The 57,671-nt window shown below is 69.3% G+C and carries 46 protein-coding genes (2 of these 46 running past the window's edge); 21 read left to right on the top strand and 25 right to left on the bottom strand.

Annotated features, from left to right (window positions below; all coding sequences use genetic code 11):
- The 7 genes in view from BM004_RS13525 to fabG are tightly spaced (each overlapping or abutting the next) and all read left to right on the top strand, a layout consistent with a single transcriptional unit that may run on beyond the window.
- On the top strand, positions 1–438 hold the end of the coding sequence (locus tag BM004_RS13525) for an acyl-CoA synthetase (RefSeq protein ID WP_093213962.1). 585 nt of this gene lie to the left of the window's left edge; the window shows 438 of its 1,023 coding nt (coding positions 586–1,023); its start codon lies beyond the left edge, outside the window; it ends in the stop codon at positions 436–438.
- On the top strand, positions 428–1,078 hold the full coding sequence (locus BM004_RS13520; RefSeq protein WP_177206498.1) for a LolA-related protein: 651 nt from the start codon (positions 428–430) through the stop codon (positions 1,076–1,078). The genes BM004_RS13525 and BM004_RS13520 overlap by 11 nt, the downstream gene beginning before the upstream one ends.
- Positions 1,075–3,477, top strand: a complete 2,403-nt coding sequence (locus tag BM004_RS13515; protein WP_093213957.1) for an MMPL family transporter — start codon at positions 1,075–1,077, stop codon at positions 3,475–3,477. Before BM004_RS13520 ends, BM004_RS13515 begins: the two co-directional genes overlap by 4 nt.
- The gene (locus BM004_RS13510) at positions 3,477–4,322 is read left to right on the top strand and encodes a polysaccharide deacetylase family protein (protein WP_093213955.1); all 846 of its coding nucleotides are present in this window, start codon (positions 3,477–3,479) and stop codon (positions 4,320–4,322) included. Before BM004_RS13515 ends, BM004_RS13510 begins: the two co-directional genes overlap by 1 nt.
- Positions 4,319–5,089 (top strand): class I SAM-dependent methyltransferase, encoded by a 771-nt coding sequence (locus BM004_RS13505; protein ID WP_093213952.1) that lies wholly within the window; start codon positions 4,319–4,321, stop codon positions 5,087–5,089. The genes BM004_RS13510 and BM004_RS13505 overlap by 4 nt, the downstream gene beginning before the upstream one ends.
- Positions 5,086–5,559 (top strand): hotdog family protein, encoded by a 474-nt coding sequence (locus BM004_RS13500; protein ID WP_093121513.1) that lies wholly within the window; start codon positions 5,086–5,088, stop codon positions 5,557–5,559. The genes BM004_RS13505 and BM004_RS13500 overlap by 4 nt, the downstream gene beginning before the upstream one ends.
- The gene (gene fabG, locus BM004_RS13495) at positions 5,556–6,287 is read left to right on the top strand and encodes a 3-oxoacyl-ACP reductase FabG (protein ID WP_093121516.1); all 732 of its coding nucleotides are present in this window, start codon (positions 5,556–5,558) and stop codon (positions 6,285–6,287) included. The genes BM004_RS13500 and fabG overlap by 4 nt, the downstream gene beginning before the upstream one ends.
- A 94-nt stretch (positions 6,288–6,381) precedes the next feature.
- Here the strand turns inward: fabG and BM004_RS13490 are convergent, their stop codons facing one another.
- The 4 genes from BM004_RS13490 to BM004_RS13475 all read right to left on the bottom strand — a co-directional run bounded on the left by BM004_RS13490 (position 6,382) and on the right by BM004_RS13475 (position 9,652).
- Entirely contained in the window at positions 6,382–7,074 is a 693-nt protein-coding gene (locus tag BM004_RS13490) for a P-loop NTPase family protein (protein WP_093121520.1), read from the bottom strand.
- 105 nt (positions 7,075–7,179) lie between these two features.
- Positions 7,180–8,472, bottom strand: a complete 1,293-nt coding sequence (locus BM004_RS13485; protein WP_093213950.1) for a type II toxin-antitoxin system HipA family toxin — start codon at positions 8,470–8,472, stop codon at positions 7,180–7,182.
- A complete protein-coding gene (locus tag BM004_RS13480) occupies positions 8,469–8,792 on the bottom strand; it encodes a helix-turn-helix domain-containing protein (protein ID WP_093121526.1) in 324 nt (107 codons plus the stop codon). Before BM004_RS13480 ends, BM004_RS13485 begins: the two co-directional genes overlap by 4 nt.
- A gap of 101 nt (positions 8,793–8,893) precedes the next feature.
- Positions 8,894–9,652 carry a hypothetical protein gene (locus tag BM004_RS13475; RefSeq protein WP_093121528.1) on the bottom strand — a complete coding sequence of 253 codons (759 nt, stop codon included), beginning with the start codon at positions 9,650–9,652 and terminating at the stop codon, positions 8,894–8,896.
- A gap of 114 nt (positions 9,653–9,766) precedes the next feature.
- Between BM004_RS13475 and smc the strand changes: the two genes are divergently transcribed.
- From smc to def, 5 genes are all read left to right on the top strand, one after another.
- On the top strand, positions 9,767–13,282 hold the full coding sequence (gene smc, locus BM004_RS13470) for a chromosome segregation protein SMC (protein WP_093213947.1): 3,516 nt from the start codon (positions 9,767–9,769) through the stop codon (positions 13,280–13,282).
- A 13-nt stretch (positions 13,283–13,295) separates the two neighbouring features.
- On the top strand, positions 13,296–14,399 hold the full coding sequence (locus BM004_RS13465) for a cell division protein ZipA C-terminal FtsZ-binding domain-containing protein (protein ID WP_093121533.1): 1,104 nt from the start codon (positions 13,296–13,298) through the stop codon (positions 14,397–14,399).
- 23 nt (positions 14,400–14,422) lie between these two features.
- Complete coding sequence (gene ligA, locus BM004_RS13460; RefSeq protein ID WP_093213945.1) at positions 14,423–16,519, top strand: NAD-dependent DNA ligase LigA; 2,097 nt, start codon at positions 14,423–14,425, stop codon at positions 16,517–16,519.
- Between the two features lie 114 nt (positions 16,520–16,633).
- Positions 16,634–17,074 carry a hypothetical protein gene (locus BM004_RS13455; protein WP_093121539.1) on the top strand — a complete coding sequence of 147 codons (441 nt, stop codon included), beginning with the start codon at positions 16,634–16,636 and terminating at the stop codon, positions 17,072–17,074.
- A 53-nt stretch (positions 17,075–17,127) separates the two neighbouring features.
- Positions 17,128–17,667, top strand: coding sequence for a peptide deformylase (gene def / locus BM004_RS13450; RefSeq protein WP_093213933.1), 540 nt, complete (start codon positions 17,128–17,130; stop codon positions 17,665–17,667).
- Positions 17,668–17,673: 6 nt separating this feature from the next.
- Here the strand turns inward: def and BM004_RS13445 are convergent, their stop codons facing one another.
- Positions 17,674–18,069 carry a DoxX family protein gene (locus BM004_RS13445; RefSeq protein WP_093121544.1) on the bottom strand — a complete coding sequence of 132 codons (396 nt, stop codon included), beginning with the start codon at positions 18,067–18,069 and terminating at the stop codon, positions 17,674–17,676.
- A 162-nt stretch (positions 18,070–18,231) separates the two neighbouring features.
- On the opposite strand from BM004_RS13445, the gene BM004_RS13440 reads away from it, so the two are divergent.
- From BM004_RS13440 to BM004_RS13425, 4 genes are all read left to right on the top strand, one after another.
- Positions 18,232–19,266, top strand: a complete 1,035-nt coding sequence (locus BM004_RS13440; protein ID WP_093213930.1) for an amino acid ABC transporter substrate-binding protein — start codon at positions 18,232–18,234, stop codon at positions 19,264–19,266.
- Complete coding sequence (locus BM004_RS13435; protein WP_093121550.1) at positions 19,263–20,261, top strand: amino acid ABC transporter permease; 999 nt, start codon at positions 19,263–19,265, stop codon at positions 20,259–20,261. Before BM004_RS13440 ends, BM004_RS13435 begins: the two co-directional genes overlap by 4 nt.
- Positions 20,258–21,313, top strand: a complete 1,056-nt coding sequence (locus BM004_RS13430; protein ID WP_093213928.1) for an amino acid ABC transporter permease — start codon at positions 20,258–20,260, stop codon at positions 21,311–21,313. The genes BM004_RS13435 and BM004_RS13430 overlap by 4 nt, the downstream gene beginning before the upstream one ends.
- 267 nt (positions 21,314–21,580) lie before the next feature.
- Complete coding sequence (locus BM004_RS13425) at positions 21,581–22,942, top strand: homoserine dehydrogenase (protein WP_093213925.1); 1,362 nt, start codon at positions 21,581–21,583, stop codon at positions 22,940–22,942.
- A gap of 37 nt (positions 22,943–22,979) precedes the next feature.
- Here the strand turns inward: BM004_RS13425 and BM004_RS13420 are convergent, their stop codons facing one another.
- The 3 genes from BM004_RS13420 to BM004_RS13410 are packed head-to-tail and all read right to left on the bottom strand — an operon-like array spanning position 22,980 to position 25,739.
- Positions 22,980–23,378, bottom strand: a complete 399-nt coding sequence (locus tag BM004_RS13420) for a PPC domain-containing DNA-binding protein (RefSeq protein ID WP_093213922.1) — start codon at positions 23,376–23,378, stop codon at positions 22,980–22,982.
- A 7-nt stretch (positions 23,379–23,385) separates the two neighbouring features.
- A complete protein-coding gene (pgm, locus tag BM004_RS13415) occupies positions 23,386–25,059 on the bottom strand; it encodes a phosphoglucomutase (alpha-D-glucose-1,6-bisphosphate-dependent) (protein WP_093213920.1) in 1,674 nt (557 codons plus the stop codon).
- A complete protein-coding gene (locus tag BM004_RS13410) occupies positions 25,056–25,739 on the bottom strand; it encodes an HAD family hydrolase (protein ID WP_093214129.1) in 684 nt (227 codons plus the stop codon). The genes pgm and BM004_RS13410 overlap by 4 nt, the downstream gene beginning before the upstream one ends.
- A gap of 180 nt (positions 25,740–25,919) precedes the next feature.
- On the opposite strand from BM004_RS13410, the gene BM004_RS13405 reads away from it, so the two are divergent.
- Complete coding sequence (locus tag BM004_RS13405) at positions 25,920–26,270, top strand: hypothetical protein (protein ID WP_093121564.1); 351 nt, start codon at positions 25,920–25,922, stop codon at positions 26,268–26,270.
- A 168-nt stretch (positions 26,271–26,438) separates the two neighbouring features.
- Positions 26,439–27,806, top strand: a complete 1,368-nt coding sequence (locus BM004_RS13400; protein ID WP_093121566.1) for a putative bifunctional diguanylate cyclase/phosphodiesterase — start codon at positions 26,439–26,441, stop codon at positions 27,804–27,806.
- Positions 27,807–27,873: 67 nt separating this feature from the next.
- On the opposite strand, the gene BM004_RS13395 is transcribed toward BM004_RS13400, so the two are convergent.
- The 11 genes from BM004_RS13395 to map form a co-directional block, all read right to left on the bottom strand.
- Positions 27,874–32,301 carry a cellulose biosynthesis protein BcsC gene (locus BM004_RS13395; protein ID WP_093213917.1) on the bottom strand — a complete coding sequence of 1,476 codons (4,428 nt, stop codon included), beginning with the start codon at positions 32,299–32,301 and terminating at the stop codon, positions 27,874–27,876.
- A complete protein-coding gene (gene bcsZ, locus BM004_RS13390) occupies positions 32,277–33,623 on the bottom strand; it encodes a cellulose synthase complex periplasmic endoglucanase BcsZ (protein ID WP_256219885.1) in 1,347 nt (448 codons plus the stop codon). The genes BM004_RS13395 and bcsZ overlap by 25 nt, the downstream gene beginning before the upstream one ends.
- 18 nt (positions 33,624–33,641) lie before the next feature.
- The gene (gene bcsB, locus BM004_RS13385) at positions 33,642–36,092 is read right to left on the bottom strand and encodes a cellulose biosynthesis cyclic di-GMP-binding regulatory protein BcsB (RefSeq protein ID WP_256219884.1); all 2,451 of its coding nucleotides are present in this window, start codon (positions 36,090–36,092) and stop codon (positions 33,642–33,644) included.
- Complete coding sequence (bcsA, locus tag BM004_RS13380) at positions 36,089–38,257, bottom strand: UDP-forming cellulose synthase catalytic subunit (RefSeq protein ID WP_093121574.1); 2,169 nt, start codon at positions 38,255–38,257, stop codon at positions 36,089–36,091. The genes bcsB and bcsA overlap by 4 nt, the downstream gene beginning before the upstream one ends.
- Positions 38,254–39,066, bottom strand: coding sequence for a cellulose biosynthesis protein BcsQ (bcsQ, locus tag BM004_RS13375; protein ID WP_177206497.1), 813 nt, complete (start codon positions 39,064–39,066; stop codon positions 38,254–38,256). The genes bcsA and bcsQ overlap by 4 nt, the downstream gene beginning before the upstream one ends.
- Before the next feature lie 2 nt (positions 39,067–39,068).
- A complete protein-coding gene (bcsR, locus tag BM004_RS41415) occupies positions 39,069–39,617 on the bottom strand; it encodes a BcsR/BcsP family cellulose biosynthesis protein (RefSeq protein ID WP_093213912.1) in 549 nt (182 codons plus the stop codon).
- Positions 39,614–40,087: a cellulose biosynthesis protein BcsD gene (bcsD, locus tag BM004_RS13365; protein WP_093213910.1), complete on the bottom strand. Its 474-nt coding sequence runs from the start codon at positions 40,085–40,087 to the stop codon at positions 39,614–39,616. The genes bcsR and bcsD overlap by 4 nt, the downstream gene beginning before the upstream one ends.
- A gap of 220 nt (positions 40,088–40,307) precedes the next feature.
- Complete coding sequence (locus BM004_RS13360) at positions 40,308–42,404, bottom strand: sensor domain-containing diguanylate cyclase (RefSeq protein WP_093213907.1); 2,097 nt, start codon at positions 42,402–42,404, stop codon at positions 40,308–40,310.
- Positions 42,405–43,439 (bottom strand): sensor domain-containing diguanylate cyclase, encoded by a 1,035-nt coding sequence (locus BM004_RS13355; protein WP_093213905.1) that lies wholly within the window; start codon positions 43,437–43,439, stop codon positions 42,405–42,407.
- A gap of 103 nt (positions 43,440–43,542) precedes the next feature.
- Entirely contained in the window at positions 43,543–46,167 is a 2,625-nt protein-coding gene (locus BM004_RS13350) for a [protein-PII] uridylyltransferase (protein WP_093121585.1), read from the bottom strand.
- Between the two features lie 19 nt (positions 46,168–46,186).
- Positions 46,187–47,011 (bottom strand): type I methionyl aminopeptidase, encoded by an 825-nt coding sequence (gene map / locus BM004_RS13345; RefSeq protein WP_093121588.1) that lies wholly within the window; start codon positions 47,009–47,011, stop codon positions 46,187–46,189.
- A 238-nt stretch (positions 47,012–47,249) separates the two neighbouring features.
- Here map and purL point away from each other — a divergent pair, with 238 nt between their 5' ends.
- Both purL and BM004_RS13335 read left to right on the top strand, forming a co-directional pair.
- Positions 47,250–51,239, top strand: coding sequence for a phosphoribosylformylglycinamidine synthase (purL, locus tag BM004_RS13340; RefSeq protein ID WP_093213902.1), 3,990 nt, complete (start codon positions 47,250–47,252; stop codon positions 51,237–51,239).
- Positions 51,240–51,246: 7 nt separating this feature from the next.
- Complete coding sequence (locus BM004_RS13335; RefSeq protein WP_093213900.1) at positions 51,247–51,570, top strand: hypothetical protein; 324 nt, start codon at positions 51,247–51,249, stop codon at positions 51,568–51,570.
- Between the two features lie 65 nt (positions 51,571–51,635).
- On the opposite strand, the gene BM004_RS13330 is transcribed toward BM004_RS13335, so the two are convergent.
- The 6 genes from BM004_RS13330 to BM004_RS13305 form a co-directional block, all read right to left on the bottom strand.
- The gene (locus BM004_RS13330) at positions 51,636–52,421 is read right to left on the bottom strand and encodes a peptidylprolyl isomerase (RefSeq protein ID WP_093121593.1); all 786 of its coding nucleotides are present in this window, start codon (positions 52,419–52,421) and stop codon (positions 51,636–51,638) included.
- 127 nt (positions 52,422–52,548) lie between these two features.
- Entirely contained in the window at positions 52,549–52,836 is a 288-nt protein-coding gene (locus BM004_RS13325; protein ID WP_093123264.1) for a BolA family protein, read from the bottom strand.
- An 11-nt stretch (positions 52,837–52,847) separates the two neighbouring features.
- Positions 52,848–53,390: a septation protein A gene (locus tag BM004_RS13320; RefSeq protein WP_093121595.1), complete on the bottom strand. Its 543-nt coding sequence runs from the start codon at positions 53,388–53,390 to the stop codon at positions 52,848–52,850.
- Positions 53,387–53,791, bottom strand: coding sequence for a peptide-methionine (R)-S-oxide reductase MsrB (gene msrB / locus BM004_RS13315; RefSeq protein WP_093213897.1), 405 nt, complete (start codon positions 53,789–53,791; stop codon positions 53,387–53,389). The genes BM004_RS13320 and msrB overlap by 4 nt, the downstream gene beginning before the upstream one ends.
- A complete protein-coding gene (locus BM004_RS13310; RefSeq protein ID WP_093213895.1) occupies positions 53,788–55,293 on the bottom strand; it encodes a protein adenylyltransferase SelO in 1,506 nt (501 codons plus the stop codon). Before BM004_RS13310 ends, msrB begins: the two co-directional genes overlap by 4 nt.
- A 106-nt stretch (positions 55,294–55,399) precedes the next feature.
- Positions 55,400–56,479 (bottom strand): AraC family transcriptional regulator, encoded by a 1,080-nt coding sequence (locus BM004_RS13305; protein WP_093121603.1) that lies wholly within the window; start codon positions 56,477–56,479, stop codon positions 55,400–55,402.
- 148 nt (positions 56,480–56,627) lie between these two features.
- Between BM004_RS13305 and BM004_RS13300 the strand changes: the two genes are divergently transcribed.
- Positions 56,628–57,671, top strand: partial view of a carboxylesterase/lipase family protein gene (locus tag BM004_RS13300; RefSeq protein ID WP_093213892.1) — the 5' portion only. Its footprint extends 792 nt past the window's final position; the window shows 1,044 of its 1,836 coding nt (coding positions 1–1,044); it begins with the start codon at positions 56,628–56,630; its stop codon lies beyond the right edge, outside the window.

Here is a 57,671-nt window from a genome sequence, read left to right as displayed (position 1 = left end):
CCGCACGTGATCGCGCTGGGCCGCCCGCACTCGATGCTCGACCTGCGCGACTGGCTCGACGGCGGCGGCATGGGCGGCATGCTGGCCGACCGAACGCTGCCGGGCAGCGAGGAGCAGCCCGCCCAGCAGCGCGGCAACAACATCGTGCTGCCGTTCCTCGGGCAGCCCGCCGTCTTCAACGACGGCCCGTTTCGCCTCGCGTCGCTGCTGCGCCGCAAGGTCTTCTTCATGGCGGGGCTTTACGGCGGAGGCGGGCGCTACGATGTCCGGTTCGACCCGCTGGCCGACTTCCGCGAGCGTGCCGCCAGCCCCGAGGAGCGCGAAGCGCGCATCCGCGCGGCGGTGGAAGCCTACGTGGCGCGCCTGGAGGCGCTGTGCCGCGCGTACCCCTACAACTGGTTCAACTTTCATGATTTCTGGCTCGAAGATGCGGCTTGACTCGCTTGGCAAGGCATTCGTGCTGGCGCTGGCCCTGACGCTGGGCGCGGCACCGGCCTGGGCGGCCTTCGATTTGCCCGAGCTGATGAGCCTGCTGGCCAAGCAGAAGAGCGGCGAGGCCCGCTTCACCGAACAACGCTTCGTGCACGGCCTCGAAGGCCCGCTCGACGCCAGCGGCACGCTGAGCTTCGACGCGCCCGACAAGCTGGTGCGCCGCACGCTGTCGCCGCGCATCGAGACCATGGCGGTCGAGGGCAACACGCTCACGCTGTCGCGCGGCGGCCGCAACCGCACGCTGGCACTCGACAGCATGCCCGAGCTGCTGGGCCTGGTCGAAGCCATGCGCGGCACGCTCACCGGTGACGGCGCCACGTTGCAGCGCTACTTCAAGAGCACGGTGACGGGCTCGCCGGCCAAGTGGACGCTCGACCTCGTGCCGCTGGACAGCCGGCTGGCCGCGCAGGTGCGCAGCATGCGCATCAGCGGCCGCGCGAGCGACGTGCTCGCGCTCGAGATGGAGTTCGTCGGCGGCGACCGCTCGTCGATGAACATCACGCCGGGCGCCGCACCGGCCGCAACGGCGCCGGCCGCACCGGCGGCCACGGCTCCGTCCGGCCCCCCCGGACGCACCACGCCGTGACGGCGCCGCAGACCGACGGCCCGCCGAGCTGGTCGCGCCGGGCGGTCGTGCTGCTGGCATGGCTGCTGGTGCTGCTGTGCGGCGCGGTGATCATCGCCCGCACGCAGATCGGCGCCGACCTCTCGGCCTTCCTGCCCAAGAGCCCCGACGTTCGCCAGCGCGTGCTCATCGAGCAGCTGCAAAGCGGCGTGGCCTCGCGCACGCTCATGCTGGGCATCGAGGGCGGCAGCACCGAGCAACGCGCGGCCGTGTCGCGCGCGGTGGCCAAGGACATGCGCGAGAGCAAGCTGTTCGACCTGGTCCAGAACGGCGACGTCAGCGACTGGAGCGACGCGGGCACCTGGGTGTTCCAGCACCGCTACCAGCTGTCGCCCGGCGTCACGCCCGGCCAGTTCAGCACCGAAGGCCTGCGCGACGCGATCAACGAAACCCTGTCGATGCTGGGCACCCCGGCCGGCAACGTCGTCAAGCCGTTCCTCGACCGCGACCCGACCGGCGAGACGCAGCGCATCGCCATGGAGCTGATGCCCGCGAGCGCACCGCGCAGCGAAGACGGCGTGTGGATGTCGCGCAGCGCGCCGCGCGCGCTGATGATCGCCACCACGCGCGCCGCCGGCGGCGACCTCGACGCGCAGGCCGTGGCCATCGCCCGGGTGCATGCCGCCTACGAGGCCGCCGCGCGCGACATGGGCGCCGATGCCCCCAAGCTGCTGCTCAGCGGCCCGCCGGTGTTCTCGGTGATGAGCCGCGACAAGATCAAGACCGAAGCCATGCACCTCGCGGTGGTGGGCGGCATCGTGATGGGCTGCCTGCTGCTGCTGGCCTTCGCCTCGCCGCGCGCGCTGGTCATCGCCTTCCTGCCGGTGGCCACGGGCGTGGTGATCGGCACGGCGAGCGTGAGCGTGGTGTTCGGTTCGGTGCACGGGCTCACGCTGGGCTTCGGCAGCACGCTGATCGGCGAGACGGTGGACTACGCCATCTATTACCTGATCCAGGCACGAGGCGCCGCCGTGGCCGGCACCGGCTGGCGCCGCTGGCGCGACCTGAACTGGCCCACCGTGCGGCTGGGCCTGCTGACTTCGGTGTGCGGCTTCGCGGCGCTGGTGTTCTCGGGCTTCCCGGGGCTGGCGCAGCTGGGCGTGTTCTCCATTGCCGGCCTGGTCTCGGCGGCGCTTGCCACCCGCTACGTGCTGCCGATGCTGGCACCCGACGGCGCCACCGGCATGGGCATGCGCAAGTACATGGCGCAGATGGCCGGTGCGCTGGTGCGCGGCCTGCCCAGCCTGCGCTGGCCGCTGGCCGCGCTCGGCGTGGCCGCGCTGGCGCTGGTGCTGTGGCAGGGCGGCCACCTGTGGCGCGCCGACCTTGGCGCGATGAGCCCGGTGCCCAAGGCCGCGCAACAGCTCGACGAAACGCTGCGCAACGACATCGGCGCCAGCGACGGCGGCGTGCTGGTCGTGGCCTACGGCAACGACGAACAGGCCGCGCTGCGCAACACCGAGGCCGCCGCGGCCCGGCTCGACGCGCTGGTGGACAAGGGCGAACTCGTCGGCTACGAAGCCGTCACCCGCGTGCTGCCGAGCATGCAGACGCAGGCGGCGCGCATCGCCAGCCTGCCGAATGCCGACACGCTGCGCGCCAACCTCGGCGAGGCCACCAAGGGCCTGCCGCTGCCGGCCTCGCGCCTCGGCCCCTTCCTGGACGACGTGGAAGCGGCGCGCAAGCTCGCGCCCGTGCAGCGCGCCGACCTGGCCGACGGGCCGCTGGGCTCGGTGCTCAACACGCTGATGTACCAGCGCCCCGGCGGCGGCTGGGGCACGCTGCTGGTGCTGCACCCGGGAGCCAAGTTCGACCAGGGCCGCCTCGAAGCCGCGCTGGCCGGCCTGCCCGAAGTGCAGGTGGTCGATGTCGGCCGCGAGCTCGCGGGGCTGTACCAGCGTTACCTGCACGAGGCCTTCGTGCAGGTGCTGCTCGGCGCGCTGGCCGTGGTGGTGCTGCTGGGCATCTACCTGCGCTCGTGGCGCCGGCTGGTGGCCGTGTGCCAGCCGCTGCTGTTCGCGGTGGTGCTCACGCTGGGCGGCATGGCGGTGCTGCAGGCGGCCCTGGGCATCCTGCACCTGGTGGGGCTGCTGCTGATCGTGGCGGTGGGCTCCAACTACGCGCTGTTCTTCGACCAGCTGCGCACCACGGGGCGTGCCGACGAAGACACGCTGGCGTCGCTGATGCTGGCCAACCTGACGACCGTGGTGTCGTTCGGGCTGATCGCGATCTCGGACATTCCGGCGCTGTCGTCCATCGGCCGCGTGGTGGCGCCGGGCGCCTTGCTGGCGCTGCTGCTGTCGGCGGCTTTTGCGCGGCGCGTGACGCCGCCGCAGGCCTCGCCGGCACCGCGTGCCTGATGGGAAAATCCGCTTCCATGTCCACCGCATCCGCTTCGACCCGCACCGAATCCTGGCCCTGGCCGACGGCCATCCGCGCCAGCGCGGCGTGGCACGTCGCGGCCATCGGCGCGGGCGTGCTGGTGCCGGGCGCATGGCCCTGGGCCGTGGGCGCCATCGTGTTGAACCACGCGCTGATCACCGGCGCCGGCCTGACGCCGCGCAGCAACCTGCTGGGGCCGAACGTCACGCGGCTGCCCGAGGCGGCGGCGGCGCGGCGCGAAGTGGCGATCACCATCGACGACGGGCCGGAGCCCGAGGTCACGCCGCGCGTGCTCGACCTGCTCGACGCGCACGGCCAGCGCGCCACCTTCTTCTGCATTGCCGAGCGCGTGCTGGCGCACCCCGAGCTGGCGCGCGAGATCGTCGCGCGCGGCCACAGCATCCAGAACCACACGGCGCAGCACCGGCACAATTTTTCCTTTCTCGGACCACGCGGTTTCGCGGCCGAGATCGCGCGCGCACAGGACATCCTGAGCGACGTCACCGGCCAGCGTCCCACCTGTTTCCGCGCGCCGGCCGGCCTGCGCAACCCCTTTCTCGAACCCGTGCTGCACCGCCTCGGCCTTTCGCTCGTGAGCTGGACGCGGCGCGGCTTCGACACGCGCGAAGGCGACGCCGCCAAGGTGATGGCGCGCCTGAGCCGCGACCTGCAGGCCCGCGACATCCTGTTGCTGCACGACGGCAACGCCGCGCGCACGGCCGAAGGACAACCCGTTTTGCTGGAGGTATTGCCCTTGTTGCTCGAACGCCTGCGCGCCGATGGACTGCGCGCTGTCACATTGCCCGAGGGCCTGAAAGCATGAGCGCCGTGATGTCGCCGTCGTCTTCGACGGACACCGCCTGGCGCGAGCTGCACGAGGCCGCGACCGTTCCCTACAAGAAAGGCGGCAGCTTCGCCTGGCACTTCGCGCGCGGCAAGCTGGGACGCGACCCGGTGTTTCGCGGGCTGCTCGAACGCGGGCTGATCGGTGCGCAGCATCGGCGCGTGGTCGACATCGGCTGCGGGCAGGGCCTGTTCGCGAGCCTGCTGGCGTCGATGAGCGTCATGCAGAAGCAGGGCCGCTGGCCGGCGTCATGGGCCGCCACGCCGGAGCGCGCCGACTACACCGGCATCGAGCTGATGCCCAAGGACGTGGCGCGCGCCGAAGCCTCCATCGGCCATCTGCTGCCCGCGCCCCGGCTTCTCTGCGCCGACATGTGCTCGGCGAACCTGCCCGACTGCGACCTCGTCGTGATCCTCGACGTGCTGCACTACGTGGACCTCGAGGCGCAGGAAGGCGTGCTCGTGCGGGTGCGCGACGCGCTGCGCCGCGGCGGCAACCCGCAGGCGCGGTTGCTGCTGCGCGTGGGCGATGCGTCGAGCCGCCGCGGTTTTGCGATCAGCCAGTGGGTCGACCGCACGGTTACGCGCATCCGCGGCCACAAGGTTTCGCCGACCTGGGGCCGCCCGCTGGCCGAATGGAACGCGCTGCTGCAGCGCCTGGGATTCCGCGTGCAGAGCATGCCGATGAGCGAAGGCACGCCCTTTGCCAACGTGCTGCTGGTGGCCGACCTGGACCCCGCCGCATGACCGCGCCGCAGACGCTCGACCGCGACGGCATTGCCCGGCGCATTCCGCACAGCGGCAGCATGTGCCTGCTGGAGCGGCTCGAAAGCTGGGACGCCGACGCCATCCATTGCAGCACCACCACGCACGCGCAGGCCGACAACCCGCTGCGCACCGAAAGCGGCCTGCTCGCGCCCAACGCCGTGGAGTACGCGGCGCAGGCGATGGCGCTGCACGGCGGGCTGCTGGCCGCGGAGGGCAGCACGCCCTCGGCCGGTTTTTTGGCGAGCGCGCGCAACGTCAAGCTGGCGGTGGCGCGGCTGGACGACGTGCCCGGCGCGCTGCAGGTGCGCGCCCAGCGCCTGTCGGGCGACGACCGCCAGATTCTTTATGCGTTCACGGTGACGGCCGACGACAGCCGCGTGCTGGCCGAGGGCCGCGCCGTGGTCGTCCTCAACACGCCGCTGGCCACAGAAAGCACCCCATCGCCATGAGTCTCGAAGGAAAACGCGCACTGATCACCGGCGCGAGCGGCGCGCTCGGCGCGGCCATGGCGCAACGCCTGGCGCGCGATGGCGCCACGGTGCTGCTGCACGCGAATTCGCGGCCCGAGGCCGTCGAGCAACTGGCCGCGTCGATCGCGGCGGCGGGCGGCAAGGCGGAATGCCATGTGTTCGACCTGTGCAGCGACGAGGCCTGCGCGGCCGCCACCGCGCGCATCCTGGAAGCCGGGCCGGTGCAGATCCTGGTCAACAACGCGGGTGTGCACGACGACGCCGTGCTGCCCGGCATGCGCGCCGCGCAATGGCACAAGGTGATCGACGTGTCGCTCAACGGCTTCTTCCGCGTCACGCAGCCGTTGCTGCTGCCGATGATGCGCACGCGTTGGGGCCGCATCCTGAACATCTCGTCCGTGGCCGCGATCGCGGGCAACAAGGGGCAGGTGAACTATGCCGCGGCCAAGGGCGCGCTGAACAGCGCGACCAAGGCGCTGTCGCTCGAAGTGGCGTCGCGCGGCGTCACGGTGAATGCGATCGCGCCCGGGATCATCGCGTCGCCGATGGCGGACGCCGTGTTCGACCCGGCGGTCATCAACCAGATGGTGCCGGTGAAGCGCGCCGGTACGCCGCAGGAAGTGGCCGCGCTGGCCGCGTTCCTGGCGAGCGACGAGGCGGCCTACATCACGGGGCAGGTCATCTCGATCAACGGCGGGATGATTTGAGTTGCTCCCTCTCCCGCCGGGAGAGGTAGAGGGCGGGGGTGAGGGTAAGGGCCGGCGGCGTCAATGCTGCGCCGGGCCTCGAAGATTCACAGCGTCACAGCGGCAAGGTGTCGAACGCCGCGTAGGCCGTGGCCAGCCACGACTTCACGCGCTGGCGCTCCAGCAGTCCCAGGGCATGCGCGCCTTCGCGGTCGTTCACGGCCTTCCAGAAGCTCGTGTTCTGCGCATCGATCTTGCGCATGCTCGCGTCGTGCAGGCGCGGCAGGGCGATCACGCGCGCCCCGTTCGCCGTCGCCTTGGAGAGCGACTGCGAGCCCAGCAGCATGCCGAAGTCGCTGCCGCGGCCGTAGTTCTGCACCACGATGTAGTTGGGCCGGTTGCCGAAGGTGTCGATCAGCGTGCCGAGCAGGTCGGTCGAGTCCTTGCCGTCGTCCAGCACATGCCAGAAGTTGACCGTGACGCCGATCTCGGCGAACACGTCGAACAGGTCCGATTCCTTGATCCAGCGCGACAGCGGCGCCAGCGTCTGCGCCGCGAGGTCGACGATCACGCTTTGCTGCGGGTTGGTCTCGAAGCCGTTGACCACGGTGTCGAGGCCTTCGAAGCTGTCGACCACCACGGGCGAGGCGAAGCCTTCGTAGAAGCGCGTGAACGAGCTGTGCGAGCGGTCGGTGTCGAAGCCCACGAACGGCCGGCTGTGGTCGATGAAGTATTGCGCCAGCACGCGTGCCGTGACCGACTTGCCGACACCGCCTTTTTCGCCGCCGATGAAATTGATGGAGCTCATGAGTTGCTGCTGCCTCGAATGGGTTGAGGGGTGGAGGGCCGGATCATTCTAGGGGTGTGATTTTTCGGATGCGCCTTGATCAGGCTTCGATCGGGCTTCAATGGGTTATTTGCCCCGCTTGCGCATCGACTGCAGCAAGGGATGTGCCTGCAAGCGCTGCTGCAGCCGTTTCTTCCACGGCGCGGGCAGGGTCGAGGCGTCGATCATCGCGGGCCATTTTTCGCGTGCGAGCCGCGCGGTGTCCGCGACGATGCGGCGCACCAGCGGCTCGTGCAGCCCGGTCGAGAAACAGAAGGCGCGCATGTTGGCCGGCGTGAACAGGGCCACCCGCCTGGCCGTGCTGGAAGCGGCGGGCAGCAGCGGCAGCGCGTGGCCTTCCACCCCTTGCAGCGCGGCATAGGCCACGATGTCGTAGGCCGGCGCCAGGCGTGGCGCGACGCCGTCGGGGTACAGCACCCCGAAGTTCTTCAGGTGGGCGTCGGGGTTGCCGAGCAGGTCGTTCACCACGAGCCGCCGCACGAGTTCGAGCACCGCTTCGTCGCCCAGCGACGGGAAGGCGCGCATGGCCAGCGCCATGTCGAGGTAGCTCGCGCCGTACTTGCGCATCGGGTCGATCGCCAGCACCTGCGCGAAGTCTTCGAAGTGGATGCGGCGCGCGCCGTCGCGGTCGAAGCGCGTGACCGCCAGGAATTCGGGCTCGTCGGGCAGCGCATAGCTGTGCTCCGCGGCAATGGCCGACAGCGGGGCGAGTTCGGCATGGCACACCTCGACGCCCGCCGCGCCCGCCATCTGCAGCGACAGCATCTCGAGCTGCGGCATGTGCGGCCGCCCGGCCACCGGCAGCTTGGCGATGACGCGCGTGCTGGCGCCGGCACGCGTGCGCGCCACGTAGCGCCCACCCTGGCGGCGCAGGCCGAGCTTGGGCTGCACGCCCGACACCGAGATGCCCTGCGGCAGCGGCAGCTCGACCACCGACATCTCCAGCGCGTCCTGGTCCTGCGTGATGAGCCGTTGCAGCGTGCCGCGGTCGACCGTCACCGGCCTGGCGCTCACCGCGCCGGGCAGGTCGCCGCCGCAGGCCGCGAGCAGTTCGAAATGGTCGTTCTCCAGGCAGCCGCGCAACTGCGCGATGTGGCTGCGCAGCACGCCCTCGGGCAGCAGGTTCTGGAAGAAGCTGGGCAACTGGCCGCCCTGGGCGTTGAACAGCGGGTTCTTGACGTCGCTCCACAGCGCCGACTGGGCGGCCGGGTCGCTCGCCACCATGGAGAGCGACAGCACCTCGGCCGGCGGGTTGGCGACCAACTCGGGTTCGGCGACGAAGCGGCACAGGTCGGCGTACTGGAACAGCTTGCCGAAGCGCCTGGCGCCAAGCGCGATCTCGAGGATCTTGACGTTCATGACGAGGACGGCGGGGGACGCCGCTTGGCGTACGGCGGGGAGGGCGCCTGCGCCACCGCATGGCCGATGCGCGTGGTCACCGGGCGGTAGCCGGGGTCGGTGGCCGTGGTTTCGCCGAAGCCCTTGGGCGCGAGCTGCAGCTCGAGCCCGAGCGCGTCGACCAGCGCCAGCAGCGACGACAGCTGCGGGTTGCCGCGCAGGCTCAAGGCGTTGCGCACCGAACGCTCGGTGAGCCCCGAGCGCAGCGCGATCTCGGCATTCGAGATGCCGGCGGCCTCGCGGCGCGCGGTCAGGGCGGTGATGAGGGCTTGCTTGTCCACGGAAATATATTACCGCAAATGGCAATTTCGGAAATAGCTTTCCGCAACTGACGGTGTGCCATTTCGCTTCGCGCGGGCTTCACGGACTCACGGGCCCGGGCTTACTTGGGCACCAGCGTGAAGAAGGGCATGACCACGCCCATCACCCAGTTCTGCCCGAAGTCGAGGGCCGCGCGGCGGTATTTCTCGTCGGCCTGCGCGGCCAGCAGGTCGAGCCGCGCCACCACCTTCGACAGTTCGCGGTCGGCCACGAGGTTGCGGCCGCGGTCGCTGATCTCGGTGGCCAGCAGCAGCGGCTGGCCGTCGGGGCCGGTCTTGGAGGAGATGAGCCAGAGCGAAATCTCGAAGTTGCGCGCGGCCCGGAAGCTGTTCTCGGCGTTCACGCCGTCGACCATGGTCTGGTCCCAGGTGTCGCCGTTGGCCTGCTTGAGCATGCTGGTCCAGCCGTATACCAGCGCGGCCACGCGGTCGCCCTGGTAGCCCTGCGGGCCGGTGTCGAAGGCCAGGCGGATCGCGTCGATGCCGGTGGCGCCCTTGAGTTCGGGCAGCGGCGGGCCCTTGAGCACGGCGTCCCAGGCGCGCTGGGTGGCTTCGTCCATGCTGGCCGCCGACTTGCGCCATTCGCGCGGGTTGCGCTTGTACAGCGTGCTCTGCACGCGCCGCACCGACTGCAGGTTGTCGCGCAACGACAGGTTGGCGATGCGGTTGGCGCCGGATTGCAGCCACTCCTGGTTGTTGTAGGGCTCGGCACGCTGGGTGTCGTGCATCGACGAGCAGCCTGCAAGACCGAGCAGCGCAGCCATGCCCGCCAGCAGGCAGCCACGTCGAATGGCGAGGGGAGAAACCGGGGAATCGCTCATGCCCTGACGTTATCATCCACGGCTGGGGCGGCGGCCTGCTGCAAGCTGCAGGCCCGTGCAATTTTCCTTACAAATCAATACCTTGGCGCTACAGCCAAGCCAGGCCGACAAGTCGTGCGTCTTAATTCCATCAAGCTCTCGGGCTTCAAGTCGTTCGCCGAACCCACCAACTTCCTGCTGCCGGGGCAACTGGTCGGGGTGGTCGGGCCCAACGGTTGCGGCAAGTCGAACATCATGGATGCGGTTCGCTGGGTGCTCGGCGAATCGCGCGCGTCGGAGCTGCGCGGCGAGTCGATGCAGGACGTGATCTTCAACGGCACGACCACGCGCAAGCAGGCCAGCCGCTCGAGCGTGGAACTGGTGTTCGACAACGCCGACCACCGCGCCGGCGGCCAGTGGAACCAGTTCAACGAAATCGCGGTGCGCCGCGTGCTCACGCGCGACGGCACGAGCAGCTACTACATCAACAACCAGCCGGTGCGCCGGCGCGACGTGCAGGACGTGTTCCTGGGCACGGGCCTCGGCCCGCGGGCCTACGCCATCATCGGCCAGGGCACGATCAGCCGGATCATCGAATCGAAGCCCGAAGAGCTGCGCCTGTTCCTGGAAGAAGCCGCGGGCGTCTCCAAGTACAAGGAGCGCCGCCGCGAAACCGAGAACCGCCTGGGCGACACGCGCGAGAACCTCACGCGGGTCGAGGACATTCTTCGCGAGCTCAACGCCAACCTCGAGAAGCTCGAAAAGCAGGCCGAGGTGGCCGCGCGCTACAACACGCTGCAGGGCGACGCCACGAAGAAGCAGCACCAGCTGTGGTTTCTGAAGCGCAGCGAAAGCAACGCGGACCAGGCCAAGATCAAGAACGACTCCGAGAAGGCCATCAACGACCTGGAGTCGCGCACGGCCGACCTGCGCCACATCGAAGCCGAGCTCGAAACCGTGCGCCAGGCCCACTACGGCGCCGGCGACACCGTCAACCAGGCGCAGGGCAAGCTCTACGAGGCCAGCGCCGAAGTCGGCCGGCTCGAAGGCGAGATCCGCTTCGTGGTCGAGGGCCGCCAGCGCGTCGAACAGCGCCTGGTGCAGTTGCGCGAGCAGATGGGCCAGTGGGGCCGCCGCCGCGAGGAAGCCGAAGCCGAGATCGAGACGCTGGCCGGTGCCGGCGTGGACGCCGAGGAGCAGGCCATTCTGCTGGCCGCGCAGCTCGAGGAACACGACGCGCGCATGCCCGATCTGGAAGAGGCCGTGCAGCGCGCCCAGGGCGAGGCCAACGCCCAGCGCACGACCGTGTCGCAGGTGCAGCAGCAGATCCAGGTGCTGGCCGCCGACCAGCGCAACATCGAGGAACAAAGCCGCCAGCTCACGCAGCGCAGCGAACGCCTGCGCGCCGACCAGAACGCGCTGGCCGCGCCCGACGAAGCCCGCCTGCTCGACATGCAGGAGCAGCACGCCGCCGCGCAGGAGGCCGCCAGCGAAGCCGATGCGCGCCTGCAGGAACTGCAGGAAACCGTGCCGCAGCTCGACGACGACCGCCGCACGAAGCAGCAGGCCGTCAACACCGAAGGCGCGCGCCACGCCGAGTTCTCTGCCCGCCTCGAAGCGCTGCGCGCGCTGCAGGAAAAGGTCAAGACCGACGGCAAGCTCGCGCCCTGGCTCGCCAAGCACGGCCTGGACGGCCTGCAGGGCCTGTGGAGCCGCATCCACATCGAGCAGGGCTGGGAGAGCGCGCTCGAATCCGCGCTGCGCGAACGCCTGGGCGCGCTCGAGGTCAGCCGCCTGGAGATGGTGCGTGCCTTCGGCAACGACGCGCCGCCCGCCAAGCTCGCCTTCTACAGCCCGCCCGCTGCCGGCGTGCCCGAAGGCACGGCCGCGCTGCCGCGCCTGTCGGCCCTGCTGCGGCTGAACGACGCCGGCCAGCAGGCCCTGCTGACCGACTGGCTGCACGGCTGCTACACCGCCGCGAGCTTCGAGGAAGCACTGGCCGCGCGTGCCACGCTGCAGCCCGGTGAAATGATCTACGTGCAGAGCGGCCATGCCGTCTCCGCGCACAGCGTCAACTTCTACGCACCCGATTCCGAACAGGCCGGCCTGCTGGCCCGCCAGCAGGAAATGGAAAACCTGGAGCGCCAGCTGCGCGCCCAGACGCTCATCAACGAAGACGCGCGCACCGCGCTGATCCGCGCCGAGGCCGCCTACGGCGACGCCGCGCAACGCCTGGTGACCGCACGCCGCGAGGCCGCTGAAACCCAATCGCGCGCGCACGAGCTGCAGGTCGAGACGCTGCGCATGACGCAGCTGGCCGAACAGACCCGCGCCCGCAGCGAGCAACTGGCCAACGACCTCGGCGAGGTCGACGCCCAGCTCGAGGAACTGCAGGAGCGCCGCATGGCCGCCGAAGGCCGTTTCGAAGAGCTCGACATGCAACTGGCCGACAGCCAGGAGCGCCATGCACAGCTCGACGAGCGCGTCATCGACGCCGGACGCGCGCTGAACGCGAGCCGCGAACAGCACCGCAGCCTCGAGCGCCAGGCGCAGGAAGCCACCTTCTCGCAGCGCACGCTCGAAGCCCGCCGGGGCGAGCTGAACCGCTCCATCGAAACCGCGGCGCAGCAGGTGGTGTCGCTCACCGACGAAGACGAGCGTGCCCGCGCCGAACTGGGCCGGCTCTCCGACGCCGCCGCGCAAGCCGGCCTGCAGGACGCGCTGGCGCTCAAGCTCGAACGCGAAGCCGCGCTGGGCTCGGCGCGCAGCCAGTACGACGACCTCACGCTCAAGCTGCGCGCCAGCGACGAGCGCCGCCTGCAGCTCGAGCGCGAACTCGATCCGCTGCGCCAGCGCATCACCGAATTCCAGCTCAAGGAACAGGCCGCACGCCTGGGCGTGGAGCAATACCAGCAACTGCTGGACGATGCCGGTGCCGACCTCGAGGCCATCGAGCAGTCGATCGAGACCGACAAGGTCAAGCTCACGGGGCTGCAAAGCGAAATCGACCGCCTCAACCGCGAAGTGGTCGCGCTCGGCGCGGTGAACCTGGCCGCGCTCGACGAACTGGCCATTGCCAGCGAGCGCAAGACTTTCCTCGACGCACAGTCGGCCGACCTGAACGAAGCCATCGGCACGCTCGAAGACGCCATCCGCAAGATCGACGGCGAAACGCGTGAACTGCTGGGCGGCACCTTCAAGATCGTCAACGACCACTTCAGCCGCATGTTCCCGGAGCTCTTCGGCGGCGGCAATGCCAAGCTGATGATGACGGGCGACGAGATCCTCGACTCCGGCGTGCAGGTGATGGCGCAGCCACCCGGCAAGAAGAACCAGACCATCCACCTGCTGTCGGGCGGCGAGAAGGCGCTCACGGCCATTGCGCTCGTGTTCGCAATCTTCCAGCTCAACCCGGCGCCTTTCTGTCTGCTCGACGAAGTGGACGCGCCGCTGGACGACGCGAACACCGAGCGCTATGCCAAACTCGTGACCGCCATGAGCCGCGAAACCCAGTTCCTCTTCATCAGCCACAACAAGATCGCCATGGAAATGGCCGAGCAACTGATCGGCGTGACGATGCAGGAGCAGGGCGTGTCGCGCATCGTGGCGGTCGACATGGAGTCGGCGGTCTCGATGGTCGAAGCCGCTTGAGCCGCGCGGCACCATGAGCAATCTCACCCTTGCCCTGGCCATCCTCGGTGGCCTCGTTCTCGCGGCCGTCGTCGCCTTCAACACGCTGATGTCGCGCCGCAACGCGCCGCGCCAGCCCGACGCGGTCGACATCGCGCTGGACGAAGCCGAGCGCGCCATGTCGGCGTCGGGCGGCGACGGGGAGCCACGGCTGCACGTCGACCCGAACCAGGTCTCGAGCGCCGACCGCCACGAACCCCTGTTCGACCCCGACCTGCCGGCACCCAGTGGCGTGCCCGTGCCCACGGGCGACCGTCGCGGCGGGCTCGACCCGCTGATCGACGTGATCGCGCCGATCTCGCTCGACGGCCTGGCCTCGGGCGACGCCGCCATCGCCGCCATGCCGCCGACCCGGCGCGCGGGCAGCAAGCCGGTGGCCATCGAAGGCCTGAACGAACACAACGGCCAGTGGGAGCCGCCGGTGGCCGGCCAGCGCTACAGCGCGTTCCAGGTCGGCGTGCAGCTGGCCAACCGCACCGGCGCGCTCAACGAGATCGAATACTCCGAGTTCGTGGTCAAGGCGCAGGCCTTCGCCGACGCCGTGAACGGCGCACCCGAATTCCCCGAGATGCTCGACGAAGTGGCGCGTGCGCGCGAGCTCGACCAGTTCGCCAGTGCGCATGACGCGCAACTGGGCTTCGTGCTGCGCGCGCTGCATGCGGCCTGGAGCCCCGGCTACGTGCAGCAGAACGCCGCGCGGCTGGGCTTCGTGGCCGGCATCATTCCGGGGCGCATGGTGCTGCCGACCAGCGAGGCCGGCCTGCCGCCGATCCTCGGGCTGGCCTTCGACACGCAGGCCGCGCTGGCCGACGACCCGGCCCAGTCGGCCATCCGCGAGCTCAGCCTGAGCCTGGACGTGCCGCAGGTCGACCGCGGCGAGCAGCCCTTCGACCGCATGCGCGAGATCGCCGCCACGCTGGCGCGCGAGATGGACGGCGTGGTCACCGACAGCGACGGCCAGCTGCTGCGCGAGGAGACCATGGACGTCATCGGCACCGACCTCGAGCAGCTCTACGACACGCTCGACGCGCGCGACCTGGCGGCGGGCTCGCCGCTGGCACGGCGCCTCTTCAGCTAACTCCGATTTTCGGGAGATACCCCATGACGACGCGCGACGAAGCGGCACGCGAAGCCGCCGCACTGAGCGAACAGCTCCACCGGCACGCCCATCTCTACTACGTGCTCGACACGCCCGAACTGCCGGACGCCGAATACGACAAGCTGTTCCAGCGCCTGCAGGCCATCGAGACCGAGTTTCCCGACCTGCGCACGCCCGATTCGCCGACGCAGCGCGTGGGCGGCAAGGTGCTCGACGGCTTCACCAAGGTGCGCCACAAGGTGCCGATGCTGTCGATTCGCACCGAGACCGACATCACGCCCGGCGGCGCGAGCGCCTTCGATGCGCGCGTGCGCAAGGAGCTGGGGCTGGCTGAAGACGGCCCGCAGGTCTCGTACGTCTGCGAGCTGAAGTTCGACGGCCTGGCCATGAACCTGCGCTACGAGCACGGCGTGCTGGTGCAGGCCGCCACGCGCGGCGACGGCGAGGTGGGCGAAGAGGTCACGCAGAACATCCGCACGGTGCGCGAGATTCCGTTGCGCCTGAGCGGCCAGGCGCCGCCCGTGGTCGAGGTGCGCGGCGAGGTCTACATGAAGCGCGCCGACTTCGATGCGCTGAACGAGCGCCAGCGCCAGAAGATCGCGGACGGGCAGAAGAACGAGAAGGTGTTCGTCAATCCGCGCAATGCGGCCGCCGGCGCGGTGCGCCAACTGGACCCGGCGATTGCCGCGGCGCGGCCGCTGAGCTTCTTTGCCTATGGCTTGGGCGAGGTCACGCCAGCGGCCGAAGGCGGGCCCGACTGCCCGACGCAGTTCGACTGGCTGCAGCAGTTTCATGCATGGGGCTTTCCGGTCGCCACGCAGACCGCACGTGCGACTGGCGCTATCGAACTGATAGCGTTCCATGAAAACATCGGCCGCCAGCGCGACGCCTTGCCGTACGACATCGACGGCGTGGTCTACAAGGTCGACAGCATCGAGCTGCAGCGCCAACTGGGCTTTGTTTCGCGCGAACCGCGCTGGGCCGTGGCCCACAAGTACCCGGCGCAGGAGCAACTGACCGAGGTGCTCGGCATCGAGATCCAGGTCGGGCGCACCGGCAAGCTCACGCCGGTGGCCAAGCTGGCGCCGGTGTTCGTCGGCGGCGTGACCGTGACCAACGCCACGCTGCACAACGAAGACGAGGCGCGCCGCAAGGATGTGCGCGTGGGCGACACGGTGATCGTGCGCCGTGCCGGCGACGTGATTCCCGAAGTGGTGGGCGTGGTGCCCGAAAGCCTCGCCAAGCCCGAGGGCGAGCGCGGCGCGCAGTTCACCATGCCGCACAAGTGCCCCGTGTGCGACTCGGAGGCCGTGCGCGAAGAGGGCGAGGTCGACTACCGCTGCACCGGCGGCCTGTTCTGCGCGGCGCAGCGCAAGGAAGCCATCCTGCACTTCGCGGCCCGGCGCGCGGTCGAGGTCGAAGGGCTGGGCGACAAGCTGGTCGAGCAGTTGGTCGACGCCAACCTGATCCGCACCTTGCCCGACCTCTACAAGCTGGGGTTCACCACGCTGGCAGGGCTGGATCGCATGGCCGAGAAGTCGGCCAAGAACCTGGTCGATGCGCTCGAAGCCTCGAAGAAGACCACGCTGCCGCGCTTTCTGTTCGGCCTGGGCATTCGCCATGTGGGCGAGAGCACCGCGAAGGAACTGGCCAGGCATTTCGGCAAGCTCGACGCGATCATGGACGCGAGCGAAGAGCAGTTGCTCGAGGTGAACGATGTCGGTCCGGTGGTTGCGCAAAGCCTGCGCACCTTCTTCGACCAACCGCACAACCGCGAGGTGGTCGAGCAGTTGCGCGCCTGCGGACTGACGTGGGAAGAGGGCGAGCCCGCCGTGCGCGCGCCGAAGCCGCTGGCGGGCCTGACCTTCGTGATCACCGGTACCCTTCCTACGCTGGGCCGCGACGAGGCGAAGGATAAATTGGAGGCAGCCGGCGCGAAGGTGTCCGGCTCCGTCAGCAAGAAGACCCATTACCTCGTGGCCGGCGAAGAGGCCGGGAGCAAGCTCGACAAGGCCCGCGAGAACGGCGTCGAGGTGATCGACGAGGCGCGTATGCTGGAGATCCTTGCCCACGGTATCCCGCCCGCCGGGGAACCCTGAGGCAGCGCCGGGGTCTTCTCTTTACCTGCCGTTACGCGACTTCACCGGAGCGCAGTCAACAGGGTCTACAACCTGGCGTTGAACGATAACTGAAGGCCACAAGGAGAGTCCCTCATGCAAAAAATTCGAGTTCTTGGTGCCTGCGTTGCACTCGGCGGCGTTGCGCTGCTGACGGGCTGCGTGGGTGTTCCCGGCGATCCGTACTACGCGGGCGGCTACAACGGGGGCTATTCGTCGGGGCCTTACTACAGCGAACCGGCACCGGTGGTCGTGGCGCCTGCGCCGGTGTACATCAACGGCGGCGGTTACTACGAACGTGAGCGCCGCCCGTACTACGGCGATCGTCCTTACTACGGCCGCCCGGGTTATCCGGCGGTGCGTCCGGGCTATCCGGCGGGTCGCCCACCGAACTGGAACGGCGGTGGCCGGCCGCCGGTCGTGGCACCAGGGGGCCGTCCACCGGTGGCCGTGCTGCCGGGTGCGCAACCCGCCCAGCCGCGCGGCAATGCGCGCCTGTGGACCTCGCCCGACTCCAAGGGACAGACGCCTCCCTGATTGATCTGATCGCTTGGCAAGCGGGCGCGTGAGGCTGTCGCGATAATCCCGCCATGGCCATCCGCGACATTCTCAAGATGGGCGACCCCCGGCTGCTGCGCATCGCGCAGCCGGTCGCCGCCTTCGACACCGACGAACTGCACCTGCTGGTGCGCGACATGTTCGAGACCATGCATGCGGTCAACGGCGCCGGCCTCGCGGCGCCGCAGATCGGCTTGGACCAGCAGCTGGTGATCTTCGGCACCGACATCGTCAACCCCCGCTACCCCGACGCGCCGCCGGTGCCCCGCACCGTGCTGCTGAACCCCGTGATCACGCCCCTGGGCGACGAGGAGGAAGAGGGCTGGGAAGGGTGTCTTTCGGTGCCGGGCCTGCGCGGCGTGGTGCCGCGCTTCGCCAACATCCGCTATACCGGGTTCGACCCGTACGGCGACCCGATCGACCGGGTCGCCACCGGCTTTCATGCGCGCGTGGTGCAGCATGAAGTCGATCACCTGCTGGGCAAGCTGTACCCGATGCGGGTGCGCGATTTCTCGCGCTTCGGCTACACCGAGGTCCTGTTCCCGGGCCTCGACGCCGCCGACGACGATTGAGCCGGATCAGTTGTACTTGCTGCTGAGCGCGAAGCGGCCTCCGCCCATGAAGGCGAGGGCGAGCGCCGCGAACAGGAACATGCCTTGCAGTTCCAGCGCCCAGCCGCCTTGCTTGCCGAGCGAGGTCAGGTCCTTCGCGTGGACCAGTGCAAAGGCCACGAGCATGTTGATGGCCACGATCCACGCGGCCGGGCGGGTATACAGCCCGATGATCAGCAGCACGGGCGCCACCACTTCACCGATGTAGACCAGGTAGGCCAGCGCGCCCGGCAGCCCGTGCTGGGCCAGCATGCCGGAGATGAAGCCGACGCCGCCTTGCAGCTTGGCAATGCCGTGCAGCAGGATCAGGACGCCAAGCGAAACGCGCAGGATGAACTTGCCGGTGTCGTCGGATTTGACCATTTGTGTAGATTCCAGTGGAAGTGTTGAGAGGGCCGTATGGTAGTGAAACTGCGGTGCTTCCAGTCACTTCCTGCGACGCATATGCATCCAACCCGGAGTTCTTTGGCGGAGTCCGGCGTCGGCCCGTACACTGCCTTTTGCTTACTGTTGAGGAGAACACCCATGAACAAACGATTCCGCCCGGCCTTGCTCGCTGCCGCTTCCGTCGTCGCGCTTGCCGCCGCCGCCCCGGCCTTCGCCGGCAAGACGCTCGACGCGGTCAAGCAGCGCGGCACCGTGAAATGCGGCGTGACCAACGGCGTGGCGGGCTTCTCCGCGCCGGACACGCAGGGCAACTGGTCGGGCCTGGACGTCGACACCTGCCGCGCCATTGCCGCGGCCGTGCTGGGCGACGGCAAGAAGGTCGACTTCGTGCCGCTCAACTCGCAGCAGCGCTTCTCGGCCCTGCAGGCCGGCGAGATCGACATCCTGGCGCGCAACACCACCTGGACGCTCACCCGCGATGCTTCGCTGGGCTTCAACTTCACCACCATCACCTACTACGACGGCCAGGGCTTCCTGGTGCCGAAGAAGCTCAAGGTGACGAGCGCCAAGCAGCTGAAGAACGCGACCATCTGCACGCAGTCGGGCACCACCAACGAGAAGAACGTGTCGGACTACTTCCGCGCGCAGGGCATCCCGGTGAAGACCGTGGTGTTCGACAGCTTCGAGGCCTCGTTCAAGGCCTTCTTCTCGGGCCGCTGCCAGGCCTTCACGACCGACGCCTCGGCGCTGGCCGGCCTGCGCAACAAGGAAGCGCCGAACCCCGACGACTACCTGATCCTGCCCGAGCTGATCTCCAAGGAGCCGCTCGCGCCGCTGGTGCGCCGCGGCGACGACGAGTGGTTCGCTATTGCCAAGTGGGTGCCTAACGCGCTCATCGAGGCCGAGGAATTCGGCGTCACGCAGGCCAATGCCGACGAGCTCAAGGCCAACAGCAAGGACCCGGCGCAGCAACGCCTGGTCGGCACCGGTGAAGACCTCGGCAAGCTGCTGGGCCTGGACAAGGACTGGTCGTTCCGCGCGATCAAGGCCGTGGGCAACTACGGCGAGATGTTCGAGCGCAACGTCGGGCCGAAGTCGGTGCTGAAGCTGCCACGCGGCTCGAACAACCTCTGGAGCAAGGGCGGCCTGATCTACGCACCCCCGGTTCGATGAACGGCGGGGCCTCGCGCCGCGGGGTCTGGCTGGCGTGGGCCGTCCAGGCGGCGCTGGTGCTGGCCGTGGTGGCCGGCGCAATCTGGGTGGTCCACCATGCGCTCGAGGTGCTGCGCGCGCGCGGGGTTCGCTCGGGCTTCGACTTTCTCACCGAGCCCGCGGGCTTTTCGATCAGCGAAGGCTGGCTCGACTTCGACGCGAGCCAGCCTTCCTGGCGTGCGTTTCTCGCAGGGCTGATCAACACGGTGCGCGCGGCGGTGCCGGCTGCCATCTTCTCGGTGGTGCTCGGCACGCTGATCGGCATCGGCCGGCTCGCGCCTCACGTGCTGCTGCGCGGCATCTGCACCGCATACGTGGAACTGCTGCGCAACGTGCCGCTGCTGGTGCAGTTGCTGATGCTGGCCTTCGCCATGGCCAACCTGCTGCCCGACCCGACCGAGCCCGTGCGGCTGTTGCCGGGCGTGTGGCTGAGCAAGGGCGGACTGAGCGTGCCGTGGCCCGTGGCGGGTGAGGGCGGCTGGTGGCCCACGCATTTCGAATGGCCCGAGCGCGGTGATTTCGGCGTGACCGGCGGCGCCGCGCTGAGCCCCGAGTACGTGACCATCGTCGCGGGGCTGAGCTTCTACTCGGCCGCGTTCGTGGCGGAAATCGTGCGCGCGGGCATCCTGTCGGTGTCGCAGGGACAGGTGCTGGCGGGGCAGGCACTGGGGCTGTCGTCGGTGCAGCAGTTGCGCATCGTGATCCTGCCGCAGGCGCTGCGGGTGATCGTGCCTTCGCTCACCAACCAGTTGCTGAGCCTCACCAAGAATTCGTCGCTGGCGGTGGCCGTGGGCTATCCGGAACTGGTGTCGGTGGCCAACACCACCATCGGCTCGAACGGCCGCGCCTTCGAGTGCATCGCGATCATCATGGCGGTCTACCTGCTGCTGTCGCTGCTGATCTCCTTCGGCATGAACCGCTACAACGCGCGTGTCGCGCTGCGAGGCTGGCAATGAGGCGCATCGCACAGGGCCCGATCGCGTGGCGCAGCGAGCTCTGGGGTTCGCCGCTGCGCTCGCTGGCCACGGTGCTGCTGCTGGCGCTGCTTGCATGGGGCGGGTTCCATGCGGTGGAGTGGGGCGTCGTGCATGCGGTGTTCCGGCCCGACGCCGAGGCCTGCCGCGCGGTGCAGCACGGGGCCTGCTGGGGCGTGGTGGCCGAGAAGTGGCGGCCGATGCTGTTCGGGCGTTTTCCGTACGAGGAGCAATGGCGCCCGGCCATCGCGGTGGTCGTGCTGTCCGCCGTGACGGTGCTCAGTGCCTGGCCGCGCAGCTGGCGCTGGTGGCTGGTGCCGCTGTGGGCCGTGGCGCTGCTGCTGTTCGTGCTGCTGATGCGCGGCGGCGTGCTCGGCCTGGCGCATGTGCCGACCAGCCGATGGGGCGGCCTGCCGCTGACCATCGGGCTGGCGGTGGTCGGGCTGGCGCTGGCCTTTCCGCTCGCGCTGCTGCTGGCGCTGGGGCGGCGCTCGGGTTGGCCGATGGTGCGCACGCTGAGCGCGAGCTACATCGAACTGGTGCGCGGCGTGCCGCTGATCTCGGTGCTGTTCATGGCCTCGTTCCTGCTGCCGCTGTTGTGGCCCGCGGGCTGGCAGCCCGACGTGCTGGTGCGCGTGCTGGCCGGGCTTACGCTGTTCGTGGCCGCGTACCTGGCCGAGATCATCCGCGGTGGCCTGCAGGCCGTGCCACGCGGGCAGACCGAGGTGGCGATGGCGCTGGGCTTCGGCCGCTGGCCGGTGCAGCGCGACATCGTGCTGCCGCAGGCGCTGCGCCTGGTCGTGCCCGCGCTGACCAACAGCGTGGTCGGCACGCTGAAGGACACCTCGCTGGTCACCGTGGTCGGCCTGTTCGAGCTGACGGGCGCGCTGGGCCTGGCGCTGGGCGGCGACCCGACGTGGCGGCCGTTCTACCTCGAGGGCTACCTGTTCATCGCGGCGGTCTACTGGGTGCTGTGCTTCGGGTTGTCGCGCTACAGCGTGTGGCTCGAAAAACGGCTGTCGGCCGCGCCCTGAGCCCGATGCGGCCGGCCTCCTGTACACTCCGCCCCTTCATGTCCAGCCACTTCCACCCCGCATCCAACGCAGCCCTGATGGGCCGCATGATGCCGCCTGCTTCCGTGCAGGCGATGGTTGTTGCTCGAATGATTACCACCATTACCACCGCGGCCACCTAGCACGCGCAGGTGGCCGTTTCGGCAGCCACCTGGTGTATCGCTCTCTCCCCGAACGAATGAACCCAGCTCTGGCAGCTGGGTTTTCTTTTTTCGTCAGGAGATGTCCATGTACCGCGATCCCGTTGAATCCCTCGAGCCCTTGCACAGCCGCCCCGCGGTGAACCGCACCCTGCGCGTGGGGATGATCGGCATCGGCACCGTCGGCTCGGGCACCTTCACGGTGCTGGCGCGCAACCAGGCCGACATCGCGGCCCGCGCCGGCCGCCCGATCGAACTGGTGATCGTCGCGGCGCGCAACCTGGCGCGCGCGGCCGGCGTCGTGGGAGACAGCGTCGCGCTCACGGCCGACGCCATGCAGGTGGCCACGCATCCCGACGTCGACGTGGTGGTGGAAGTGGCCGGCGGCACCGGTGCGGCGCGCGACTGGGTGCTGGCCGCCATCGCGCACGGCAAGCACGTGGTCACGGCCAACAAGGCGCTGCTGGCCGTGCACGGCACCGAGATCTTCGCCGCCGCGCGCGAGAAGGGCGTGGCCGTGGCCTACGAAGGCGCGGTGGCCGTGAGCATCCCGATCATCAAGGCGCTGCGCGAAGGCCTGGCGGCCAACCGCATCGAATGGGTGGCCGGCATCATCAACGGCACCACCAATTTCATTCTCAGCAAGATGCGCGACGAAGGCCTCGACTTCGCCGCCGCGCTGGCCCAGGCACAGGCGCTCGGCTATGCCGAGGCCGACCCCACCTTCGACATCGAAGGCATCGACGCCGCCCACAAGCTGACCCTGCTCGCCGCCAACGCCTTCGGCATGCCGCTGCGTTTTGCCGATGCGCAGATCGAAGGCATCACCGCCCTGCAGGGTGTGGATGTGGCCTGTGCCGAGCAGCTGGGCTTTCGCATCAAGCTGCTGGGCGTGGCGCGCCGGCAGGCGGCCGGCGTCGAGCTGCGCGTGCAGCCGGTGCTGGTGCCGGCCGACCACCTCATGGCCCATGTGAAGGGCTCGATGAACGCCGTCATGGTCAAGAGCGACGCGGCCGGCCTCACGATGTACTACGGCGCGGGCGCCGGCTCCGAGCAGACGGCCTCCGCCGTGATCGCCGACCTGGTGGACGTGGCACGCCTCGACGGCGTCGATGCCGCACGCCACGTGCCGCACCTCGGCGTGCATGCGCACGCGACCAATGCACTGGCCGTGCTGCCGCGCGCCGCCGTGCACACCTCGCACTACCTGCGCGTGCCGGTCACCGCCGTCAGCCACATCCAGGCGGTGACGGCCTGCCTTGCGGAGCAGCGCGTGCCCGTGCGGCAGGTCGCGCTGGCGGACGAGAAAGCCGGCGCAGGCGCGCAGGTGCTGGTGCTGACCGGTCCGGTGGAGCAGGGCACGCTCGACCTGGCCGTGCATGCGCTGCAGGCGCGCGCCGAGGTGGCGGGTGCGGTGGTCACGCTGCGCGTGGAGTCGCTGGAAGCCTGAGCGTCAGGGAGTCATGGCGTCAGGACTTCTGGAGCACTCAGCGAAGCTGGCGCGGCGCGAGTTCGGCGTAGCCGGTGAGCGGGTCGTGCGTGCGCGCGAGCCGCCAGCCGGGCAGCACCGCAACCAGGATCTCGGCCGTGGTGCGAACCGCGCAGCCGGGCGCCGCATGCCCGCCGAACACCTTGCCTTGCGCGTCCGACACGCTGATGTGAATGTGCGAACCGTCCGGCGACAGGCTGCCCGCCAGCGTGAGGATCTCCAGGTCGCCCTCGATGCGCGCCGGCAACTCGGCGCCCGCGAACCGCAGGCTCGCCCCACGCAGGCTGCCGATGCCCGACACCACGAACGCCGCCTCGGCGCCGCCTTGCGTCAACGCGAGGTCGAGCGCCGCGCGCAGGTCGTCGCCGGGGTTCAGCCGCAGCACCAGCGTTTGCATGGCGCGTTCAGCTGCCGGAGAGCGCCCCATCGACCACCTGCTGCGCCTCCTCGAGGATGCGCGCCAGGTGGTCCTTGCCCTTGAAGCTCTCGCCGTAGATCTTGTAGATGTTCTCCGTGCCCGACGGCCGGGCCGCGAACCAGCCGTTCTTGGTGGCCACCTTCACGCCGCCGATGGCCGCGCCGTTGCCCGGCGCGTGGCTCAGCACGTTGACGATCTTGTCGCCCGCCAGCTCGGTCGAGCGGATCTGCGCCGGCGACAGGCTCGACAGCCGCTTCTTCTGCTCGACCGTGGCCGCCGCGTCCACCCGGTCGGACACCGGCTGGCCCAGCGCCTGCGTGAGCTCGGCGTAGCGCTCGCCCGGGTCGCGCCCGGTGCGCGCGGCGATCTCGGCCGAGAGCAGGGCGGGCACCATGCCGTCCTTGTCGGTGGTCCACACCGAGCCGTCCTTGCGCAGGAAGGTCGCACCGGCGCTCTCTTCGCCGCCGAAGGCCAGCGAGGCGTCGACCAGCCCGTCGACGAACCACTTGAAGCCCACCGGCACCTCGTACAGCTTGCGCCCGAGCCGCGCGGCGACGCGGTCGATCATCTGGCTGCTCACCACCGTCTTGCCGACGGCCGCCTGCGCGGGCCACTGCGGGCGGTGCGTGTAGAGGTAGTCGATCATCACCGCGAGGTAGCTGTTGGGCTGCATCAGCCCCGTGCTGCCCGCCACGATGCCGTGGCGGTCGTGGTCGGTGTCGCAGGCAAAGGCAATGCCGAAGCGGTCCTTCAACTCGATCAGCTTGTGCATCGCGTCGGGCGACGAGGGGTCCATGCGGATGCGGCCGTCCCAGTCGAGCGACATGAAGCGGAAGGTCGGGTCGACCTCGCGGCTCAGCACGGTCAGGCGCGAGAGCTTGTAGCGCTCGGCAATGGCAGGCCAGTAGTTCACGCCCGCGCCGCCCAGCGGGTCGACGCCCACGTCGATGTTCACGCCGCGAATGGCGTCCATGTCGAGCACCTGGGCCAGGTCTTCGACGTAGGTGTTCAGGTAGTCGTGCCGGTGCGTGGTCGAGGCGCGCAAAGCCTGCGCGAGCGGCATGCGCTTCACGCCCTCGAGGTTGTTGGCCAGCATCCTGTTGGCCGCGGCCTCCACGGCCGAGGTGATGTCGGTGCCCGCCGGGCCGCCGTTGGGCGGGTTGTACTTGAAGCCGCCGCTTTCGGGCGGGTTGTGCGAGGGCGTGATGACGATGCCGTCGGCCAACCCTCCGGTGGCGCTCGTCCGGCCGCGGTTGTAGACCAGGATCGCGTGCGACACGGCCGGCGTGGGCGTGTACTCGTCGTCCTTCGAGAGCATCAGCTCCACGCCGTTGGCCGCGAGCACCTCCACCGCGCTGTTGAAGGCCGGCGTCGACAGCGCATGCGTGTCGATGCCCAGGAACAGCGGACCGTCGATGCCGTTCTGCTTGCGGTAGTCGCAGATGGCCTGGCTGATGGCCAGCACGTGCCATTCGTTGAACGCGTCGTCGAACGACGAGCCGCGGTGCCCCGAGGTGCCGAAGGCCACGCGCTGGCTCGGCACCGACGGGTCGGGCCGGCCGGTGTAGTAGGCGGAGATCAGGCGCGGCACGTTGACCAGCAGGTCGATCGGCGCGGGTTGGCCGGGCTTGGCCGCGAGGGAGGAGGTGGCTTGGCTCATGTCGATGGAAACTCGAAGTTGATCAGGTCGCCGATGCGTTCGATGGTGATGTCGGCGGGGGCGTAGGCAGCAATGGCCTGCGTGTCCAGCGCATAGTGCCCTTGCCGCACGAAGACCGTCGTCAGACGCGGCCCCCAGATGGCCTTCATGGCCGAAAGTATGCGCAGCTTGTCGTCGATCATCACGTAATGCCTGGCCGGGTGGCACGCCTCGACGGCGTCGAGCATCTGTTCCTTGTGCACGTAGATCAGCACGCGGCCCTCGGTGGCGTCCCACAGGCCCGAGCGCTGCACCTTGCGCGGCTGGAACACCACGTCGCCGTCGGACAGGATCACCGTCGGGCCGTGGCGGCGCAGGTGCTTCAGCGCCTCCAGCGCACCGGGGTAGAGCCGGTCGGTGAAGGGGTAGTCGATGAGAAAGCTCGACATCAGCAGCAGGCGCGAGTCGCTCATGCCGCGGCGGCTTTGCTCGGCGCGGTAGCGCTGCAGGGCGCCGAGGTAGTCGACGTAGCCGAGCTCGCTGCGCAACTGCTCGAAGGCGCTCCAGTAGCGGTTGGCGCTGTCGGCGCCGAAGGCGTCCTCGAGGTGGGTGCGAAGGTCGGCGATGACCCGGTCGTTGTCGAGCAGGGTGTTGTCGACGTCGATCAGGAAAACGGTGGAGGCAGGCTGCTGCGGGGTCATGGAATGTGCGGCCGGTGGGCCGGGGCTGCGCGCGTCGCTTTCAGCATACGCCTCGAACATGGGCCGACGCCGCACGCAACGTGAATTAGTTGATGCGCCGACGGCCGCTGCCTTAACCTGCGGCCCGTGGCACGCGCGAAGTTGACTAAGCTTGCGCCCAGTTTCAAGGAGCAAGAACCCATGCACATGACGAACGGCCGGCAACGATGGCGCTTGCCCCTCGCCACCCTGGCCCTGCTTTCCCTGCTGGCGGGCTGCCAGTCGCCGCCGAAGGACCGTCCGCTCACCTCCGAGGTGCCCGAGCCGCCGAGCTTCGCCGCGCCGCCCGAGACCTGCCAGGCCGCCGCCGCGCGCTTCGGGCTGGGTTTGCGGGCCAACCAGCAGCTGCTGGAAGAAATGCGCCAGCGCGCCGGTGCCCGCGCCGCGCGCACCGTGCTGGCCACCGACGTGGCCGACCCGGCGCAGGACATGATGCGGTTGAACGTGCAGGTCGAGCCCTCGGGGCGCGTCGTCGGTGCGTACTGTGGCTAGCCGGAGGGCGTTTGGCCGGCCGAAAGGCCATCGCGGGAGCTGGTAAGCGCCTGCGTGCATGCACTAGTGTTGTTCGCACACCGCGCCTGTAACAATTCAAGGCCCCAAACCGCAGAACGCGCCGAATTGGGAGAACAATAGTCCGCGAGTTTCCGGAAACAAAGTCCCTTGTCGAACAAGCAAACCCCAGTCTCATTGCCGTCCTACTACGACGGCTCGGCACGGCTTCCGCCGGACGAGGTGCTGCGCCCGCTCATGGCGGATTGGGCCCGCGCGGGCAAGCGCCTGGCCGCCGTCTGCTACATCGACATCGACCGCTTCGCCGAGCTGAACGATCGCCTGGGCATGGTCGCGGGCAATGCCGCGCTCGAAGAGGTGGCCCGGCGCGTCAAGTCGCAGCTGCCGCGCGAGAGCGTCATGGCCCGCGTGGGCGGCGACGAGTTCGCGGCCGTGTTCGCCGGCCTGGGCACCTCGCAATGCGCGCAGGTGCTCGAACGCATCCAGAGCGCATTGGCCGAGCCCTGGACCTGGCGCGACGAGCCCGGCAGCCTGGACGCCAGCATCGGCGCCATGATGCTCGACAGCAACGGCCCGCCGCCCGAGACCGCGCTGCGCCAGGCGCAGCACGCGGCCTTCTTCGCCAAGCGCGCGGCCGACGGCAAGGTCCATTACTTCGACGCGCCGCAGGCGCGCGCCGACGAGCAGGTGATCCGCGAGCGCCAGCGCATCCAGGAAGGCCTGCTGCAGGGCGAGTTCTTCCTGGTCTACCAGCCCAAGGTCGACATGCAGCGCGGCGTGGTGGTGGGTGTCGAGGCGCTCATCCGCTGGCAGCACCCCGAGCGCGGGCTGCTGCCGCCGATCCAGTTCGTGCCGCTCATCGAGGACGACGCGCTGGTCGAGCAGGTGGGCGACTGGGCCATTGCCACGGCCCTCTGGCAGGCGCACCAGTGGCGCCTGGCGGGCCTGCAGATCTCGGTGAGCGTGAACGTGGCGCCGCGCCACATGATGCGCTGGGACTTCGTCGACCGGCTGGCGCGCCACCTGTCGCAGTTTCCGAAGCTGGGCGCCGGCATGCTCGAGCTCGAGATCCTCGAGACCACGGCCATCAGCCAGTTCGCGAACGTCGCGCTGTTCGTCGAGGCCTGCAAGACGCTGGGCGTGGGCGTGACCATCGACGACTTCGGCACCGGCTATTCCTCGCTGACGTACCTGCGGCAGCTGCCGGTGTCGGCCGTGAAGATCGACCAGTCGTTCGTGCGCGGCATGCTCGACAACGGCCAGGACCGCGCCATCGTGCAGGGCATCCTGGCGCTGCTGCATGCGCTGGGCCTCACCGCGGTGGCCGAGGGCGTGGAGACGGTCAAGCAGGGCGAGGCGCTGCTGAACATGGGGTGCACGCTGGCGCAGGGCTACGGCATCGCGATGCCGATGGCCGCCAAGGACATCGTGCAATGGGTGGCGCAGTACGAAAGCGCGCCGCTGTGGGGCCGCGACGAGTGGCCCAACGTGCCGGTGGCGCGTTCCGACGCCGCCTGAGCGCCCTGAGCGCGGATCCTCTGGCCGAGATTCGCGCCGCGGGCCGGGGTTTCCCGGCCCGGCGGCGTCAGAGCAACGGCGTATAGGGCGAAGTCATCGGGTTCAGCGTGGTGCCGCTCCCGCTCCCGCTGCCAAAGCCCGGCGCGCCGATGGTGCTCGAACCGCCGAACACATACCGCAGGTACACGCTGCCAGTGAACTGGCGGTAGTTCTGCGCATTGTTGAAGCCGAGCGCGCCACCCAGGAACATCTTGGGCGCGAGCTGGTATTCGAGCACCCCGGCCAGGTTGTAGGCCAGGCCGGTCTTGGAGTTGCTGGCGTACATGTTGTTGTAGACCGCGCTGCTCAGGCCCAGCGCCAGTGCCTCGGCGGCCGCGCTCGACGCCGCGCCGTTGCGCGTCGGGTCGGTCGGGAAGTAGGGCGAGCTCTTCTGGGTGAACGACTGCACGCCCAGCGACGCGTTCACACGCCACGAGAGCCGGTCCGCGCGGCCGGTCCAGTCCACCGGGAACGCCACGCTCACGAAGCTCTGCGGGCTGAAGTAGCCGCCTTGCCCGTAGGTGTAGTAGCTCAGGTTCTTCTCGTAGCCCATCAGCCCGATGTTCATGCCCAGCGTGAGCTTGGAGTTCGCGCTGTTCAGCAGGTGCAGGTAGGCGCCACCGCCGGTTTCCACGCGCGAGTTGCTGGCCACGTTCCTGCCCGTGATGCCATGCGCGGCAAGGTAGCCGTACACGCCGTAGGTGCCGTCGTCGTAGCCGAGGTCGCCACGCACGCCGGTGGCGACCACGCCGCCCCAGCGCTCGTTGGTGCGCTCGTCCTTCGCGCCGGCGAACGACAGCACGCTGTCGGTCACCGCACGGCGCGAGAGGTCGGCCTTGTAGCTCCAGGAGTCGCCGAAGCTGCCCTTGAAGGTCACGTTGCCGACCACGTTGGTGGTCGGAAAACCCAGCGGCGTGGTGCCGATGCCGGCGTCGAAGTTCTTGCCTTCGTAGCCCACGTTCAGGCCTACGCCTGAGGCGTTCTGCTGGTTGGTCTCCGTGCCGTTGCGCAGCGCGTTCATTGCCGCTGCAGGTCCGCCGCCGAAGCGGCTGCCGGTCGGGTAGTCGCTGGCGGGCGTGCCGGCGTCGAGCACCGTGGGCGTCACGCCCACGACGATCTTGCCTTCGCCGACCGGGAAGCGCGCCTGCACTGGCAGCTGGAAGTCAGACAGCCGGCTCAGGCCGGCCTCGCCGGCGCGGTTGCGGTAGACGGTGCCCGCGGTGAGGCTGATCGCGCGTTGCGATTCCAGGTCCTGCAGCTCCGACAGCACCGAGTTCGCCGGCGCGGCGCGCAGCGGTGCGTTCCAGCTCGGCTCCTGTCGCGGTGTGTTGGCCTGCGCATAGGCGGCGTTGGCTTGCGGATAGGCCGCGGGCGGGTAGCCGCCGGCCTGTGCCTGCGGGATGTAGACCGGCGCGACCTGCTGCGAGCCCGGCACCGGGTACTGCGGCATGCCCTGCATCGACGGCGCGACATAGGCCGAGGCCTGCGGCACGTTGTTGCTGTTCGCGTTGTTGCGCGCGGTGCGGCTCGACGACTTGGCCGTCGCCGCGCGGCCCTTGGCGGTCGATGCCGGGGCGCTGGCGCCCCAGGGCATGGCGCCTGGCGGGTACGCGGTCGGCGCGCCTGCCACCGGATAAGCCTGATTGGCCGGATAGCCCTGTGCCTGGTTCGGGTAGCCCGCGCCAGGGTAGGCCTGCTGCGCATAGACCGGGTTGGCGGCACCGGCAGGCGCCGGGTAGGACACCGGCTGCATGCGCGCCTGCGCGAACGGGTTGCCGTTGGCCGCGGGGTAGCCCGCGGGCACGGCCGCGCCCGGCGCGCCGCCCGTCATGCCGGCGAAGGGGTTCGCCGCGGGCATCTGCGAGGGCATGCCGCCGGGCGCGAAACCGCCACCCGAGGCCACCTGGCGGTCGGCTTCCACCGCCGCGCGCAGGTACTGCTCGGCCTTGCGGCTCTCGCCCGCGTTGCGATAGACACGGCCGGCCGCGGCCAGCACGCGCGACTGGTCGGGCGCCTGCTTGAGCGCGGCCATCACGTAGTTCTCGGCCTCGCTGTGTTCGCGCTGCGCGCTGGCGCTGGCGGCGGCGGCGAGCAGGGTGTCGAGGTCGGTCGGGTTGCGCTGCAGGATGCGCTGGTACAGCGCGAGCGCCTGGCCTTCGTCGCGCGCCGCGGAGTACAGGCGCGCCAGCGCGGCCATGGTCTGCGGGTCGTTCGGGCGCTCGGCGAGCACCGGTGCCATCGCGTTGTAGGCGGCTTCGAGGTTGCCGGCTTCGCGCAGGGCGTCGGTCTGGCGCAGCGCGAAGGCCACGCGCAGGTTGTCGAAATCGTTGCGCTGGCTGGCCGTCAGGTTGACCGTGGCCAGTTGGCGCAGCACGGCCGACAGCTCGATGTCCTGCTTGGTCTTGAGCAGCACCGACGCGTACAGCAGCCGGCTGCCGATGGTCGGGGTGGGCGTGCGCGCCAGCAGCTGGCGGCTCATGGCAAGCGCGCGCGGCGCGTCGCCGATCTCGGCGTAGGCGCCCGCGAGCTGGCCCCACAGTTCGGCCGGCATGTCCGCGCTCAGCGCCGATTCGGCCTGCGCCAGCACGCCGCGGGCCGCGTCGACCTGGCCCTGGCGGGCCAGCGCCAGCGCGCGTGCGGCCTGCGACTGCGCCCACAGGCGGCGTTGCAGCGCGGCCATGTCGCGCGTGCGCGAGCCGGCCGGAATGCGTTCGAGGTACTGGATGCCCGCGGCCGCGTCGCCGGTCTCGGAGGCGAGCAGGGCGCTGGCGTACAGCGCGTCGGGCATGTCGGGCTGCGACATCAGCAGCCCTTCCATCACGCCGCGCGCCTCGGCCACCATGCCTTGCTTGCGGTAGATGTTGGCCAGGTCCAGGCGCACCCACGGGCTGTCGGGCGCCGCGAGCATCGCGTCTTCGAGCGTGCGCTGCGCGCCGGGGGCGTCGCCGGCGTCGGCCTGCTGGCGGGCGCGGTTGCGCGCCTGCTCGACCTGGATGTCGCGCAGGCCGCCCAGTTGCGTGGCCTGCTCGGGCGTGAGGCGGCGCGACAGGGCCAATGCCTCGTCGGGGCGGCCGGTCTGGCCGTACACCGAGATCAGGCCGCGCAGCGCCTGTGTGTTCTGCGGCTTGCTTTCAAGCACGCGCTTGTAGCCTTGCTCGGCCTGCGCGAAGTCGCCGGCGGCGGCGCGCAGGTCGGCCAGCGCGTTCTGGCCCACGGCCTCGCGCGGGTCGATGCGCACGGCGCGCTCGTAGAGCGACTGCGCACCGCGCGTGTCGTTCTTGGCTTGCGCGGCACGCGCCTGGCCCACCAGCACCCAGTAGTTGGCGCTTTGCAGCGCCGAATTCCACTTGCTGCCACCGCCGCGCACCGCGCGTTCCAGCAGCTCCTGCGCCTCGGCAAAGCGCTCCTGGCGCATGCGCACCAGGCCCAGGCCGCCGAGCGCCTCGGTGTCGTCGGACTTGGCGCGCAGCGCCTGCTGGAAGCGCTGCTCGGCGGTGCCCGCGTCACCGCGGTCCAGCGCCTTGAAGCCTTCGCCCACGGGCACGTCGGGCGTTTTCGCCGCGGCCGCCTTGGCGGTGGTGAGCGATTCCAGCCGCGCGGCCACGGCCGCGTCGTTCTGGTTGGTGCTCAGGTAGTCCTGGTAGAGCGGCACGTCGGGCTGGCGCGCGTCGAGCCAGATCAGCGCCTGGCGCCAGGCGGCGCGCGCGGCGCCGGCCACGGCGGGCTGCTTGGTCAGCTCGACCAGCTCGCGGATGCCCGCGCGGCGCGTGGGTTCGCTGTAGGTCTTCTGCTGCGCCAGGGCGAGCCGGTAGTTGGCGTTCTGCGGGTTGTCCTTCACCAGCTGCTCGAGGCCCTTGCGGCCCTCGTCGGCGCCTTGCGGCGTGCTGGCCAGCACCTGGTAGTACTCCAGCGCCAGCGCTTCCGGCGGCGGACGGTTGTCGAACTGGCTGCGGTACAGCTCCACGGCCTCGGCGGCACGGCCGGCGCGCGCGGCGGCGCGGGCGCGCTGCAGCGTGCTCTGCTGGCCGGCGGGCTGCTGCGACTGCTGCTGCAGGCGCGCCAGGCGGGGGTCGTTCGGGCTCGCGGTGCGCAGCCGCGCGATCCAGCTGCGGGCGGCCTCGGCGTTGCTGCGCGAGAGCTCGACCTGCGCCATGCCGTACATCGCGTCGGCCGACTGCGGCTGCACGCTCAGCAGCTTCTTCCAGCTTTCTTCCGCCAGGTCGGCGCGGCCCTGGGCCTGCCAGTAGTTGCCCTGCTCGATCAGCGCGGCGCTGGCGTCGGCCTGCGCATGCGCCGGGTTGGCGGTGCACAGCGCCGCGAGCATGCCGAGGCAGGCCATCCATTGCTGCGACTGCGGCGACAGCGAGAAAGCGCGTGAAACGCGCGAACCACGAGAGGCCGGGCCGGCCGAGGAAGAGGGACGCTGCGGCTTCAAGCCGGTCGATTGGGACGGCATAGCGTTCTCCATGAGGTTTGCAGCTGGCCATTGCGGCCGAATTCGTACCGGCCGTCGAGCCATGCCTGGCCGAAAAGCAACAAGCACTGTTCGTAATAGGGCAAGGGCGCCACCGGCGGCGTCGTTGCGTTGGGAGCCGGAGGTGTAGCACGGCCGCCGGGCACGCGGGCGACCTGGGCGGCCAGCGCGTCGGTGGCGTCCACCGCCTTGAGGTAGGGCAGCATCGCGCCCGAGAAGCCGAGCGGCGCCATGCCGCGCACGGCACCGGTGGTGGTGTCGACGTACTCGGGCACCGGGTGGTTGTCGGCCAGCAGCACGCGCGGTCCGCGCAGGTTCAGCAGCAGCATCTTGCGCGCCGGCTCCTTGTCGGACAGCATGCCCGCCCAGAGGTACGTGCGGATGGCGTCATAGCTGCCGGTGACACCCTTCTGCGGGTCGGCCACGAAGGCGCGCGCGTCCGGCGACCAGGCGCACCAGTCGGGCGCGAAGCCCTTGGGCGTGACGGCGCCGAACATGCGCAGCGTGTTGTCGGCCACCTCGTGCCACGGACCCGACGGGTCGGCCTGCTGGAAGTAGCGCAGCAGCTGCAGCGGCACGTAGCTCGGGTTGAGGCGCCACACCGACCCGCTGGCCACCGACTTGGGCCAGGGCAGCAGCATGCGGCCCAGGCCGGGCAGCGAGACCACTTCCTCGCGCGCGGCCAGCGCCAGCACGCTGCGGCCGAGCGCGCGGTAGTTGGCGTCGTTCCAGAGCCGGCCGCCTTCCATCAGCGCGTAGGCGATCCACAGGTCGGCGTCCGACGCGGCATTGGGGTCGAGCACGCCCCAGCCGCCTTCGGGCTTGCGGCCCCATTGCCAGGCCGGCAGCTGCTTGGCCTGGCTGCCGCCCGCGAGGTTGGACTCGGTCCAGGCCAGCACGCGCGCGAAGGTGGCGCGGTCGTTGTGCACCAGCGCGAAGAACAGGCCGTAGGACTGGCCTTCGGAGGTCGATTGCTGCTGCGCGGTGTTGAAGTCGATCACCCGGCCGTCGGGCTGGATGTGGCGCGCGGCGAAGGCGGCCCAGTCGGTGGCGGGGTGGCAGGCCGGGGCCGGTGAAGCCGCCGCGGGTGCTGCAGGTGCTGCAGATGCAGCGGCCGCGGCGGGCGTGGATGCGGCAGCCGCAGGCGTTGGCGCCTTGGCGCCCGCCGCTGCACTGGAAGCACCGGCCGCCGGCGCGGCGGCAGGCGCCGCGCTCACCAGCCTGGGCAGCGCCAGCGCGAGCCCGGCCGCGCCCAGCAGGGCGCGGCGGCCCGCGAGCCGTTCAGGGGAAATCAATGTCGGCAAACGTCGCATCCGGATCCGTTACTTGGCTTTTGCCTTGACCGCGAGGCGGCGGCGCGCACGAAGCTGCAGGCCCGCATACGACACGGCCGCGCCCAGCAGCGCCAGCACGATCACCAGCGCGGCCAGCATCAGCGGGCTGCGCGAGAGGTTCCACTGCACCCAGGCGATCGGGGGCAGGCGCCCGACGTAGTAGGTGTCGCCGCCGAGCACGCTGTTGACCTGCGTGTCGCGCACGATGGTCATGCTGCCCTGCACGCTCTTGAGCAGGTCGGGCGTCATCAGCGCGTTGAGCAGCGCGTCCTTGGTGTCGGGGTTGGTGATGGCCGCGATCACGCTGCGCCCGCTCTGCAGCGGCGACTCGAAGCCGGCCAGCACGGCATCGCGGCCGTCGGCGCTCACCGCGATCTGCATCGAGCCCGGAAGGTCTTCACGGGTGCGCGCGCCGATCACGAAGTCGATGGCGTTGTCGATCCAGCTGTTCAGCTTGAGCTCGGGCGCGGTGCCGTTGCGCTTGAGCGGCATCTTGTCGGCCCACTGCGTGAACAGCGGCTGGCTCTGCAGGTTGCCGATGACCAGCAGGTCCTTGTCGGCGAACTGCGTGGCCTCGGCCGAGCGGCCCACCTTCACGCGCAGCGCGGGGTAGCCGGTGGAGCGGCCGATCTGACCGAGCAGGCCGAGGTAGGTCTCGGTGTCGGCGTTGTTGGGCTGGTCCGGCAGGATCACGGCGGTGTCCGACAGGTCGGCCATGCGCGAGAACGGGAAGCCGCCGTTGGCGTAGGCCGCGAGCTCGGGCATCGCGATGAAGTGCGGGAAGCCCGACACGTCGATCCTGGAGGTCGGGTCGATCGAGCCGCGCACGTTGTCCAGCTGCGGCACGCAGCGCCCGCCCACGGGCTCGAAGTAATAGTGCAGGCGCAGCTGGCTGCGCGGGCCCATGGCCAGCGGCGGCAGGATCACTTCCTTGTGCTCGGCCAGCGTGCCGTCGGGCATCAGCTTCACGGCCAGCGGGTTCCACCAGCGGTCGCCGGCCGGGTTGGCCGAGCGCAGCGGCAGGCCGCCCACGAAGTTGTCGTTGACGTTGATGTTCAGCGTCGACTGGTCGGGCCGCACGCGCGGCGTGTAGCGGTATTGCAGGTCCAGCGGAATGCCGCGGCTGCGCCAGGTGAACAGGTCGGGCGGCAGCTGCAGGTTCACGCGGACCACGTCGGGGTTGTAGCCCGTCACCGACAGGTCGGCGGCCGAGGTCAGCTCGCCGAGTTGCAGCGCACGGTCGCTCGGCACCCAGCGCGGCGCGTCGTAGGGCTTGCGCACCGGCGGTTCCTGGAACGCGGTGACGGCGGCCGTGGCGCCCGCGAAGGCCTTGCTGTTGAGTGCCAGCGCGCCGGCGGCGGTGCGCAGGTCGGCCGGGGTGCGGCCCATCACCAGCAGCAGCTTGCCCGTGGGGTCGCGCGGGTTGTCGACGATCGCGAGGCCCGGGCCCTGGATGGCCGGCAGCGTGAGACCGGGAATGCTCGACTCCGGCGTGACGAACACCACCGCGTGGCCCGTGGGCAGGTCGCCGTTGGACACCGGGAAGGTCGCGCCGCGGTAGTCGGCCATTGCGCCGAACCACGACGACACCACGCCCGCGGCCTCGAGCACCGGGCCGGCCGCGGCCGCGCCGAAGACGAAGGGAATGCGCGCGCGCCGCACGTCGCGGCGGTCGAAGAAGGGCTGCGGCAGGGCCGCCAGGTCGTTGGTGAGCTTGAGCGGCGCCACCGTCAGCTTCAGCGAACTGGTGGCGTCGATGCGTGCCCACAGGCTGGTATGCGCGGGGTCTTCGCACTCGCGCGTGTAGTGGCCGATGAGCTCGACGTTGATGCGGTTGAACTCGGTGATCAGGCGCCGGTCGATCGGGATGTCGGCCGTCTGCGGGCGGCCCGCCTCGGCGCGGTTCACCGGCAGCGTGGCCACCAGCACGTCGTTCACCGTGACCTTCAGGTGCGACAGCTCGGGAATCAGCGAGGGCGAGTAGGCGTAGTTCAGCTTGAACGACGCGGCCGTGACCAGCTCGTCGGCGCGCACGTTGAACGGAATGCCGACCGTGCCGCTGATGCCGCGCAGCTGCACCGCGTAGTCGATGCCCAGCTGCGTGAGGTTCAGTTCACGCACGACGGCGGTGGCACTGCCGCCGCCGCCAGCGGCGGCCGATGCCGCGGCGGCAGCGGCTGCGGCCGGCGTGGTCGCGAACATGGGGGTGGTGGGAACGGCGGGTGCCGCGATCACGGCGGGCGCCACGGTGGGGCCGACGGCCGGCTGGGCGCTGGTCGAGGGCGGCGGCGCCAGCGGGCGCGGCTGGGCCGAGGCGCCCCCGGCGGCCAGGGCCACCGCGAACATCACGGCGCTGGCGGACAGGCAAGGCAGCAGCGAGGGCGAGGCCACGCGGACAAGGGGCGCGATGCGGCGATGCGCGCGCAGGTTGTTCGTCACGTGGATTCCTTCGTTTTGACGGGACGCAGCCGCGAGGCGGCCGCACGGTAGTAATGGCTGAACATGTCGCGAAAACCCGTGCCGCTGATGCGCACGATGTGGCCCAGCACGCGGTGGATCGGCACGCGCGGATGGTTGCCCCAGCGTGCCGCCCAGATGTCGGCGCGCGCGGTCGTGCACTGCACCAGCGCGCGCTCCTGCGCGAAGCTCATGGGCGCGAAGCGCAGGCCCAGCCGCTTGCCGCTGCTGAAGCGCACGGTGGAGGCGAAGCGCGATTCCTGGTCGTTGCGGTACAGCGCCACGTCGACCGGCATTTCCAGGTCGAGCTTCATGTCCTGCGGCAGTTCCACGCCCAGGCCGCCGCTGGAGAAGTCGAAGGTGTTGCAGCGCAGCGAGCGGCCGTCGGCAAAGTACAGCGTGGCCGGCAGGCTGAGTTCGACGCGGTGCGAGCCGCGCAGCTGGCGCGACTCGTTGGCCGCCGCCACGCAGGCGCCCAGGATCATCAGGTTGTAGAGGGTCCAGGCCAGGTTCAGCCACACGGTGGCGATGTTCTGCGGGTCGACCCAGGTCAGGCGCCACACGCCCAGGCACACGCCCAGGAAGTTCAGCGCCAGCAGCACCAGGCTGGCCTTGGCGATGGTGCTGTCGAAGTACTCCTGCTGGATCAGGCCGCCCTTGGCCGTCACGTTGAAGCTGCCGAGCTTGGGGTTGATCAGCGCCACCAGCGTCGGGCGGAAGATGTACCAGGCCAGCACCGCCTCGTAGACCTCGTTCCACAACAGGTAGCGAAAGCGCCCCTGGATGCGGCTGTTGGTCAGGTTGGCGTGCAGGATGTGCGGCAGCGCGAACGCGAAGATCATCGATGCCGACGCGTGGATCACGCTCGCGCCGAAGTACAGGTACGCCAGCGGCGCCGTCAGGTAGATCAGCCGCGGCAGGCCGTACAAGAAGTGCAGCATCGCATTCACGTAGCACAGGCGCTGGGCCCAGTGCAGGCCGCGCCCGAACAGCGGGTTGTCGATGCGGAAGATCTGCGCCATGCCGCGCGCCCAGCGAATCCGCTGGCCCACGTGGCCCGAGAGGCTTTCGGTCGCCAGGCCGGCGGCCTGCGGCAGCGCCAGGTAGGCGGTGCTGTAGCCGCGGCGGTGCATCTTCAGCGCGGTGTGGGCGTCTTCGGTCACGGTTTCCACCGCGATGCCGCCGACTTCTTCCACGATGGTCCGGCGCAGCACGGCGCAGGAACCGCAGAAGAAGGTGGCGTTCCACAGGTCGTTGCCGTCCTGGATCAGGCCGTAGAACAGCTCGCCTTCGTTGGGCACCGTGCCGAAGGTGTCGAGGTTGCGCTCGAACGGGTCGGCCGAGAAGAAATAGTGAGGCAGCTGGACCATGCCCAGCTTCGGGTCGCGCCCGAACCAGCCCATGGCGATCTGCATGAACGAGCGCGTGGGGATGTGGTCGCAGTCGAAGATCGCGACGAACTCGCCCGTGGTGTTCTTCAGCGCGGCGTTGATGTTGCCGGCCTTGGCGTGGCGGTTGTTGTCGCGCGTCACGTGGGTCACGCCCACGTCCTCGCAGAACACGCGGAACTCCTCGCGCCGGCCGTCGTCCAGCACGAAGATCTTGATCTTGTCGCGCGGCCAGTCGATCGACTGCGCGGCCAGCACGGTGGAGCGCACCACCGACAGGGCTTCGTTGTAGGTGGGAATGAACAGGTCGATGGTCGGCCACTCGGCCGGGTCTTCCGGCAGCGGCACCGGCTTGCGCTCCAGCGGCCAGGCGGTCTGGATGTAGCCCAGCAGCAGCACGATGAACGCGTACACCTCGGCCATGAGCAGGCCGATGCCCAGCACCAGGTCGACCGGGTTGTCCATGAACATGGTCTCGGTCACGCGCCAGTAGGTGTAGCGCGAGGACACGACGACCGACAGGAAGATCAGCACCAGGCTGGCGAAGCGGCCGCGAAAACGGTTGGTGACCAGCGCCGCCACGAAGATGCCCACCGACAGCACGATCTGCTGCTCGAAGGTCATGGGCGCGATGATCAGCGCGGGCAGCATCGTGAGCGCCACGATCCAGCCGAGGATGCGCACCGGCAGCAACTGCAGGATGGCGGGGGCGGGCTTGGGCGCAGGCTGCTGCAACGGGGCGGACTGGTCGCTTTTCATCGGTTCGGTTCCATGGTCCGCAGGGAGGGGAAGGTGGCCGCCTGGCGGGCAGCGTCGATGCGTTCGAGCAGGCGCTCGGCGCAGGACGCGACGTCCTGCGTGGCCTGGCTCATGGGCGCGTAGCGGTGCACCGGCACGGCCGAGGCCAGCGCCTCCGGCACCGCCTGGTCCAGGTGCAGCACGCCCAGCATTTCGGGGCGCAGCTTCTGGCGCAGCATTTCGAAGACGTCGTGGTTGAGCCGCTTGCCCGGGTCGACCTGGTTCACCACGTAGCCGGTGCCCAGGTAGTCGGGGCGCGAGCGCGCGTACTTGTCGAGCATGCGTTCGACGATCGGCAGCGTGGCGAAGGAGCCGGCATCGGCCAGCACCGTGACCACGCTGAAATGCGCCGCGCGCAGCGCCTGCTGCAGGTAGACCGTGGGGCCGGGCGGGGTGTCGAGCACCACCAGCGTGCCCTGGGGCAGCCCGAAGCGCGCCAGCGTCTCGGCCAGCCAGTTGGGGCTGCGGGCCAGTTGCTGCTCGAACACGATCTGGCGTTCGTCGTCGACGTCACCGAAGGGCAGCAGCATGACGCCGCCGTGTGCCTGGCGAATGGCGCGCGCCCACGGCATCAGGCCGGTGGCGGCTTCGACCAGGCCGCTGTCGCAGGCCTGCGGCTCGTTGGCGATGTGAAAGCGCAGCGCGTTCTGCGGATCGAGGTCGATCGCCAGCACCTGCCGGCCGCGCTGGGCGAGCGCGGTGCAGAGGTTGGCGGCGATGGTGGTCTTGCCTACACCACCCTTGGAAGAAATGACGGGGATGACGACCATCGTCACGTCGGCCTTCGCCAGCGCGACATGGGGCCTGGCGCGGCGGCCGGTGCCTGCGGGGAGGCCAGGCGTTCGAACAGCTGTTCGAGCGGCGTCGGCGCGGCGCCGGTGGGCTCGGTGGCGGGCGCTGCGGCCCGCGGCATGGCGGGGGCGGCCGATGCGAACATGGGCGAGACCACGGGGGCCAGCACCGGCGGCGGCGTGCGCAGCACGGGCTCGGCGCGGGGCTGAGGCGCGGCGGGCGCCAGGAAAGGTGCGGGAGCGAGTGCAGGCGCGGGCGGCGGCGCAAAGAAAGGGGCCGGTGCAGGTGCAGGCGCGGGAACAGGCGCTGGCGCGAAGAAGGGAGCCGGCGCGGGTGCGGGAGCAGGTGCCAGCACGGGCGCGGCAACCACCGGCGGGTGCGCGATCTTCTCGCCCGTCAGCAAGGGCCAGACGCGCGGCGCTTCGGCTTCGGCCTCGGGTGGTGCGAACTCCTTGTAGCCGTGGGCGTCGCCGCCGAACTTGCCGAACAGGCCGGCAATGTCTTCAGGTGTGTGGCCGTCGGCGCTCATGCGTCCACCCTCGACAGCCGCAGGTCGATGCGCGGACCGGCCTGCACGTCGGGCTGCAGTGCCTGCACGCGCAGCGAGGAGGGCATGTGCTGCGCGTCGAACCAGCCCTGGTACACGCCTTCGAAGAAGCCGACGCTCCAGTTCGTGGTCTCGGGGCCGAAGGCCACGGCGATCGGGCTGCAGGCGTGGGTGATGGCGAGGCCGTCGGCGTCTTCGTTCAGGACGGCGAAGCCCCAATCGATGCCGTCCCAGCGGGCGTTGAACGCGTCCTGCAGGTCGCCGAGCGTGTTGCAGGGCGGAATCGGCATGGCCTGCGCCAGACGCTGGCCGATGCGAAAAAACAGCTGTCTCAGGTCCTCAGGCGGCAGTCCGGCGCTCAACTCGGCGGCCATGCCGCGATTGAATTCCAGCCATTGCGCACTGCAGGAATTCCTCTCGTAATACTGAATAAACGTCGCGCCTGTGTCCATGTCGAAGCATTCTCTTGGATCGATTAACCATTGACAACAAATGTGAACTAAAAGGCGCACTTTCGGATGACAAACTGTCTGAAATCAGGGACTAGTTGTCTTTAATACGCGCGCTTCTGTGACGAATTCCACACTTGGATTCTCAATCGGATTAACCCTGGTTACCCATACTTACGTCGCCGAATCGCAACTGGATTCGGTTTTTTTCCAAACAGGCGGGTCAGTCTTCGGCGATGTCCGGCGACGCGGCGACGCCGGAGGCGGGCCTCGCGTCGCCCGCGCGCAGGGCCGACGGCGCGCGCGGTGCACGGGGGGCGCGGGGCGCCAGGCCGGCGCGCACCGTGCCTCGGCCCGCCGCCTTGGCGGCATAGCAGGCGGCGTCGGCGGCCGAGATCCAGTCGTCCACCGAGCCGATTTCCGGTGACAGGCTGGCCACGCCGATGCTGGCGCCGACGTGCAGGCTGCCCGACAGCCAGGGCAGCGCAATGGCCGAAATCGACGCCACGATGTCCTCGGCCACGCGCACCGCGGCCTCGTGGGTGCATTGCTCGAGCAGCAGCGCGAACTCGTCGCCGCCGATGCGCGCGGCCAGGTCGCCCGAGCGCACCCGCGACATGATGGCCGCCGCCGCTGCGCGCAGCATGGCGTCGCCCGAGAGGTGGCCGCCGGTGTCGTTCACTTCCTTGAAGTGATCGAGGTCGATGAACACCATGGCCGTGGGCAGCGACAGCGGCCGGGCGTCGATCAGCCGCTGCGCCTGCTGGTCGAAGCGCAGGCGGTTGGCCAACCCGGTCAGGCCGTCGTGGGCGGCCGACCATTCGAGCGCCTTGCGCGCGTTGCGCTGCTCCTCGATGTTGAGCACCGTCCAGATCGAGCCCAGCTCGGTGTGCTCCGGGTCCACCGGCCGGCTGCGCAGCCGGGCCCAGAAGCGGGTGCCGTCGCCGCGCTGCATGCGGACTTCGCCCACGTAGGAATTGCTGCGCGCGAAGGCTTCCTTCTCGAGCGCGGCCAGCGCCGGCTGGTCGTCGTCGGGCGGCACCACGATCAGGTCGAGCTGCTGGCCCAGCAGGTCCTTGTCTTCATAGGAGAGCAGGCGGCACAGCTCGTCGCTCACCAGCTCGAAGCGGCGGTTGCGGATGAAGGCGATGCCGATCGGCGCGGCGCGCATCACCGAATGCAGCTTGCTGATCATTTCGCTGTTCAGGCGCTCCAACTCGGCGCGCTGCACGCCCACGTCGCGCAGCACCTTGCCGAGGTGACCGATCTCGCCGTCGGCCTTGGGCCAGCCGTCTTCCGGGCGCATCACGCCGTCGAACATGTGCTGCGCGCGGCGCTCCAGCAGCATCAGCGGCTGCAGCAGCCACCACAGCGTGAGGAACATGCCGGCGGACACCAGCGCGACCAGGCTCGCGGCCCAGGCCATCGCCTGTTCGCGGGCGGCTTTCACGGGGGCCAGGATCTCGGTCTCGGAGCGCGCGCGCCACACCAGCCAGTCGGGCCCGGGCACGCCGGCCACGCTGGTGATTTCGCGCGGCTGCGCCAGCGACAGCCCCAGCGGCTCGATCGGGCTGCCGGCCGCCTGCCATGACTTGAAGGCCTGCGCCAGCCGCGGTTCGTCGGCGATCGACTGCATCAGCCGCTTGCGGTCGGGGTGCGCGAGCACCCGGCCTTGCGCGTCGGTGACGACGATGAGCGCGCCCGCGTCGAACTCCTGCGCGTCGGCCAGGCCGTCGAGCAGGTCGCGGCTGGACAGCCGCAGCGTGCCGCCGACCACCGCGTGGACACCCTTGGCGTCGTGCACCGGCTGCACGAAGGCGATGATCGGCTCGCCGGTCAGCGAGCCGCGCAGCGGTTCGCTGACCATGGGGCGGATGTCGGCGATCGAGCGGCCGAAGTAGCCGCGCTCGCCGATGTTCAGCGAGGGGAGGTGGATGCCGTTCTCGTCGGCCATCACCTGCACGTCGCCGTCGGGCGTGGCCACGTACACATTGGCGAAGAAATTCCGCACCACCTGCCGGGTGCGCATGAATTCCTTGAGCCGCACCGGGTCGCCCAGCGTCTGTTCGTCGAGCACCTCGGCCACCGACTGGAGCACCCGCTGCAGCTGGACCACGTTGTGGCCCAGCAGGCCGGCGGTGCGCACCGCCTCGCTCATCTCGCGCTGGCGCTGGCCCTGCAACAGGTCATGCTCGGTGCGCCCGACCAGGATGGTGGTGATCACGCCGATGCCGAGCACCAGCGCCATGATCCCACCCATCGTGATGCGCGCCTTGAGCGAGCCCAGGGCGTTTTCGAGGCGTGCCAGCCGGTTGTTCATTCAGGCGGACGAGGCTTCCCTGTCGTTGGCGACCGCCCGGCGGCTGCGCTTGACGACGTACATGGCGTCGTCCGCCAGCCGCAGTGCGTCTTCCGCGGAAGTGGTGCGCGCATCGACCGCGACCACGCCCACGCTGGCGCCGCCGTAGTCGAGCATGGTCTGGTTCAGCCGCAGCTCGCCGATGGTGCTTTCGCCCAGGCGGTCGGCCAGGGCGCGCGCGGCGGTGCGCGGCGATTCGTCGAACGCCGGGCCCGTGCCGATCACCACGAACTCGTCGCCGCCGAAGCGCGCCAGCAGGTCGCTGGAGCGCAGCGAGGCCGACAGCCGCCCGGCCATGGCCGAGAGAAACTCGTCGCCGATGTCGTGGCCGTGGGTGTCGTTGATCTTCTTGAAGCCGTCCATGTCGATGAAGCCGACCAGCACGCTGCGGTTGTCGCGCTCGCCCTGGGCGAGCATCCGGCGCAGCGCTTCGATCAGCGTGCGGCGGTTCGGCAGGCCGGTGAGGGCGTCGGTGGAGGCCACAAGCGCCAGTTCGGTGTTGGCTTTTTCCAGCTTCGCGAACAGCAGCTCGCGCTCGACCTGCTGGCCGATCAGCCGCGCGAACAGCTGGAGCACCGGCTCCGCGTGGGGCGGCAGCGGCAGCCGGGTGGCGCTGGCGGCGCACAGGGTGCCGAACAGGCCGCTGCGCTCCGTCTTCACCGGCGTGCTCACATAGGTCTGGATGCCGAGCTGGCGGGCCGCGTCCGAGTCGCCCCAGCAGTTGGCCACGTCGTCGGTGTAGGTGCGGCCTTCTTCCATGGCGCGCTTGCACAGGGTGTCGGCCCAGGGCACCGACAGGCCTTCGGGAATGACCAGCTTGCGCACGTTGCGGGAGAAAAGAATGTGCTGCTGGCCCTTGTCGAGGTCGATGGTGGTGAGATAGGTCGACTCCAGCCCGGTCACGGCCTCGAGCATTTCAAGCATCGGGCGCGCCAGGTCTTCCAGTGTCTTGGCCGAAGACACCGAGTCTGAAAGTTGTTCGATCAAAGATTCCATGACCGCCATTTTGACGGCGAAGGGCCGCGCGCACCGGCTTTCCTTTCGCCACGTGTCGCATGACCTGTGGCGCCGCTCGGGAATCCGTGGGTTGACCGGGCGGTCAGGACGCGAGGGCTTCCATCAGTTCGGTCTCGATCGCGAGCTGCGTCTTCTGGCCCTGGAGCTCGGGGCCGCTGATGAGGAAGGTGTCTTCCACCCGCTCGCCCAGGGTGGTGACCTTGGCAAGCTGCAGGTTCAGGTGGTGGCGCGCCAGCACCCGGGCCACCGAGTACAGCAGGCCAGCCCGGTCGCTGGCCGAGATGTTGAGCAGCCAGCGCTGCGCCTTGTCGTCGGGCAGCAGGCTGATGCGCGGCTTGATCGGAAAGCTGCGCACCCGGCGCGACACCCGGCCCATGCTGGGCGCGGGCAGGGCGCCGGCTTCGGTGAGGGTGTGCGTCAGCCCCGACTCGACCATGCTGATCAGGTCGCGGTAGTGGTCGGGCAGGAAGGTGGTCACCACCTGGAAGGTGTCCAGCGCGTAGCCGTTGCTCGTGGTGTGCACCTTGGCGTCCAGGATGCTGAAGGACGACTGGTCGAAATAGCCGCAGATGCGCGCGAACAGGTCGGGCTGGTCGGGCGTGTACACCACCACTTGCAGGCCTTCGCCCACCGGCGACAGGTGCGCGCGCACCACCGGGGGCGCCTTCGGGTCGAACGGCACGTTCCTGGGTGGCACGAAGCGCGAGAGCTGCTTGGCGTGCCAGGCGATCTCGGTGGCGTCGTGGCGCATGAAGTAGCCCACGTCGAGCGTGTCCCACAGGGCCTTGTGCGCCTCGAAGCGCTGGGCGTGCAGGGCGAGCTGCACCAGCGCCTCGCGCTTGCGCGCCTCGACTTCGGCGTCCGGGTCGGGCATGCGGCCGCCCAGCGCGCGCAGCGTGTAGCGGTACAGGTCCTCGAGCAGCTTGCCTTTCCATGCGTTCCATACGCGCGGCGAGGTGCCCCGGATGTCGGCGATGGTCAGCAGGTACAGCGCGGTCAGGTAGCGCTCGTTGCCCACGCGCCTGGCGAAGGCGCCGATCACCTCGGGGTCGCTCAGGTCCTGCTTTTGCGCGACCTGGCTCATCACCAGGTGCTCGGCCACCAGGAATTCGATCAGCTTGGCGTCCTCGCGGGCAATGCCGTGCTGCTTGCAGAAGCGCTGCACGTCGCGCGCGCCCAGCGTGGAATGGTCGCCGCCGCGGCCCTTGGCAATGTCGTGGAAGAGGGCGGCCACGTACAGGATCCAGGGCTTGTCCCAGCCGGCGGCCAGCTGCGAGCAGAACGGGTACTCGTGGGCGTGCTCGGCAATGAAGAAGCGCCGCACGTTGCGCAGCACCATCAGGATGTGCTGGTCGACCGTGTAGACGTGGAACAGGTCGTGCTGCATCTGCCCGACGATGCTGCGGAACACCCGCAGGTAGCGCCCCAGCACCGAGGTCTGGTTCATCAGCCGGAACGCATGCGTGATGCCGTAGGGCTGCAGCATGATCCGCATGAAGGTCTCGTGGTTGACCGGGTCGTTACGGAACTTGCTGTCCATGACGTGGCGCGCGTTGTACAGCGCGCGCAGCGTGCGCGCCGACAGGCCCTGCACGCCGATGGTCTTCTGGTACAGCAGGAAGGTCTCGAGCACCGCGTGCGGCTCGCGCTCGTACAGGTCGTCGCTGGCGATCTCGATCAGGCCGGCGCGCTCGTAGAAGCGCTCGTTGATCGGCGTGTGCTGCTCCATGCTGGGCTGCAGGCGCTCGGAAATGTTGAGCAGCAGGATCTGGTTGAGCTGCGACACCGCCTTGGCGGCCCAGTAGTAGCGGCGCATCAGCGCCTCGCTGGACTTGCGCTGCGACTCGCTTTCATAGCCGAAGCTGGCCGCAACCGCGGTCTGCAGGTCGAACACCAGGCGGTCTTCGCGGCGGTTGGCGATCACGTGCAGCCGGGCGCGAATGAGCGAGAGCAGGGCCTCGTTGCGCTTGATCTGCTGCGCCTCGAAGGAGGTGGCCAGGCCGTTCTTGGCCAGGTCGTCCCAGCGGCTGCCGTAGCCGGCGGCCTTGGTCATCCAGAGGATGGTCTGCAGGTCGCGCAGGCCGCCCGGCGATTCCTTGCAGTTGGGCTCCAGCGCGTAGGGCGTGTTGTCGAACTTCTGGTGGCGGTGCCGCATTTCCTGCGACTTGGCCACGAAGAAGGCCTGCGGGTCGATGGCGCGCGTGAAGCGGCGGCGAAACGCCGTGAAGAGCTTCTTGTTGCCGGTGATCAGGCGCGCCTCGAGCAGCGAGGTCTGGACGGTGATGTCTTTTTCGGCCTCGGCCAGGCACTCTTCGAGCGTGCGCACGCTGGAGCCGATTTCCAGGCCGGCGTCCCAGCACTGGCCGATGAAGGCCTCGATGCGGGCGGGGTCGACGGCGCCGCCCTGGCCCTCGTAGCCTTCGTCGCCCTCCGGCGGCAGCAGCACGAGCACGTCGACGTCGGAATACGGAAACAGCTCCCCGCGCCCGAAGCCGCCCACCGCGGCCAGCGTGAGCGAGTCGCCGAAGCCGGCCTCGCGCCACAGGGCGATGAGCGTTTCGTCGGCCAGCGCCGCCAGCTGCCGCAGCACGGTGTGCACGCTGCGGGTGGGGGCGCGCGCGAAGCGCAGGGTGTCGAACAGGGCGAGCTTTTTCGCCCGATAGGCTTCGCGCAGCGTCGCCACGTCGATCTTGGCTGCTTCGATCACGTCCGGGGCCGCGCGCGCGTCAGGTCTTGGTCGAAGTGACGAAGGAGGGCAGCGGCGGGCTGCCTTCGGACAGCGTCAGCACTTCGTAGCCGGTCTCGGTGACCAGCACCGTGTGCTCCCACTGGGCCGACAGCGAATGGTCGCGCGTGACGATGGTCCAGCCGTCGTACTGGCCGCCCTTGAAGTCTTCCTTCACGTCGCGCTTGCCGGCGTTGATCATCGGCTCGATGGTGAAGATCATGCCGGGCTTGAGTTCTTCCAGCGTGCCCGGGCGGCCGTAGTGCAGCACCTGGGGTTCTTCATGGAAGCGCTGGCCCACGCCGTGGCCGCAGAACTCGCGCACGATCGTGAAGCCCTGGCCTTCGGCGAACTTCTGGATCGCGTGGCCCACGTCGCCCAGGTGCGCGCCGGGGCGCACCTGCAGGATGCCGTGCCACATGGCTTCGAAGGTGATGCTGCACAGGCGCTTGGCGGCGATGGAGGCGTCGCCGATCACGTACATGCGGCTGTTGTCGCCGAACCAGCCGTCCTTGATGACGGTCACGTCGACGTTCATGATGTCGCCCTTCTTCAGGGGCTTGTCATTGGGAATCCCGTGGCAGACCACGTGGTTCACCGAGGTACAGAGCGATTTGGGGAAGGGCACGCTGCTGGCGCCCATGTAGCCCACCGTGGCCGAGGTGGTGCCCTGCTTGACCATGTATTCGGCGGCGAGCCGGTCCACGTCGTTGGTCGTGATGCCGGGCTTGATCAGGGGCGTGAGGTAATCCAGCACCTCGGAAGCAAGGCGGCAGGCGACCCGCATGGCTTCGATGCCCGCAGCGTCTTTGTAGTTAATGCTCATCCCGGAATTATCCCATCCGGCAGATGAACCTGCCCCCGACGCGGGGCACTTCCTGTTCCCGCGGTCCCCCAAGCGGGACGGCCGACTTGGGAAGGCCCGGCGTTAGCCTAAAATTCCGGGTTAACGCGGATGACCCCAGTCAGCGGCCATCCGCCTCGATTCCTTGATTTCCAACGCGGCCCCCGAGGCCCCATCGACCGTGACGCAGCCCGCACCTCAAGCCCTTCCTGTCGTAACCATGTTCGAGGGCGGCAGCGCGCTCAGCGACTTCCGCGCACGCCAGCTGCTGCCGAAGCTGCAGGCCGTCGAGCCGCGCATCGAGGGCATTTCGGCCCGTTTCGTGCACCTGGTGGTGACCGACGCAACCCTCGGCACCGCCGACCGTGAGCGCTTCGCCGCGCTGCTGACCTACGGCGAGCCCTTCGAGGCGCCCGCCAAGGCCACCACCTCGGTGGTGGTCACGCCCCGCCTGGGCACCGTGTCGCCGTGGGCCTCCAAGGCCACCGACATCGCCCACAACTGCGGCCTGGCGCTGCGCCGGGTCGAGCGCGTCACCCAATACCACCTGAAGCTCAAGGCTCCGTTGATCGGCAAGGCCCCCGTGCTCGAAGGCGACGCGCTGGCCGCCGCGTCCGGCCCGCTGCACGACCGCATGACCGAATCGGTGCTGGCCACCGTCGAGCAGGCGGCCAGCCTGTTCAGCGAACTGCCGGCCCAGCCGATGGCGCAGGTCGACGTGCTCGCCGGCGGCCGCACGGCGCTGGTGGCGGCCAACACCGGCTTCGGCCTGGCGCTGGCCGAGGACGAGATCGACTACCTGGTGGACGCCTTCACCCGCCTGGGCCGCAACCCCAGCGACGTCGAACTCATGATGTTCGCGCAGGCCAACAGCGAGCACTGCCGCCACAAGATCTTCAACGCGGCCTTCACCATCGACGGCAAGGCGCAGCCGCAAAGCCTGTTCTCGATGATCCGCCACACCGAGAAGCAGAACCCGCAGCACACGGTCATCGCCTATGCCGACAACGCCTCGGTGATGGAAGGCGCGACCATCGAGCGCTTCATTCCCGCCAACGGCTCGCAAAGCTATCAAAAAGATAGCGCGCTGACCCACGTGCTGATGAAGGTCGAGACGCACAACCACCCGACTGCCATCTCCCCGTTCCCGGGCGCCTCGACCGGCGCGGGCGGCGAGATCCGCGACGAAGGCGCCACCGGCCGCGGCTCCAAGCCCAAGGCCGGCCTGACCGGTTTCACCGTGTCGAAGCTGTGGCCCGATACCGCCAAGGACGGCGGCCACTACGGCAAACCCGAGCACATCGCCAGCCCGCTGCAGATCATGACCGAGGGCCCGCTGGGCGGCGCCGCGTTCAACAACGAGTTCGGCCGTCCCAACCTGCTGGGCTACTTCCGCGAATACGAGCAGACGGTGGCGAGCGACCTCGACACCGTGCAGCGCGGCTACCACAAGCCCATCATGATCGCGGGCGGCCTCGGCAGCATCGACGCCACCCAGACCAAGAAGATCCTGTTTCCGGCCGGTTCGCTGCTGATCCAGCTCGGCGGCCCCGGCATGCGCATCGGCATGGGCGGCAGCGCCGCCAGTTCGATGGCCACCGGCGCCAACGCGGCCGAGCTCGACTTCGACTCGGTGCAGCGCGGCAACCCCGAAATCGAGCGCCGTGCGCAGGAGGTCATCAACCACTGCTGGCAGCAGGGCGCGGCCAACCCGATCCTGGCGATCCACGACGTGGGCGCCGGTGGCCTGAGCAACGCCTTCCCCGAGCTGACCAACGACGCCGGCCGCGGCGCGCGCTTCGACCTGCGCGCCGTGCCGCTGGAAGAGTCGGGCATGGCGCCCAAGGAAATCTGGTGCAACGAAAGCCAGGAGCGCTACGTGCTGGCCATCGCGCCGGCGTCGCTCGAGCAGTTCAAGGCCTTCTGCGAGCGCGAGCGCTGCCCGTTCTCGGTGGTCGGCGTGGCGACCGACGAGCGCCAGCTGCTGGTGGCCGACGAGGGCGCCAACGTGCAACCCGTCGACATGCCCATGGACGTGCTGCTCGGCAAGCCGCCCAAGATGCACCGCGACGTGAAAGCCGTCACGCGCACCTTCAAGCCGCTCGACCTGACCGGCGTCGACCTGCAGAAGGCCGCCATCGAGGTGCTCGCGCACCCGACCGTGGCGTCCAAGCGTTTCCTCATCACCATCGGCGACCGCACCGTGGGCGGCATGAGCCACCGCGACCAGATGGTCGGCCCGTGGCAGGTGCCCGTGGCCGACTGCGCCGTGACGCTGGCCGACTACAAGGGCTTTGCCGGTGAAGCCATGAGCATGGGCGAGCGCACGCCGCTGGCCGTGCTCGACGCGCCGGCCTCCGGCCGCATGGCCGTGGCCGAGGCCATCACCAACCTGCTGGCCGCACCCATCGAGCTGTCGCGCGTGAAGCTGTCGGCCAACTGGATGGCCGCCTGCGGCGAGCCCGGCGAAGACGCCGCGCTGTACGAAACCGTGAAGGCCGTCGGCCTGGAGCTGTGCCCGGCGCTGGGCGTGTCGATTCCGGTCGGCAAGGATTCGTTGTCGATGCGCACGCAGTGGAAGGACAACGGCGAGGCCAAGAAAGTCACCTCGCCCGTGAGCCTGATCGTCACCGCCTTCGCGTCGCTGGCCGACGTGCGCGGCACGCTCACGCCGCAGCTGGACGCCGAAGAGGCCGACACCACGCTGGTGCTCGTCGACCTGGGCCGGGGCAAGCACCGCATGGCCGGCAGCATCCTGTCGCAGACGCTCGAGCAGAGCGGCGACACCGTGCCCGACCTCGACGATCCGGCGCAGCTGGTGGCGCTGGTCGATGCCGTGAACGCGCTGCGCGCCGACGGCAAGATCCTGGCCATGCACGACCGCAGCGACGGAGGCCTGTTCGCCACCGCGTGCGAGATGGCCTTTGCCGGCCACGTCGGCGTGGCATTGAACGTCGACATGCTGGTCACCGAAGGCGACGGCATCTCCGACAGCCGCATGGAAACCGGCGACGCCAAGAACTGGGCGCAGCAGGTCAGCGCGCGGCGCGAAGAGCTCACGCTCAAGGCGCTGTTCAATGAAGAGCTGGGCATGGTGCTGCAGGTGCGCACGGCCGAGCGCAACGACGTCATGCAGGTGCTGCGCGCGCACGGCCTGAGCGCGCACAGCCACTTCGTCGGCAAGACGCGCCCCGCCAGCTCGACCATGGACGCGGGCAAGGGCAAGCTCGAAGTCTGGCGCGACGCCAAGTCGGTGTTCAGCGCCAGCCTGCACGACCTGCACCAGGTGTGGGACTCGGTGAGCTGGAAGATCGCCCGCGAGCGCGACAACCCCGCCTGCGCCGATGCCGAGCACGCCGCCGCCGGCGTGCCGACCGACCCCGGCATGCACGTGTTCCTGCCGAACGCACAGCAGTCCGTGGCCCTGGCGCCCGCCTTCCTGCAGTCGCGTCCCAAGGTCGCGATCCTGCGTGAGCAGGGCGTCAACTCGCACGTCGAGATGGCCTACGCCTTCACCGAAGCCGGCTTCGAAGCCTTCGACGTCCACATGACCGACCTGCAGACCGGCCGCGCGGACCTCGCCGACTTCAAGGGCGTGGTCGCCTGCGGCGGCTTCAGCTACGGCGACACGCTGGGTGCCGGCATCGGCTGGGCGCGCAGCATCACCTTCAACCCGAAGCTGGCCGAGCAGTTCAAGACCTTCTTCGGCCGCGCCGACACCTTCGGCCTGGGCGTGTGCAACGGCTGCCAGATGTTCGCCGAGCTGGCCGACATCATTCCGGGCGCCGAAGCCTGGCCGCGCTTCACCACCAACCAGAGCGAGCGCTTCGAGGCGCGCCTGTCGATGGTCGAGGTGCTCGAGTCGCCGAGCCTCTTCTTCGCGGGCATGGCCGGCAGCCGGCTGCCGATCGCGGTGGCGCACGGCGAGGGCTACGCGAACTTCAAGCACCGCGGCGACGCAGGCAAGGCAATCGCGGCCATGCGCTTCGTGGACAACCACGGCCAGCCGACCGAGCAGTACCCGTTCAACCCGAACGGCAGCGCGGGCGGCCTGACCTCGGTGACCACGCCGGACGGCCGCTTCACCGCCGTCATGCCGCACCCGGAGCGCGTGTTCCGCAATATCCAGATGAGCTGGACCTCGGGCGACCGCTCGGAGCTCAGCCCCTGGATGCAGGTCTGGCGCAACGCACGCAAGTGGGTCGGCTGATCGGGCGATGCTCGACCTCGATCACCCGCGAAGCCGGCACGTGCTGGAAGCGGCGCGCATCGAGGACCTGATCCGCAAGTTGCTGCTGGCGTGGCGCGAAGACCAGGCAACGGACGAGGCAACGGCTTCGTCCGCACGCAGCGAGATCCTGCAGGTGCTGCTGCCGCAGCTCGAAGCGCTCAACGCCGCGCACTTCGGCGCGTCGACGCAGATCTACCGCACGCTAGATGCGCTGGGCCAGGCAGTGCAGGGCGCCGATGCCGGCAAGGCATGGCGGGCGTTCAGTGCACTCGACGGGCCGGGTGACAACTTCGCAACCTGGGCCATCTGAAGCAAGCAACAGGACGGCCATGAAAAAAGCGACCCGAAGGTCGCTTTTCTTTGGCCTGGATCGGCTTACTCGACCTTGGCCTTCGCGCGCAGTTCTTCCTGGAACTTCTGCAGGCGCTGCTGCTGCAGCTGCTGCGTGATCTGCGGCTTCACTTCTTCCATCTTCGGCAGTTGGGCCTGGCGGATGTCGTCCACGCGGATGATGTGATAGCCGAACTGGGTCTTGATCGGGGCAGGGGTGGTCTCGCCCTTCTTGAGCTTGATCATCGCTTCCGAGAACTCGGGCACGAAGCTCGCGGGGTTGGCCCAGTCGAGGTCGCCACCGTTGGCGCCCGAACCCGGGTCCTTGCTCTGCTTCTTGGCGATGTCTTCGAACTTGGCGCCCTTCTTCAGGTCGGCCATGATCTTCTTGGCCTGGTCTTCGGTCTCCACCAGGATGTGGCGGGCCTTGTATTCCTTGCCGCCGTTGGCCGCCACGAACTTGTCGTACTCGGCCTTCACGTCGGCGTCCGACACCGGGTTGGTCTTGCGGTAGTTCTCGAACAGCGCGCGGATCAGGATGGCCTGGCGGGCGAGTTCGAGCTGGTTCTTGTAGTCCTCGCTGGTGTCCAGGCCCTGCTTCTGCGCTTCCTGCATGAACACTTCGCGCGCCACGATTTCCTCGCGCAGCTGGCTTTGCATTTCAGGCGTCACCGGACGGCCCGCGGCTGCCAGTTGCTGGGCCAGGACCTCCATGCGCGCCTTGGGCACCGGCTTGCCGTTCACGATGGCTGCGTTCTGCGCCAGCGCCGCCGTGGAAGTGGCACCGAGCAGCACTGCGGCCGCGACGGCCTGCAAGATTTGTTTTTTCATGGAATGAATATCGAGCTGGGAAGGAAATGCGCTTGTAGGAAAAGGCGCGGGAAAGAAAGCAGGGATGGGGAGGAAAAGGGGAGCGCTGCGACCGCGTCGACAGCGGTGCAAGTGTGCGTTGGACGACTCAGAGCACCTCGATGGCGATGGCGTGCAGACCCTGTGCGATAAAAACCTGGAGGGCATCATACACAAGCCGATGCCGCGCCACGCGGGGCTTCCCGTCGAACAGAGGGGACGCGATGCGTACGCGGAAATGGGTGCCGTAGCCCTGCGCGTTGGCGCCGGAATGGCCGGCGTGCGCGGCGCTTTCGTCGATCACCTCGAGCTGCGTCGGGGCCAGCGCTTCGCGCAGCGCGGCCTCCAGCGCGGCGACGGTGGGCAGTACGGTGGCGGTGACCGTGGCGGTGCTCATGCTGCTGTCCGTCATGCCGTGGGCGCGTCGTCGTTCTTCAGGTGCGGCGCGATGTACAGGCCTTGCGCCACCAGGAAGACGATGGGGAACGCATAGCCCCAGAGCTTGAAGTTGACCCAGGCCTCGGTCGTGAAGTACGCCGCCACGTAGCCGTTGATGACCGCCATGAACACGCAGTAGCCGATCCACGCCACGTTCAGGCGGGCCCAGATGCGGTCGGGCAGCTCCAGCTGGGAGCCCAGCAGCATCTTCAGGAAGTTCTTCTTCAGCGCCCAGAGCGCCACCGCCAGCGCGACGGCCATGGCGCCGTACAGCACCGTCGGTTTCCACTTGATGAAGCGGTCGTCGTGCAGCACCAGCGTGAGCGTGCCGAACAGCAGGATGAGCACCAGCGTGGCCTTCTGCATGGCCTGCAGCTTGCGCTCCATGGCGTAGATGATCGCCATCTGCACCACGGTGGCGGCCATCAGCACGCCGGTGGCGGTGTAGATGTCGCCGAGCTTGTAGGCGCCGAAGAACAGCAGGATCGGGAAGAAGTCGAGGATCAGTTTCATTTTTTCTGGAAGTCGAGCGACGCGGAATTCATGCAATAGCGCAGGCCGGTTTTGGTCGGGCCGTCGGGGAACACGTGGCCCAGGTGGGCGCCGCAACCGGCGCACACGTTCTCGGTGCGCACCATGCCGTGCGAACGGTCGACGATGTTCCTGATGGCGCCCGGCACGGCCTCCTGCGAGAAGCTGGGCCAGCCGCAGCCGGCGTCGAACTTGGTCGAGGCGTCGAACAGCTTGGCGCCGCAGCACACGCAGTGGTAAGTGCCGTCGTCCCAGTGCGCTTCGTATTTGCCGGTGAAGGCGCGCTCGGTGGCGGCGTGGCGCGTGACTTCGAAGGCGGCCGGCTCGGCGCCTTTTTCAGCGAGCAGCGCTTTCCATTCGGCGTCGGTTTTCTGTACGGTCATGATGAGCAGCTGATTTCGATCGTGGAGGCCCAGTCAGGCGGAAAGCCGGCGTAGGCGTCGCAACCGGGGTGTTCGTCGAAGGGGGCTTCGAGCAGGGCCAGCAAGGTTGCCACACCCGCGTGGTCTTTTAGCTGACTTGCTTCGATGGCTTGCTGGCCCAGGTGGTTCCGCAGCACGAACTTGGGGTTCGATTTGAGCATCAAATCGGCCGCTTGCGCACGTCCAGCGGCCGCATGCCGCTCTGAAAACAATAGCAGCCAGGCGTCGAAGCCCTCGCGGTCCGGAAACAGGTCGCGCACCGGCTCGGCGTTGCCGTCGGCCATGTGGTGCGAGAGCCGGCGCCAGAAGATCGTGTAGTCGACCTTGCCCGCGGCCAGCAGCTTGAGCACGCCTTCGATCAGCGCGCGGTCGCCCTCGGCTGCATCCGCCAGGCCGAGCTTGGCGCGCATGCGGCCTTCGAACGCGTGGGGGAACACGGTCTTGTACGACTCCAGCGCGGCCACGGCCACTTCCTGGTCGCCGATCAGCGGCAGCAGCGCCTGCGCCAGGCAGAACAGGTTCCAGTACGCCACGTTGGGCTGCTGGTTGAAGGCGTAGCGACCGCTGGTGTCGCTGTGGTTGCAGATGTGGCGCGGATCGAAGCCGTCGAGGAACTGGAACGGCCCGTAGTCGATGGTGAGCCCGAGGATGCTCATGTTGTCGGTGTTCATCACCCCGTGGCAGAAACCCACGGCCTGCCATTGCGCGAGCAGGGCGGCGGTGCGCTCGCTCACGGCTTCCAGGAACGCGGCGTAGGCGTTGCCGTTGAAGCGCTCGGTGGTGCGGCAGGCGGGGTAGTAGCGGTCGATGACGTAGTCGGCCAGCGAGCGCAACTCGTCTTCGCGCTGGTTGGCCGCGAAATGCTCGAAGTGCCCGAAGCGGATGAAGCTCGGCGCCACGCGGGTGACGACCGCCGCGCTTTCCAGTTCTTCGCGCCGCACGCGGGCGTCGGAGCCGGTCACGCACAGCGCGCGCGTGGTCGGAATGCCGAGGCCGTGCATGGCTTCGCTGCAGAGGAATTCGCGGATGCTCGAGCGCAGCACCGCGCGGCCGTCGCCGCCACGCGAGTAGGGCGTGCGGCCCGCGCCTTTGAACTGCACTTCGAGGCCGCCCTCGCTCCCGGTTTCGCTTGCGATGTCGGCCTCGCCGATCATGATGGCGCGCCCGTCGCCGAGCTGGCCGGCCCACACGCCGAACTGGTGGCCGCTGTAGACGGTGGCAAAGGGTTGCGTGCCCGCGATGGGCATGCTGCCGGTCAGGGCGGCCAGCGTGTTTGTTGATTCATGCCAGCCGGGCGGCAGGCCCAGTTCGCGCGCAACGGCGTCGCTGCGGCCCACCCAGTACGGGTCGGGCAGGGGCGTCGGGCGCAATTCGGTGAAAAACGCCGGTCCCAGGTTCGCGAATCCGGTTTTCCAGCGCAATCCCAGGTCCGCGACCTCGGTGTCTTCAGCAAGCAGGCTCATGGGCGGATTGTCCGGCAGAGCGCGTAACCCCTTGCCTGGCGGGCCATCGGGCCCGGGGAGCGGGCTGGAAGGGGGGAGGGGACGAGGGGACGAGGGGAGAGGGCGGTCAGGCGGCCAGGCGGGCCGGCCCGTCCCAGATGCGCGCCCGGTACTGCGCCGGCGGCACGCCGAACCAGCGCTTGCAGGCGCGAAAGAAGTTGCTGCTGTCCACGAAGCCCAGCATGTCCGCCACATCGGTCAGCGTGTGGCGGTCTTGCGCCAGGTACTGCTGCGCCAGTTCGCGCCGGGTGCGGTCGAGCAGCGCCTGGAAAGACACCGACTCTTCCTGCAGCCGCCGCTGCAAGGTGCGCTCGGCCAGCCCGAGGCCCGAGGCCACGTCCTGCCGGCGCGGCTCGCCGTGCTGCAGGCGCCGCGCAATCTCGGCGCACACCAGCGTGCTGGTGGTGGTCTGGCCCAGCAGGTCCAGCTGGTCGTCGAGCAGGTGCTCCTGCATCTCGCCCAGCACGGGGTGGTGGGTGGGCAGCGGCATCGCCAGGTCGGCGGCCGAGATCAGCATGCGGTTGGCCGTTGCGTTGAAACGCACGTCGCAGCCGAAGGCTTCGCGGTGCAGGTGGTCGTCGGCCGGCGCGGCGTAGACGAACTCCATGGCCAGCGGATGCAGCTCGCGCCGCGTGAGCCATTGGCATTGCACGAGCGTGGTGAGCAGCGCGTATTCCACGCGCTGGCGCGGAATGGGCAGGGCGCCGCCGGTGTGTTCCATCACGAGCCAGCAGCCGCGCGCGTCGTGCGCGAGCGAGAACGCGGTCGCGTCCGAGATCACCGCCATGTAGCGCGCCAGCCGCGCGAGCGCCGCGCCCAGGTCGGGGCTGCACGCCATGGCGTGGCCCACCGTGCCCAGCTTGCTGTAGGTGGAGGCGAAGTCGCGGTGCAGGCCCAGCGTGGGCCGCCCGGCGCGCGCCACGGCCAGTTGCCACATCACCGTGATCTCGTCGACCGGGATGCGCGCGTTCTGCCGGTGCAGCGAGTCGGGGTCGAAGCCCGCGTCGCGCAGCAGCGAAGGCACGTCCAGCCCCTCGGCCTCGAACATCGACAGCACACCCTCCAGCCACGCGGCCGAGCTGGTGTGCAGCTCCGGCTGCGACACGCAACCCGAACGGCGCTGCAGCCGGCGCGGATGACGTGGCATGGAGGCTTCTGAAGTCATTGAATTGGCTCGCTTGCGATAGCGGTGAAAACAGCGCCGGTTTCTAGAATTTTTCGGTGCGCGGCGCTCGCCAGTATGGGCGCCGCGCACCGAGCCAGGAATTCCGATTAACCCGGTGTGGAGACAAAACATGAAGAAGATCGAGACAACACAAGACCAGGGCGCGGCGAGAAAGACCGCGGTGGCCAGGGCCATTGCAATCGCGACAGCCGCGGCGGCCCTTGCCGCGCTCGCGGCCTGCGGCGGCGGATCGTCCGGAGGGTCCGGCTTTGCGTTCGTGCCGGGTGCGCCCGCACCGGCGCCCGTGCCTCCCCCGCAACCCGTGGCCGACGGCCCCATGGTGCGCCAGACCACGGCCGGCAAGATCGAAGGCGTGGACGACAGCGCGGGCTCGGGCACCTATTTCTGGAAGGGCGTTCCTTTCGCCAAGGCGCCGGCCGGCAGCCTGCGCTGGCGCGCGCCGGTGGAGCCCGACGCCTGGAGCGACATCCGCCCGGCCAAGACCTTCGGCGCCGCCTGCCTGCAGATCGGCCGCGTCTTCGGGCCGGGTTCCAACAACACCTATGACGCCACCATCGTCTCCACGCTGGGCCAGCCGCTGGGCAGCGAAGACTGCCTGTTCGTGAACGTCTGGCGACCGGCCACCACCGACAAGAACCTGCCGGTGCTGCTGTTCATCCACGGCGGCAGCAACATTTCGGGTTACACGGCCGACCCGCTGTACGACGGAGCCAAGCTGGCCAAGGCCGCCAACGCGGTGGTCATCACCGCCAGCTACCGGCTCGGCGTGCTGGGCTTCCTGAACGTGCCGCAGCTGCGCCCCGGCGGCACCGCCGGCGACGACTCGGGCAACTTCGCGCTGCTCGACAACATGGCGGCGCTGCGCTACATCCAGAACAACGTGGCCACCTTCGGCGGCGACCCCGGCAACGTCACGCTGTCGGGCGAGTCGGCCGGCGCCACCAACCTGCTGGCGATCATGACTTCGCCGATGGCCAAGGGCCTGTTCCACAAGGCCATCGAAATGAGCGGCGGCATCTCGCTGGCGAGCAACCTCGTCGGCAAGCCCGGCGCCCAGCCCGCGCTCAGCCCGGCCTCGGTGTCGCTGGCGCAGGGCGACGCCATCCTGAAGAGCCTGCTGGTGGCCGACGGCACCGTGCCCGACGCGCCGGCG

This window comes from Variovorax sp. OK212, from assembly GCF_900112425.1.
Lineage (GTDB): Bacteria > Pseudomonadota > Gammaproteobacteria > Burkholderiales > Burkholderiaceae_C > Variovorax.
This window is presented reverse-complemented; position numbering and strand designations above follow the sequence as displayed.

Bases quoted from the DNA above. Each gene is read 5' to 3' on its own strand.
- BM004_RS13520 (WP_177206498.1), top strand. From the start codon at position 428: ATGCGGCTTGACTCGCTTGGCAAGGCATTCGTGCTGGCGCTGGCCCTG.
- BM004_RS13510 (WP_093213955.1), top strand. From the start codon at position 3,477: ATGGGAAAATCCGCTTCCATGTCCACCGCATCCGCTTCGACCCGCACC.
- BM004_RS13505 (WP_093213952.1), top strand. From the start codon at position 4,319: ATGAGCGCCGTGATGTCGCCGTCGTCTTCGACGGACACCGCCTGGCGC.
- BM004_RS13500 (WP_093121513.1), top strand. From the start codon at position 5,086: ATGACCGCGCCGCAGACGCTCGACCGCGACGGCATTGCCCGGCGCATT.
- fabG (WP_093121516.1), top strand. From the start codon at position 5,556: ATGAGTCTCGAAGGAAAACGCGCACTGATCACCGGCGCGAGCGGCGCG.
- BM004_RS13490 (WP_093121520.1), bottom strand. From the start codon at position 7,074: ATGAGCTCCATCAATTTCATCGGCGGCGAAAAAGGCGGTGTCGGCAAG.
- BM004_RS13485 (WP_093213950.1), bottom strand. From the start codon at position 8,472: ATGAACGTCAAGATCCTCGAGATCGCGCTTGGCGCCAGGCGCTTCGGC.
- BM004_RS13475 (WP_093121528.1), bottom strand. From the start codon at position 9,652: ATGAGCGATTCCCCGGTTTCTCCCCTCGCCATTCGACGTGGCTGCCTG.
- BM004_RS13465 (WP_093121533.1), top strand. From the start codon at position 13,296: ATGAGCAATCTCACCCTTGCCCTGGCCATCCTCGGTGGCCTCGTTCTC.
- ligA (WP_093213945.1), top strand. From the start codon at position 14,423: ATGACGACGCGCGACGAAGCGGCACGCGAAGCCGCCGCACTGAGCGAA.
- BM004_RS13455 (WP_093121539.1), top strand. From the start codon at position 16,634: ATGCAAAAAATTCGAGTTCTTGGTGCCTGCGTTGCACTCGGCGGCGTT.
- def (WP_093213933.1), top strand. From the start codon at position 17,128: ATGGCCATCCGCGACATTCTCAAGATGGGCGACCCCCGGCTGCTGCGC.
- BM004_RS13445 (WP_093121544.1), bottom strand. From the start codon at position 18,069: ATGGTCAAATCCGACGACACCGGCAAGTTCATCCTGCGCGTTTCGCTT.
- BM004_RS13440 (WP_093213930.1), top strand. From the start codon at position 18,232: ATGAACAAACGATTCCGCCCGGCCTTGCTCGCTGCCGCTTCCGTCGTC.
- BM004_RS13435 (WP_093121550.1), top strand. From the start codon at position 19,263: ATGAACGGCGGGGCCTCGCGCCGCGGGGTCTGGCTGGCGTGGGCCGTC.
- BM004_RS13430 (WP_093213928.1), top strand. From the start codon at position 20,258: ATGAGGCGCATCGCACAGGGCCCGATCGCGTGGCGCAGCGAGCTCTGG.
- BM004_RS13425 (WP_093213925.1), top strand. From the start codon at position 21,581: ATGTACCGCGATCCCGTTGAATCCCTCGAGCCCTTGCACAGCCGCCCC.
- BM004_RS13420 (WP_093213922.1), bottom strand. From the start codon at position 23,378: ATGCAAACGCTGGTGCTGCGGCTGAACCCCGGCGACGACCTGCGCGCG.
- pgm (WP_093213920.1), bottom strand. From the start codon at position 25,059: ATGAGCCAAGCCACCTCCTCCCTCGCGGCCAAGCCCGGCCAACCCGCG.
- BM004_RS13410 (WP_093214129.1), bottom strand. From the start codon at position 25,739: ATGACCCCGCAGCAGCCTGCCTCCACCGTTTTCCTGATCGACGTCGAC.
- BM004_RS13405 (WP_093121564.1), top strand. From the start codon at position 25,920: ATGCACATGACGAACGGCCGGCAACGATGGCGCTTGCCCCTCGCCACC.
- BM004_RS13395 (WP_093213917.1), bottom strand. From the start codon at position 32,301: ATGCCGTCCCAATCGACCGGCTTGAAGCCGCAGCGTCCCTCTTCCTCG.
- bcsA (WP_093121574.1), bottom strand. From the start codon at position 38,257: ATGAAAAGCGACCAGTCCGCCCCGTTGCAGCAGCCTGCGCCCAAGCCC.
- bcsQ (WP_177206497.1), bottom strand. From the start codon at position 39,066: ATGGTCGTCATCCCCGTCATTTCTTCCAAGGGTGGTGTAGGCAAGACC.
- bcsR (WP_093213912.1), bottom strand. From the start codon at position 39,617: ATGAGCGCCGACGGCCACACACCTGAAGACATTGCCGGCCTGTTCGGC.
- bcsD (WP_093213910.1), bottom strand. From the start codon at position 40,087: ATGGACACAGGCGCGACGTTTATTCAGTATTACGAGAGGAATTCCTGC.
- BM004_RS13360 (WP_093213907.1), bottom strand. From the start codon at position 42,404: ATGAACAACCGGCTGGCACGCCTCGAAAACGCCCTGGGCTCGCTCAAG.
- BM004_RS13355 (WP_093213905.1), bottom strand. From the start codon at position 43,439: ATGGAATCTTTGATCGAACAACTTTCAGACTCGGTGTCTTCGGCCAAG.
- map (WP_093121588.1), bottom strand. From the start codon at position 47,011: ATGAGCATTAACTACAAAGACGCTGCGGGCATCGAAGCCATGCGGGTC.
- purL (WP_093213902.1), top strand. From the start codon at position 47,250: ATGTTCGAGGGCGGCAGCGCGCTCAGCGACTTCCGCGCACGCCAGCTG.
- BM004_RS13335 (WP_093213900.1), top strand. From the start codon at position 51,247: ATGCTCGACCTCGATCACCCGCGAAGCCGGCACGTGCTGGAAGCGGCG.
- BM004_RS13330 (WP_093121593.1), bottom strand. From the start codon at position 52,421: ATGAAAAAACAAATCTTGCAGGCCGTCGCGGCCGCAGTGCTGCTCGGT.
- BM004_RS13325 (WP_093123264.1), bottom strand. From the start codon at position 52,836: ATGAGCACCGCCACGGTCACCGCCACCGTACTGCCCACCGTCGCCGCG.
- BM004_RS13320 (WP_093121595.1), bottom strand. From the start codon at position 53,390: ATGAAACTGATCCTCGACTTCTTCCCGATCCTGCTGTTCTTCGGCGCC.
- msrB (WP_093213897.1), bottom strand. From the start codon at position 53,791: ATGACCGTACAGAAAACCGACGCCGAATGGAAAGCGCTGCTCGCTGAA.
- BM004_RS13310 (WP_093213895.1), bottom strand. From the start codon at position 55,293: ATGAGCCTGCTTGCTGAAGACACCGAGGTCGCGGACCTGGGATTGCGC.
- BM004_RS13305 (WP_093121603.1), bottom strand. From the start codon at position 56,479: ATGCCACGTCATCCGCGCCGGCTGCAGCGCCGTTCGGGTTGCGTGTCG.